63 protein-coding genes (1 of these 63 only partly in view) are annotated in these 55,125 nt (G+C 60.4%); 39 read left to right on the top strand and 24 right to left on the bottom strand.

The features are described 5' to 3' along the window. From traD to AWB70_RS20210, 6 genes are all read left to right on the top strand, one after another. Positions 1–687: the 3' end of a conjugative transfer system coupling protein TraD gene (traD, locus tag AWB70_RS20235; RefSeq protein WP_053572913.1), read on the top strand. 1,185 nt of this gene lie to the left of the window's left edge; 687 of the gene's 1,872 nt are visible here — the last part of the coding sequence; its start codon lies beyond the left edge, outside the window; the stop codon is at positions 685–687. A gap of 10 nt (positions 688–697) precedes the next feature. Beyond that, a complete protein-coding gene (locus tag AWB70_RS20230; RefSeq protein WP_053572914.1) occupies positions 698–1,216 on the top strand; it encodes a hypothetical protein in 519 nt (172 codons plus the stop codon). Next, a complete protein-coding gene (locus AWB70_RS20225) occupies positions 1,173–1,427 on the top strand; it encodes a hypothetical protein (protein WP_235023229.1) in 255 nt (84 codons plus the stop codon). The genes AWB70_RS20230 and AWB70_RS20225 overlap by 44 nt, the downstream gene beginning before the upstream one ends. Then, positions 1,420–2,034, top strand: coding sequence for an IncC plasmid conjugative DNA transfer DtrJ family protein (locus AWB70_RS20220; RefSeq protein WP_025495935.1), 615 nt, complete (start codon positions 1,420–1,422; stop codon positions 2,032–2,034). The genes AWB70_RS20225 and AWB70_RS20220 overlap by 8 nt, the downstream gene beginning before the upstream one ends. A 288-nt stretch (positions 2,035–2,322) precedes the next feature. Beyond that, the gene (locus tag AWB70_RS20215) at positions 2,323–3,159 is read left to right on the top strand and encodes a hypothetical protein (RefSeq protein ID WP_053572915.1); all 837 of its coding nucleotides are present in this window, start codon (positions 2,323–2,325) and stop codon (positions 3,157–3,159) included. Between the two features lie 10 nt (positions 3,160–3,169). Beyond that, positions 3,170–4,894, top strand: a complete 1,725-nt coding sequence (locus tag AWB70_RS20210) for an ATP-dependent helicase (protein WP_053572916.1) — start codon at positions 3,170–3,172, stop codon at positions 4,892–4,894. Positions 4,895–5,422: 528 nt separating this feature from the next. Here AWB70_RS20210 and ltrA read toward each other — a convergent pair. Further along, positions 5,423–6,790: a group II intron reverse transcriptase/maturase gene (ltrA, locus tag AWB70_RS20205; protein ID WP_053572917.1), complete on the bottom strand. Its 1,368-nt coding sequence runs from the start codon at positions 6,788–6,790 to the stop codon at positions 5,423–5,425. A gap of 240 nt (positions 6,791–7,030) precedes the next feature. Here ltrA and istA point away from each other — a divergent pair, with 240 nt between their 5' ends. Both istA and istB read left to right on the top strand, forming a co-directional pair. Next, the gene (istA, locus tag AWB70_RS20200) at positions 7,031–8,254 is read left to right on the top strand and encodes an IS21 family transposase (protein ID WP_053572945.1); all 1,224 of its coding nucleotides are present in this window, start codon (positions 7,031–7,033) and stop codon (positions 8,252–8,254) included. Further along, positions 8,251–9,117 carry an IS21-like element helper ATPase IstB gene (gene istB / locus AWB70_RS20195; RefSeq protein WP_053572918.1) on the top strand — a complete coding sequence of 289 codons (867 nt, stop codon included), beginning with the start codon at positions 8,251–8,253 and terminating at the stop codon, positions 9,115–9,117. Before istA ends, istB begins: the two co-directional genes overlap by 4 nt. A gap of 478 nt (positions 9,118–9,595) precedes the next feature. Here the strand turns inward: istB and AWB70_RS20190 are convergent, their stop codons facing one another. The 4 genes from AWB70_RS20190 to AWB70_RS20175 form a co-directional block, all read right to left on the bottom strand. After that, positions 9,596–9,805: a hypothetical protein gene (locus AWB70_RS20190; RefSeq protein WP_053572919.1), complete on the bottom strand. Its 210-nt coding sequence runs from the start codon at positions 9,803–9,805 to the stop codon at positions 9,596–9,598. Positions 9,806–9,863: 58 nt separating this feature from the next. Continuing rightward, entirely contained in the window at positions 9,864–10,316 is a 453-nt protein-coding gene (locus AWB70_RS20185) for a bactofilin family protein (RefSeq protein ID WP_053572920.1), read from the bottom strand. Between the two features lie 12 nt (positions 10,317–10,328). Then, the gene (locus AWB70_RS20180; protein WP_143281667.1) at positions 10,329–11,135 is read right to left on the bottom strand and encodes a hypothetical protein; all 807 of its coding nucleotides are present in this window, start codon (positions 11,133–11,135) and stop codon (positions 10,329–10,331) included. Positions 11,136–11,221: 86 nt separating this feature from the next. Further along, the gene (locus AWB70_RS20175; RefSeq protein WP_053572922.1) at positions 11,222–11,821 is read right to left on the bottom strand and encodes a hypothetical protein; all 600 of its coding nucleotides are present in this window, start codon (positions 11,819–11,821) and stop codon (positions 11,222–11,224) included. A gap of 677 nt (positions 11,822–12,498) precedes the next feature. On the opposite strand from AWB70_RS20175, the gene AWB70_RS20170 reads away from it, so the two are divergent. The 10 genes from AWB70_RS20170 to AWB70_RS20120 all read left to right on the top strand — a co-directional run bounded on the left by AWB70_RS20170 (position 12,499) and on the right by AWB70_RS20120 (position 22,978). Further along, a complete protein-coding gene (locus AWB70_RS20170) occupies positions 12,499–12,765 on the top strand; it encodes a DUF7696 family protein (protein ID WP_053572946.1) in 267 nt (88 codons plus the stop codon). Continuing rightward, positions 12,762–14,090 (top strand): recombination directionality factor, encoded by a 1,329-nt coding sequence (locus tag AWB70_RS20165; protein WP_053572923.1) that lies wholly within the window; start codon positions 12,762–12,764, stop codon positions 14,088–14,090. Before AWB70_RS20170 ends, AWB70_RS20165 begins: the two co-directional genes overlap by 4 nt. A gap of 185 nt (positions 14,091–14,275) precedes the next feature. Next, positions 14,276–14,770, top strand: a complete 495-nt coding sequence (ybiA, locus tag AWB70_RS20160; RefSeq protein ID WP_053572924.1) for a riboflavin biosynthesis intermediates N-glycosidase — start codon at positions 14,276–14,278, stop codon at positions 14,768–14,770. Between the two features lie 69 nt (positions 14,771–14,839). Then, positions 14,840–16,234, top strand: a complete 1,395-nt coding sequence (locus AWB70_RS20155) for a metallophosphoesterase family protein (RefSeq protein WP_060854146.1) — start codon at positions 14,840–14,842, stop codon at positions 16,232–16,234. Between the two features lie 239 nt (positions 16,235–16,473). Continuing rightward, on the top strand, positions 16,474–17,022 hold the full coding sequence (locus AWB70_RS20150) for a hypothetical protein (RefSeq protein WP_060854145.1): 549 nt from the start codon (positions 16,474–16,476) through the stop codon (positions 17,020–17,022). Next, on the top strand, positions 17,010–19,331 hold the full coding sequence (locus tag AWB70_RS20145; protein ID WP_060854144.1) for a hypothetical protein: 2,322 nt from the start codon (positions 17,010–17,012) through the stop codon (positions 19,329–19,331). Before AWB70_RS20150 ends, AWB70_RS20145 begins: the two co-directional genes overlap by 13 nt. Positions 19,332–19,639: 308 nt before the next feature. Further along, the gene (locus AWB70_RS20135; protein WP_060854142.1) at positions 19,640–20,026 is read left to right on the top strand and encodes a hypothetical protein; all 387 of its coding nucleotides are present in this window, start codon (positions 19,640–19,642) and stop codon (positions 20,024–20,026) included. A 91-nt stretch (positions 20,027–20,117) separates the two neighbouring features. Further along, a complete protein-coding gene (locus AWB70_RS20130) occupies positions 20,118–20,303 on the top strand; it encodes a hypothetical protein (protein ID WP_053572926.1) in 186 nt (61 codons plus the stop codon). Next, positions 20,300–21,115 (top strand): hypothetical protein, encoded by an 816-nt coding sequence (locus tag AWB70_RS20125; protein WP_060854141.1) that lies wholly within the window; start codon positions 20,300–20,302, stop codon positions 21,113–21,115. Before AWB70_RS20130 ends, AWB70_RS20125 begins: the two co-directional genes overlap by 4 nt. 183 nt (positions 21,116–21,298) lie before the next feature. Further along, complete coding sequence (locus AWB70_RS20120; protein WP_327349833.1) at positions 21,299–22,978, top strand: phosphoadenosine phosphosulfate reductase domain-containing protein; 1,680 nt, start codon at positions 21,299–21,301, stop codon at positions 22,976–22,978. Positions 22,979–23,006: 28 nt separating this feature from the next. Here AWB70_RS20120 and AWB70_RS20115 read toward each other — a convergent pair whose 3' ends face one another. Further along, positions 23,007–23,258, bottom strand: coding sequence for a hypothetical protein (locus AWB70_RS20115; RefSeq protein ID WP_053572929.1), 252 nt, complete (start codon positions 23,256–23,258; stop codon positions 23,007–23,009). Positions 23,259–23,583: 325 nt separating this feature from the next. Here AWB70_RS20115 and AWB70_RS20110 point away from each other — a divergent pair, with 325 nt between their 5' ends. Then, positions 23,584–23,925 (top strand): H-NS histone family protein, encoded by a 342-nt coding sequence (locus tag AWB70_RS20110; protein WP_053572931.1) that lies wholly within the window; start codon positions 23,584–23,586, stop codon positions 23,923–23,925. Between the two features lie 136 nt (positions 23,926–24,061). On the opposite strand, the gene AWB70_RS20105 is transcribed toward AWB70_RS20110, so the two are convergent. Together AWB70_RS20105 and AWB70_RS20100 are read right to left on the bottom strand one after the other, a co-directional pair. After that, positions 24,062–24,820, bottom strand: a complete 759-nt coding sequence (locus tag AWB70_RS20105; RefSeq protein ID WP_143281666.1) for a hypothetical protein — start codon at positions 24,818–24,820, stop codon at positions 24,062–24,064. A gap of 492 nt (positions 24,821–25,312) precedes the next feature. Further along, a complete protein-coding gene (locus tag AWB70_RS20100; protein ID WP_235516672.1) occupies positions 25,313–26,806 on the bottom strand; it encodes a sensor domain-containing diguanylate cyclase in 1,494 nt (497 codons plus the stop codon). Between the two features lie 437 nt (positions 26,807–27,243). Here AWB70_RS20100 and AWB70_RS20095 point away from each other — a divergent pair, with 437 nt between their 5' ends. Both AWB70_RS20095 and ligD read left to right on the top strand, forming a co-directional pair. Then, entirely contained in the window at positions 27,244–27,480 is a 237-nt protein-coding gene (locus tag AWB70_RS20095; protein ID WP_053572947.1) for a hypothetical protein, read from the top strand. A gap of 266 nt (positions 27,481–27,746) precedes the next feature. Next, positions 27,747–29,696, top strand: a complete 1,950-nt coding sequence (ligD, locus tag AWB70_RS20085) for a DNA ligase D (RefSeq protein WP_075644394.1) — start codon at positions 27,747–27,749, stop codon at positions 29,694–29,696. A 16-nt stretch (positions 29,697–29,712) separates the two neighbouring features. Here the strand turns inward: ligD and AWB70_RS38340 are convergent, their stop codons facing one another. Beyond that, positions 29,713–29,949: a hypothetical protein gene (locus AWB70_RS38340; RefSeq protein ID WP_063786813.1), complete on the bottom strand. Its 237-nt coding sequence runs from the start codon at positions 29,947–29,949 to the stop codon at positions 29,713–29,715. Positions 29,950–30,215: 266 nt separating this feature from the next. On the opposite strand from AWB70_RS38340, the gene AWB70_RS20080 reads away from it, so the two are divergent. Beyond that, on the top strand, positions 30,216–30,485 hold the full coding sequence (locus AWB70_RS20080) for a hypothetical protein (protein ID WP_143281664.1): 270 nt from the start codon (positions 30,216–30,218) through the stop codon (positions 30,483–30,485). A 562-nt stretch (positions 30,486–31,047) separates the two neighbouring features. Beyond that, the gene (locus tag AWB70_RS20075) at positions 31,048–31,557 is read left to right on the top strand and encodes a hypothetical protein (RefSeq protein WP_053572938.1); all 510 of its coding nucleotides are present in this window, start codon (positions 31,048–31,050) and stop codon (positions 31,555–31,557) included. Positions 31,558–31,770: 213 nt separating this feature from the next. On the opposite strand, the gene AWB70_RS20070 is transcribed toward AWB70_RS20075, so the two are convergent. Genes AWB70_RS20070 through ku form a run of 4 tightly spaced genes read right to left on the bottom strand, consistent with a single transcriptional unit; the run spans position 31,771 to position 34,142 of the window. Next, entirely contained in the window at positions 31,771–32,100 is a 330-nt protein-coding gene (locus tag AWB70_RS20070; protein ID WP_053572939.1) for a DUF4148 domain-containing protein, read from the bottom strand. Then, positions 32,100–32,309, bottom strand: coding sequence for a hypothetical protein (locus AWB70_RS20065; protein ID WP_053572940.1), 210 nt, complete (start codon positions 32,307–32,309; stop codon positions 32,100–32,102). Before AWB70_RS20065 ends, AWB70_RS20070 begins: the two co-directional genes overlap by 1 nt. Positions 32,310–32,365: 56 nt before the next feature. Continuing rightward, positions 32,366–33,190 carry a tetratricopeptide repeat protein gene (locus AWB70_RS20060; protein WP_060854138.1) on the bottom strand — a complete coding sequence of 275 codons (825 nt, stop codon included), beginning with the start codon at positions 33,188–33,190 and terminating at the stop codon, positions 32,366–32,368. Position 33,191: 1 nt separating this feature from the next. Next, on the bottom strand, positions 33,192–34,142 hold the full coding sequence (gene ku, locus AWB70_RS20055) for a non-homologous end joining protein Ku (protein WP_060854137.1): 951 nt from the start codon (positions 34,140–34,142) through the stop codon (positions 33,192–33,194). A gap of 197 nt (positions 34,143–34,339) precedes the next feature. Between ku and AWB70_RS20050 the strand changes: the two genes are divergently transcribed. Then, complete coding sequence (locus AWB70_RS20050; RefSeq protein WP_060854136.1) at positions 34,340–35,050, top strand: SOS response-associated peptidase; 711 nt, start codon at positions 34,340–34,342, stop codon at positions 35,048–35,050. Between the two features lie 266 nt (positions 35,051–35,316). Here AWB70_RS20050 and AWB70_RS20045 read toward each other — a convergent pair whose 3' ends face one another. The 6 genes from AWB70_RS20045 to AWB70_RS20025 form a co-directional block, all read right to left on the bottom strand. Next, positions 35,317–35,802 (bottom strand): hypothetical protein, encoded by a 486-nt coding sequence (locus AWB70_RS20045; protein ID WP_060854135.1) that lies wholly within the window; start codon positions 35,800–35,802, stop codon positions 35,317–35,319. A gap of 303 nt (positions 35,803–36,105) precedes the next feature. Then, positions 36,106–36,300 carry a hypothetical protein gene (locus AWB70_RS20040; RefSeq protein ID WP_035510755.1) on the bottom strand — a complete coding sequence of 65 codons (195 nt, stop codon included), beginning with the start codon at positions 36,298–36,300 and terminating at the stop codon, positions 36,106–36,108. Positions 36,301–36,401: 101 nt separating this feature from the next. Next, positions 36,402–37,223, bottom strand: coding sequence for a CsgG/HfaB family protein (locus tag AWB70_RS20035; protein WP_060854134.1), 822 nt, complete (start codon positions 37,221–37,223; stop codon positions 36,402–36,404). Positions 37,224–37,400: 177 nt separating this feature from the next. Continuing rightward, positions 37,401–37,583, bottom strand: a complete 183-nt coding sequence (locus AWB70_RS38335; protein ID WP_053573063.1) for a hypothetical protein — start codon at positions 37,581–37,583, stop codon at positions 37,401–37,403. After that, positions 37,580–38,512, bottom strand: a complete 933-nt coding sequence (locus tag AWB70_RS20030; protein WP_053573064.1) for a hypothetical protein — start codon at positions 38,510–38,512, stop codon at positions 37,580–37,582. The genes AWB70_RS38335 and AWB70_RS20030 overlap by 4 nt, the downstream gene beginning before the upstream one ends. Positions 38,513–38,735: 223 nt before the next feature. Beyond that, the gene (locus tag AWB70_RS20025) at positions 38,736–39,761 is read right to left on the bottom strand and encodes a CAP domain-containing protein (RefSeq protein WP_235024295.1); all 1,026 of its coding nucleotides are present in this window, start codon (positions 39,759–39,761) and stop codon (positions 38,736–38,738) included. Positions 39,762–40,242: 481 nt separating this feature from the next. Between AWB70_RS20025 and AWB70_RS20020 the strand changes: the two genes are divergently transcribed. The 11 genes from AWB70_RS20020 to AWB70_RS19975 all read left to right on the top strand — a co-directional run bounded on the left by AWB70_RS20020 (position 40,243) and on the right by AWB70_RS19975 (position 45,990). Beyond that, positions 40,243–40,614: a hypothetical protein gene (locus tag AWB70_RS20020; protein WP_060854133.1), complete on the top strand. Its 372-nt coding sequence runs from the start codon at positions 40,243–40,245 to the stop codon at positions 40,612–40,614. Between the two features lie 265 nt (positions 40,615–40,879). Beyond that, complete coding sequence (locus AWB70_RS20015; protein ID WP_235024294.1) at positions 40,880–41,248, top strand: hypothetical protein; 369 nt, start codon at positions 40,880–40,882, stop codon at positions 41,246–41,248. A 174-nt stretch (positions 41,249–41,422) separates the two neighbouring features. Next, complete coding sequence (locus tag AWB70_RS20010) at positions 41,423–41,797, top strand: hypothetical protein (RefSeq protein WP_053573067.1); 375 nt, start codon at positions 41,423–41,425, stop codon at positions 41,795–41,797. A 215-nt stretch (positions 41,798–42,012) separates the two neighbouring features. Then, complete coding sequence (gene vapB, locus AWB70_RS20005; protein ID WP_053573068.1) at positions 42,013–42,249, top strand: type II toxin-antitoxin system VapB family antitoxin; 237 nt, start codon at positions 42,013–42,015, stop codon at positions 42,247–42,249. After that, on the top strand, positions 42,249–42,650 hold the full coding sequence (locus AWB70_RS20000) for a type II toxin-antitoxin system VapC family toxin (RefSeq protein WP_053573069.1): 402 nt from the start codon (positions 42,249–42,251) through the stop codon (positions 42,648–42,650). The genes vapB and AWB70_RS20000 overlap by 1 nt, the downstream gene beginning before the upstream one ends. Positions 42,651–42,666: 16 nt before the next feature. Next, a complete protein-coding gene (locus tag AWB70_RS39055) occupies positions 42,667–42,843 on the top strand; it encodes a hypothetical protein (protein WP_167351039.1) in 177 nt (58 codons plus the stop codon). Between the two features lie 32 nt (positions 42,844–42,875). Continuing rightward, complete coding sequence (locus AWB70_RS19995) at positions 42,876–43,094, top strand: hypothetical protein (RefSeq protein WP_053573070.1); 219 nt, start codon at positions 42,876–42,878, stop codon at positions 43,092–43,094. Between the two features lie 14 nt (positions 43,095–43,108). Then, positions 43,109–43,402, top strand: a complete 294-nt coding sequence (locus AWB70_RS19990) for a DUF2471 family protein (RefSeq protein ID WP_053573071.1) — start codon at positions 43,109–43,111, stop codon at positions 43,400–43,402. 138 nt (positions 43,403–43,540) lie between these two features. Next, positions 43,541–44,626 (top strand): hypothetical protein, encoded by a 1,086-nt coding sequence (locus AWB70_RS19985; RefSeq protein WP_060854131.1) that lies wholly within the window; start codon positions 43,541–43,543, stop codon positions 44,624–44,626. Between the two features lie 217 nt (positions 44,627–44,843). Continuing rightward, positions 44,844–45,542 carry a hypothetical protein gene (locus AWB70_RS19980; RefSeq protein WP_053572579.1) on the top strand — a complete coding sequence of 233 codons (699 nt, stop codon included), beginning with the start codon at positions 44,844–44,846 and terminating at the stop codon, positions 45,540–45,542. Between the two features lie 67 nt (positions 45,543–45,609). After that, positions 45,610–45,990: a hypothetical protein gene (locus AWB70_RS19975; RefSeq protein ID WP_053572578.1), complete on the top strand. Its 381-nt coding sequence runs from the start codon at positions 45,610–45,612 to the stop codon at positions 45,988–45,990. Between the two features lie 223 nt (positions 45,991–46,213). Here the strand turns inward: AWB70_RS19975 and AWB70_RS19970 are convergent, their stop codons facing one another. Together AWB70_RS19970 and AWB70_RS19960 are read right to left on the bottom strand one after the other, a co-directional pair. Beyond that, entirely contained in the window at positions 46,214–47,155 is a 942-nt protein-coding gene (locus AWB70_RS19970) for an AraC family transcriptional regulator (RefSeq protein ID WP_063786798.1), read from the bottom strand. 278 nt (positions 47,156–47,433) lie between these two features. Next, positions 47,434–47,817 carry a nuclear transport factor 2 family protein gene (locus tag AWB70_RS19960; RefSeq protein WP_053572576.1) on the bottom strand — a complete coding sequence of 128 codons (384 nt, stop codon included), beginning with the start codon at positions 47,815–47,817 and terminating at the stop codon, positions 47,434–47,436. Positions 47,818–47,961: 144 nt separating this feature from the next. Between AWB70_RS19960 and AWB70_RS19955 the strand changes: the two genes are divergently transcribed. Continuing rightward, a complete protein-coding gene (locus tag AWB70_RS19955) occupies positions 47,962–48,471 on the top strand; it encodes a MarR family winged helix-turn-helix transcriptional regulator (RefSeq protein ID WP_063786792.1) in 510 nt (169 codons plus the stop codon). 166 nt (positions 48,472–48,637) lie between these two features. After that, positions 48,638–48,928 carry a DUF2471 family protein gene (locus AWB70_RS19950; protein WP_053572575.1) on the top strand — a complete coding sequence of 97 codons (291 nt, stop codon included), beginning with the start codon at positions 48,638–48,640 and terminating at the stop codon, positions 48,926–48,928. Between the two features lie 75 nt (positions 48,929–49,003). Here the strand turns inward: AWB70_RS19950 and AWB70_RS19945 are convergent, their stop codons facing one another. The 3 genes from AWB70_RS19945 to imuA are packed head-to-tail and all read right to left on the bottom strand — an operon-like array spanning position 49,004 to position 54,255. Next, the gene (locus AWB70_RS19945; protein ID WP_060854128.1) at positions 49,004–52,147 is read right to left on the bottom strand and encodes an error-prone DNA polymerase; all 3,144 of its coding nucleotides are present in this window, start codon (positions 52,145–52,147) and stop codon (positions 49,004–49,006) included. 4 nt (positions 52,148–52,151) lie between these two features. Then, positions 52,152–53,624 carry a Y-family DNA polymerase gene (locus AWB70_RS19940; RefSeq protein ID WP_060854127.1) on the bottom strand — a complete coding sequence of 491 codons (1,473 nt, stop codon included), beginning with the start codon at positions 53,622–53,624 and terminating at the stop codon, positions 52,152–52,154. Further along, entirely contained in the window at positions 53,548–54,255 is a 708-nt protein-coding gene (imuA, locus tag AWB70_RS19935) for a translesion DNA synthesis-associated protein ImuA (protein ID WP_087086302.1), read from the bottom strand. Before imuA ends, AWB70_RS19940 begins: the two co-directional genes overlap by 77 nt. A 440-nt stretch (positions 54,256–54,695) precedes the next feature. Between imuA and AWB70_RS19930 the strand changes: the two genes are divergently transcribed. Together AWB70_RS19930 and AWB70_RS38330 are read left to right on the top strand one after the other, a co-directional pair. Continuing rightward, positions 54,696–54,992: a flagellar transcriptional regulator FlhD gene (locus AWB70_RS19930; protein ID WP_060854126.1), complete on the top strand. Its 297-nt coding sequence runs from the start codon at positions 54,696–54,698 to the stop codon at positions 54,990–54,992. Positions 54,993–54,994: 2 nt separating this feature from the next. Continuing rightward, on the top strand, positions 54,995–55,125 hold a 131-nt coding region (locus AWB70_RS38330), incomplete at its 3' end, for a FlhC family transcriptional regulator (RefSeq protein WP_235024315.1).

Below are 55,125 nucleotides of genomic sequence, written 5' to 3'. Positions count from 1 at the left end.
ATGCTCGCGACCGGGGAAACGGGCCTCATGCTCGCGCCGAAAGCGGACGACTTCGAGGACGAGCGCGAGATATGGGATATCGACAAGATCATTAAGCAGAAGGCGGTTTTGTACATGGGACTCGACTCACTTTCGAACAACATCGTGCAAAAAGCGATTGCTTCGATGGCGCTGTCGGACGTGGCGGCCGTCTGCGGTGCGATCTACAACTTCTATGCCGAGAAGCCCGATGTAGTGCTCATCATCGATGAGATCGCAGAGGCGATCAACGAGCAGGTGATTCAAATCCTGAACAAGGGCCGCGGAGCAGGGTTCAAGGCGTTCGTTGCGTTCCAGGCGCGTGCCGACCTCGAAGCGAAACTGGGAAACGCAGCGAAAATGCTGCAGGTTTTGGGTAACCTCAACAATCAAGTGGTGCTTAGACTAGAGGACTCGGATACAGCAAAGTGGTTCTCGGACAAGGTCGGAGAGACTGCGATCCGCGTGGTGAACGTGTCTAACAGCACTAATACCACGACCGAGGCGCATGCGCTCGAATTTAGTGGCTCGCAGTCCAGGTCCATTCAGCTGGAGAAGGTGCCGCTCATTCCCGTGAAGCTGCTTCACAGTTTGCCGAATCTGCAGTACTTCATGCGCATCTCTGGCGGTGCAGTGTATCAAGGTCGAATTCCTATCATCGAAGGCTAAAACACAAGTTATGTCCGCTGCATATAAAAACATCATTCGCGATCACAAGCTCTCGCACAGGCTGGTTGCGGTCTTCAATGTCGCACCGGAGCTGGAGCTTGCGTGCTCGCGTGTGGCCGACTTCATCGGGGAGCGGTTTATGGGAGACAAAGGGCCGCTGGCCGCGGAGATGATCGAATCGGCGCTCGATGGCTTCCGGCGCGCGAAGCGCACGGGCGACCAGCATATCGCGTTCATGCAAGGTCTATTCGAGCCATCGAAGGCTTTATACGCTCGCCGGCTTGTCGCGCGGTTTGGCGACAAGGTGTCGGTGTGGTGCCCGATGGTCGAGGCAATTCCCGCGTTCGAAGCACGCCACTTCGAGTACCAGTTCGAGATGGTCGATGAGCGTTGCCCGGACGAGATCACTGAGCGCACCGCCGCGTTCCAGCTCGCCGCACGCGTGCTTCAAGGAGAAGCCTTCCGCCGTTACTTCGAGGAATACGATGTCGCTCACCGTTACGATCATAGCGAAGCTGTCGGGAGTTGAGCCGCGCACGGCTCAGCGGGCGCGCGATACGGCTGCGGCATTCGATGGCGACGTTAACGCGGCCGTGCCCGAGGAATTCACTTACGGCGCGGGGGCGCGATGCTACGCGTTGGCAACAATCGCCGAATTCCGGCCGGCGCTGTTTTGGGGCGGACTGATGGCACTCGTCGCGGTGCCCGCCCTCATGCTAGTCAAGGTGCTACATGGCTAGCCGGTTCGGTTCGCACATCAAGGTGTGGTTTCTGCTCGTGCCGGTGCTAGCCATCGCGGTCATGCCGGCGATCCCGGAGCGTAAGCTATTCGAGGTGCCGGAAGCGGAAACGCATTCTCTCGTTGAGTCAGTCGGGCAGGACCGGGTCGACCGCGCGATGCGCAGTGCCAACGAAGAGTTCCGCCGCGCATTCGTCGATAGCGGGCTGCTGCACCGCACGCTGAATGCCTCCGGAAAGGTAGGCGGCTTGGACGATGGAGGCTTCTCGTCTTTCGCCCATACCTGGACCGAGAACTTCTGGCTGCTGGTGTACCGGATGTTGTTCCGCGCGATGGTGATGAAGATGTGGATCATCGGGACGCTGCTTTTTGCGATCGGCATGTTCATCGACGGCGCGGCGCGCCGCAAGATTAAAGCGTCGGCTGCGGGCTTCGTGAGTCCCCTGTCTTTCCATCTGGCGGGGCACGGGCTGCTGCTCGTGACCGGCACGCTGTTCGCGGTGCTGGTGGTTCCGTTGCCTGTCTTGGTCGGCTATTGGGTAGCCGTTGCCGCCCTCCTTGGAGGCCTGCTGTGGAAAGCTGCAGAGTCCTTCCAGTCGTCCAGATAAGAGGAAACATCGCGACTTGCATTAGCAGCACATCAGAATTTGCTTCGGTCCCTCGGGCAACGCTAATCGGATAGATAGCGTTGCCTTTATTTTTTCCGCCACGGTTCTCAAGACCTCTTGCCCAGATGCGCACCGATAATTCGGTGAAAGGCGCTTTAAATAGCCACCGTTTCGAGCTTCTTAACGTTGCCACCGCCGCAACAATGTTGAAGATGGGCAACGCGCTTCGCTTGCCTGATCCTCAACGATGAAACGGGACCGACGCGGTCCAGACAGGAGAAATGGCGAATGAGCACGGTTGTCGAACCTGGCAGTGAACAGAAAGTCGCGCTGAGCGCCCTTGAACAAGGTACGGTCGAGGCGCCGCTGACGACCGACGGCGCGGACGACGGTGAGCTCGAGCGTGAGTTGACGCAGATGGAGGCCGACGCAGACCGCCTCCAGAAAGAAGGCGTGATCTCCACCGACGACGCCGACATGAAACGGGCGGAAGTTGCCAAGACGCGAAAGCTGTTCCGCGATCTGCCTGCCGCCGAGCGTATCGCCATCATCAAGCGCCGCCGCGAGATCGGCCGTCAATTGCTTGACCGCCAGCTTTCGGGCGCGGCAGTCGTGACCGCACGCGTGCGTCTGAACCATACCCGCCTGAAGCCGCTGTTCGAACAATGGTGGCCGTACATCAATCGCATGAGCATCAACATGCAGCGTTTCGGCCGCTCGACGTTCGGCGAGAACGACAAGGAAGTCGTCAACAGCGCGCTCGAAAAGCTGCTCGGGGGTATTGAGAGCTACGTTGACGAGCAACTGCGCGTGGCCGAAGGCTTCCGCCAGCAAAAGGAAGCGGAGCTTCGGGCCAACAAGGAATTCGTGTTCGAGCCGACGATCCCGATGCCCGCGATGGACATCGAAGTCGAAGCGTATTCGCGCTTTTCGATGCGCGTGCTGGGCGTCATCATGAAATTCGACCGAGCGATGGATCACTTCGACTTCATGGTGTGGAACGGCATTCGCGACCAGTCGGACGTGGACGACGAGGCCGTCAACTTTCTGAAACGCTTCAACCCGCTTGGCATTCGCGGGTACATGACGCACCTGAAGCTGATGACGACGGTCCGCGGCAACTAAGGAGGGCGCGATGCTGGACGAACTCAATCCCCAGCAACGGGAAGTCGCCCAGTTGCGCCAGCATTGCGTGGCGATCGCCTGTCCGGGTGCTGGCAAGACGAAAACGATCGCCACGAAAGCAGCCCTGCTGCTACAAGACAGCGCCGCGACGGTCGGCGCCGTCACCTTCTCGAAGGATGCCGCGCTTGAATTGCGAGAGCGGATCTTGGCCGCCGCCGGCGAGTCAGTGAAAAAGCGTCTTATCGCGGGCACCTTCCATTCCCTTGCCTTCAAACAACTGAAACGCCCCGGTGCGCGCGCACTCGATATCGCCTCCGATGGCGACCGACTTGGCCTGCTAATCCGCGTGATGCAGGAACTCGGCCGCGACGGAAAGGCAGAAGACGTCATTCCAACGATCGAGAAGATCAAAACCAATTTTGGGCGGTGCGACCGGAGCACTGCCGACGGCGAGCTGTATCACGCCTATCAGGACGCACTTGCGCGTAACGGCAAGATTGATTTTCAGGACATGCTGCGTTTGGCCGTTGAGGGGATGGAGCAAGGCTCCATCGCCCCATACGCGTTCACCTATCTGCTCGTTGACGAGTTTCAGGATACGGACCCGCTGCAGTACCGCTGGATTGAATTGCACGCGCAGGCTGGCTCGACAGTGACAGTCGTGGGCGACGACGACCAGAGCATCTACGCGTTCCGCGAGGCGCTTGGCTATCGGGGCATGGAGTCGTTCATCCAGTCGTTCGCGGCAAAGCCCGTCGTCTTGGGCAGCAACTACCGGTGCCGCGCAGAGATTCTGGGCGCAGCGGACCGGGTGATTAGGAACAACTCTGACCGAATCGCAAAAGTGCTGCGTGCGGAAAAGGGCCCGGGCGGCACTGTGCAAACGTCCCGCCATCCAGACGAGTATGAGGAGGCAACCGCGGCGGTCGACGTGCTCCGGCCGTTGCTCGCGGAAGGGCAGTCGTGCGCGATCCTGGCGCGTACCAACCGCATACTGGACCCCCTTGAGTCCGTTTGCCGCTCGCATGGCATCAAGTACTACCGGGCATCGGGCGCGTCCGTGCTGAGCCGCCCGGAGGGCGCGCTCATGTGCAATCTGCTCGAAATCGTGGAGCGAATCAAACACACAGGCCTAGATGCGGTCTTGGCGCACCTAGGGCTTACCGCCCAGCAGCTACGCACACTCCACGCGGATATGGGTGCGGAACTGACGCAGAAGGGGCGGGCGGAACTGGTTGATCTTGGGCTGCCCGAGGACGTGGCGACGAACTATCGCGAGTTTATGAAGCGGCTCGCTGAGTGGCAAAGCCTCTGCGATCGCAAGTTCTATTCGCTGACGCTCTCGGGAGTCGCGGAGTGGATGCTGAAGTACGCGAAAAAGGATTCGGCAATCCGCGCAATCCAGGCGACCAACGACGTCCTGTCACGCTTGTCCGGCAGTTTCGCTGAACGGCTGCTCTTCCTGCGCCAAGACAACAACGAGCCGACGCCGGGCGCTCTCATTCTCACGACATTGCACAGCTCTAAAGGGCTGGAATGGGATCACGTCTGGATTGTCCGCAGCGAGGAGACGATCGTCCCAGACCCGAAATCGACCGAGCCGGAAGAACGGCGGCTGTTCTATGTCGCGATGACGCGTGCTCGCGAATCGTTGATGATCTCGGGGACATCGAAAAACTTTGAGTCGCGATTTGTTGTTGAGGCGCAGCTCGATCAGCGTGCTACCGCGGCTTAGCTCCACATCTGCCCGGCAACGCTAGCTGTAGAATCTCTGGCGATGAAGCGGGGCGGTTTAGAGCCTGACGCGCGCAAAGCTAGCCTCGACACGCTTTCACAATACAAAAAAGTTAGCCGGCTAAGGGGGGTGTGCATATCCGGCGAAGTTTGTAACACGCCTTTTTCTTTTTTTATTCAAGCCACTAACCAAATGCCCGACCGCCGTGGGACGCTATCCGGATAGCGTCCCTCCACCATTGTTGCGGTGAGGTCGTCCACGCCGTCGACGGAACTTTGGCAGATTGTGTTGCAGCGCGCCCGGAGCCGGCATGGAAGGTCAGATCCGTCTGGTTTGCCAGCGTCCGGACGGAAGGTCTGCATTGGCGGGGTCTCTCTCGTGCCTGTTCACGGCGACCGTCGGTCAGTCACATGGACCAGTGACGTCCGCATTCACTTAGATCGGGATAGGGGCAAGCCTCGCGGCCCGACCCCTCCCACACCACCGTGCGTACGGGTCCGTACACGGCGGTTCGGATCGGTTGATCGGCTAGGGACGCAGTGATGGAAGACCGAGGGATCGCAGAAAGCGATTGGTCAACGCCCGTTGCAGTGCAGGGCTATTACTCAGCCGCCATGCATTGTGGGGTGACCCGGCTGTCTGGGCAGCAAGGGACCGGTCCACCCCTCGCGCCGTCAGTTCCCGGAAGCGGGTGCTCCCGCGTCGCCACTGCTTCCAGAAGAAGCAGCGAACCCGGCGGCGCACCCATTCGTCCAGACGCTGAAGGACGCTCGGCGTTTCGCAGAATCCAAAGTAGCCGCGCCATCCAGTCAGGTAACGGTTCAGCATGCCGATCAGTTGGTCAACGCTGACCCCGTGCGAGCGCTGGGTCATTTCCCGGATTCGCTCCTTGAACCGGCTCAGTGCCTTGGGCGCGATGCGCCGTTTGACGTGATCCCGGGTCCCGAAGGTGAATCCCAGAAACTTCCGCGTGTGAGGCTCGGCCACTGCGCTCTTCGTCTCGTTGAGCGTCAACTTGAGCTTGCTGGTGAGGAAGGCTTTCAGCCCCGCCATCACCCGTTGGCCCGCGCGTTCGCTGCGTACATAGACGTTACAGTCGTCGGCGTACCTCGCAAATCGCAGTCCGCGTCGCTCAAGTTCCCGGTCGAGGTCGTCGAGCATCAGATTGGATAACAACGGTGACAGCGGACCGCCCTGGGGCGTCCCTTCGTCCGTTGCGCCAACCAGCCCGTCTTCCAGCACGCCCGCCGTCAGAAAGGAGCGGATCAGCTTCAGCACTCGCCTGTCGCTGACACGCTTTGCCACCCTGTTCATCAGAATATCGTGGCTTACGCGATCGAAGAATTTCTCGAGGTCCAAATCTACAACCCATCGATACCCCGACTGGATGTAGCTTTGCGCCTTTGCCACGGCCTGATGCGCCGAGCGTCCCGGACGGAAACCATAACTGGAATCCGAGAACGTCGGGTCCCACCGCTGTTGCAGCACCTGCAATACCGCCTGCTGAACGAATCGATCAAGCGCGCACGGGATGCCGAGCTTGCGCACGCCACCTCCATCCGGCTTGGGTATCTCGACCCGTCTGACAGGTTGTGGCTTGTACGTGCCTTTTAGCAGCATGGACCGTATCGTCGGCCAATGCTCACGCAGGTACGCCGGTAGTGCCTGAACCGTCATGCCGTCCACGCCCGGTGCGCCTTTGTTTGCTCTCACACGTTTCAACGCCTGCTTCAGGTTCTCCCGTTCGCAGACTTCCTCCATCAGTCGGTCACACACCGACGGGCTTTCAGACTCGGGGTTCGCCGCCATAGGTTCAGCCCCTCGATCAGCAGCCCTCGGGGCTTCACCCCTGCCTCCGCTATCGAGGACGCGATGCGTTTTCTGCTGCGCTCCCATGTCGAGTTCTCCGGCTTACTCGGCCGCTCCTCTCCGTTTGGGCCTTCAGGCATCGCTGCCCTACTATGCCCGCTGCTGACTCCTGTCAGCGTCGGATAGATACTCCTCATTTTCGTCGAAGTAAATTTCCCCAGTTTTTTGTTTGGCGCCGCCGCGTAAGCGGTGGCGCCCCGTCGATCACCGACCATATAGGCCTTCGCATCCGTCGGGGAGATATCGGTGGTCGAGCTGGGAGAGGTTATGACGATTCTGGAATTGCATCGGCAGGGGCTGAGCATCTCGGCTATCGCCGCTCGACTACACATGGATCGCAAGACCGTTCGCAAATACATTAAGAATGGTGTGCAGGCGCCTCGTTATGGTCCGCGTGCGCCGCGTCCTTGTGTCGTCGATTCGTTTGTCCATTACGTGACCGAGCGTATGCGTGAGTACCCCGAGCTGAGCATCGAACGAGTTTTTCGCGAGGTTCAGGCGATGGGCTACGTCGGCGGTCGCACAGCATTGGGTGATTTGATCCGGGAAGTTCGTCCACCCAAGCAGCGTGGCTTCGAGGTGCGCTTCGAGACGCCGGCTGGAGCTCAAGCTCAGGTGGACTTTGCTCACTTCAATGTCGAATTTGATGACGTCCCTGGACAGCGGCGCTCGATCTGGTTGTTCTCGCTCGTGCTTGGACACAGCCGTTATTTGTGGGGCCGCTTCGTCGAGCACCAAGACCTTCAAACGGTTTTGCGCTGTCACATGGAAGCGTTTGAGCACATCGGTGGTGTTCCTCGAGAGGTGCTTTACGACCGCATGAAGGCGGCCGTGCTGGGCGAAGTCGAGAAGCACATCGTCTACAACGCAAAGCTAGTCGCATTCGCGCAGCACTATGGCTTTGCTCCACGCGCATGCAAGGCATATCGCGCAAAGACTAAGGGGAAGGTCGAACGCCCATTTCGATACATCCGTCAGGACTTCTTCCTCGCTCGACGATTTCAGAATCTTGCCGATATGAATCGCCAGTTACGTGAGTGGCTTGACTCAGTAGCCAATGTTCGTGTGCATGGCACGACGCACCGAGTTGTCGCGGAGCATTTCCTTGAGGAGCGTCCGACGTTGCTAGCGCTTCCCGCCGGTTTGTTCAATGGCGTGATCCGACTCGAGCGGCGTGTGAGTCACGAAGGACTCGTCTCAGTCGGCGGAAACTACTATAGCGTGCCCGACCGAACTCGCAAACGCACTCTCGAAGTTCACAGTCTGGCTCACGAGATCCGGATCTACGAGCAGGGCGAACTGCTGGCAGTGCATCCCGTGCTGGAAGGCCGACGACGAACGTCACTGCTGCCTGGCCATAGACGCTCCGGTAAGCGCAAGCCGCAAACCAGCCCCGCGCTGCCGTCTTCGAATGCAGGCGTCGCGCGGCGGCCCCTATCGTTCTATGATCAGGTCGCAAGGCGCCTAGCTGACGTTGGGAGGCACGCATGAACAGCGTTCCAAGCTCGACTGTCGAGCGGATACAGCGTTACCTCGTTGGCTTGCGCATGCCACGCGCTCTCGAAGCTCTAGATGCCACTCTGAAGCGCTTTGAGCAGGGCGACAGTTCAATGCTCGAAGTGCTCGAGACGCTGCTGGGCGAGGAATTCACTACGCGCGAGACACGGCGTATTCGGATGGCACTACAGACAGCAAGACTGGGCACAATCAAGACGCTCGCCGGATATGACTTCAGTTTCCAGCCGAGCCTCGATCGTGACCGGATCATGACGCTGGCGCAACTGGATTTCATCGAGCGGCGACAGGCGGTTCATTTCCTCGGCCCGCCTGGAACCGGTAAATCACACCTTTCCATCGCGTTGGGTGTCGAAGCGGTTCGCGCCGGCAAGAGCGTGTACTTCGGCTCGCTCGCTGAAATCGTCAACTCGATGGCGAAGGCCGAGCGCGAAGGCAATCTGCCGCAACGCGTGCGCTTCCTCGCGCGCAACAGCCTGCTTATTGTCGACGAGATCGGATATCTTCCCATCGGCTCAAACGGCGGCAACCTGTTCTTCCAACTGATCAACGCCTGCTACGAGCGGTGCGCGATCATCTTGACTTCCAATCGCAGCTTCGGTGAATGGGGCGAGGTATTCGGCGACAGTGTCGTTGCAGCAGCACTGCTCGACAGGTTGCTGCATCACGCGATCGTGGTGCAGATTGAAGGATCTTCCTACCGTCTGCGCGAGCACGCCGATTTACTCCCTGACCATCTACGCAACCGCCCATCATCTCTACACTCGGCGTCCGCCGAAACGCCGCGCCGGCGCCCAGGCCGCCCCCGGAGGAGCTCACACGATCCTGAGAACGGCTGATCACCACGCAAATACAGGGTGGGGAATTTTACTCCGACAGTTTTGGGGAAACTAAGTCCGACGTTGACAGACTCCTGCGCGGTGGTCAACAACCCTTGCGAGCCGTTCAGTCCTGAGTCCAGGACACCGCGCAGGCCTCCCGAGGTAAGCCCAACCGCCTTCGCCACACACCCGCCAGATCTACCACCCCGGACCTTGATGGCTATGGACTTCGCGATCATTGGCTCGCTCGTCCGTCCGGGTAGGCCTCCCATCTGGTTTCTGTTCGTCAGGTCGTGGCTTTGCTACACGCTTCCTTCAGACCCCGCCTCACGACGACGCCCTTGCGTTTCGCTAGTCCTTCACCACCATCAGGTTGGACAGGGGACTCGCACCCCCAAGCTGTTGTGCATGCTCGGCGCACCAAAAAAAGCCCGCTCAAAAGCGGGCAGCAATCCATATCGGTCGAGCGTGCGGGAGACGAGGATTCAGTCAAACCCTAAGTTTTCTGACGCATAGCCAGTTTGTACGTCACGACCGACTTGTACGCCGGGCGGTTCCAGTGCGGAGTGCCCAGCGTCATTGCCTGACCGTTCACAAGCCGCCCGGTGTCGAGCATGCAGAAGCAATGGCCTTCGAACGCGGCTTCTTGCGCTGCCGCGTCCCACGTCACGGTGAGGAAATCGAAGATCGGGTCAATCGGTTTCATGGTCGGAGTTCTTAGAGACTTTGACCCGTTATCGGCAAATCATGGGGCTGGTAGAGGCTCAGGCCATTGCGCGGGAGAGCTCTGTCACATTTGATTCCGCGCGTTCGTGGCCTTTCACGTCGTCCAGACGCGGACCGGCGATAGGCCCTTCGTCCGACGTGGAATCGGCCTCGATCGTCAGCATTCTGGCAACGCGCTTGAGCGTGCCGTTCAACGACGCACGCGGCCCAAGGCGGATTGTGCCGGAGTAGAAGATGTCGCCCGAGACTTGGCCATTGATTTCCAGCGAGCCCCGAGCATGCACATCGCCGTCGACGCGCCCGTCAATGCGAACGTGCTCGCCCTGCGCGGAGCCCTTTACGAGTCCGCCTTCGCCGATGTGCAGCAGACCATGCGTCGAGATGATGCCGCCGTCCAGCAAGCCGAAGAACGAAATGCCGTGATCCACGACCATGTCGCCGGTGATCGCGCAGCCGCGCGCAATAAGCGTGATATTGAGTTCGGTTTTCATGGTGTCGATTCCTTAAAACATTTGCACTTCGTTCGCCCCGCCGCGGTTCGCAGGCGCTGACTTCTTGCTTGCAGCCGAACCCGTGTCGCCATCGCTTACCTGCTCGTCCCGCGAATGCGAGCGATGACGATAGCTGTGCGTACGGGCCGGTGCCGCGTGTTGTTGCGACGCTTGTTCGTCGGCGGCAGGCTGCGCCGCAGCTTGCGCGGCCGGCACTGACGCGGGTTGAGTGGGAGCCTGACCAGCCAGCTCTGCCTCGCGACGCGTTTGATGAATAGGCGAGGCAGCCGCGCGTTGCACATCGTTCGAGAGAGGAGGAACGGATTTGTTGGCGGCCGCGCTCGCTGGTGGGCCGCTCGTTGTACCCAACGAATTCTTGAACTGGTCAGCCGTGAGACCGATTGGAGAAGCCGCAGCAACGTCTCTTCCTGTCAGCATTGGAGCGAGCGCTACCGGATGAGGCGGCTCGGCGTCGATTGGGCGCGTCGCGGGCTCTTCCGTTGCCGGCCTTTCGCTTCCGTTGGATTGCGGCTGCGCATCGGTCTTCTTTACTTCGTGAGCGGAGGGCGCGCCCACCGACTTGTACAACGACGCGGCTCCCATCCCCGCCATAGCCACGACAGCGGCGATAGCAACTGCGACAACGCCTCGTCGAGCGACAGGCGCCGCCTTCGGAAGCCGCAGCCTGAGCGTGGGTGTCTTGGCGTCTGCGGTCAGGTCGGCCGGCGCCGGGAGCGCAGCGATTTGCCGCGGCAGATCGATGGTCATCGAGTCAGGTGCGAACTGCGCATGCAGTCGTTGAATTTCGCGTAAGTCCATGCGGGGTCCTCCCGTCGTTGTTAGGTCGAGCATGTCCAGCCCCACGGCGCGGCAAACGCAAAACGCAGGGCAGTTCATACACGATGTCAGTGAGTACGATCCGAGTCCGGAAGCAGCACCCCTTCTGGCGCAAAGCGGTCGTTGTCGGGCATGCACAAGAAAGGGATTTGATTGATGCGTGCCTCGGCAGCCTCCAGTGCGGATTGGCGCACTTGAGCCGTCATGCTTCTCGCCATCAGCGCTTCCATCGTCTTGAGGAAAAGCTGGTCATACATCGAGAGGAGTCGCACAAGACGACCGGACATGGCGTGCTTAATTTCAAGCGTGACCATCTCGGGCGGAGTCGGTGCACGTCGACCTGGAAACTTACCTGCCCATGCGAGCGCCTTCTTCATGAACGCCTCAGCAGTTCGAAACTCCGACTCGATCGCGATGAGCTTCCCTCCGCGCGCAACGGTCATCTTTGCGGCGGCGAAGTTGAAGTCGGCGCGCAGGAATTCACGCGCGAACAACGAGTAGTACGGCAGTTCCGTTTTCGCCAGCGTGTCGCCGTTGATGCGAGCGAGACGACTGTCGTTCGTCAGTCGGTTCAGCGGACGAAGACCGGTCTGCGCACCGCTCTCGTTGCCGAGCGCAGGGGTTTGCTTAGGGTCTTCGTCAGGCGCTTCTAGGTCAGTAACGGCCATGGGATTTTCGGGATGTCTGTGTTCTCTCTCACATATAATTTTCATTGATTAGGCAAGAGTCGAACGGGCGAAAGCTATATGAATTTCGTTAGCTTTCGAGCGCACGCGTACGTCATTAACCCGGATACTCAACTCCATTCCCCGCGTCACCGACGCATCGACCACGACTCCACACCCGGAGTCCATCTTTTCTCTGCAAGTCGTGCCCGCCTCGTGCGTTGGCATGCGCCGACCGGATAGCTACCGGTGTGGAAATCTTCCTTGTGCTGAGTGTGTTCGCTACACACTCCCCAATATCAGCCGTGATACTCGTACCTTGTGCTGCATTCATTTGCGCCGGTACATCGTTCGAACCCGGTTTTTCGGGTGTTCTCTCTCCAGAGCCTGATCTGGGTAGAACGATCGAAGTTGGCTGATCCGTGATTCCTGCGGCGGAAGTAATTCCGAAAAGGGCTGTTGCGCGGCGTGACCATGCTGCGCGAGAACGACTTTACGTTCTCTGACCGAGCGACACCGGCGTATGCCGGCCGCTCCCTGCACGCCACGTCCCCGGAAGGGACGTGGCGCGTAGGTCTCTATATCGATTTCACGAAGCTCGCTCCCTCACCGGAGCGGGCTTTTTTTTCGTCTGTCGCTTCTTGCGGCCGGACATTTCTCAACGGAGGTGCTGTTCCATGCTGTTACCCGACCGCCTCAATCAGCGTATCGCCGAGGCCATCACGCATCAAATCAATACCGAGCGCGAGCAGGCGGACACCTCGTCACCGGTTTGGCGTGAGCGGTGCGAAGTAGCTCGGGTCGCGATGTTCAGCGACGCAGAGCGCTCTGTCTTCATTTCCCATGTCAGCGAACGTCGCGGCAGTGCGGCAGCCCGAGAGATGCAATCTCAGGCCGAATCACTGCGGACGAACGCCATCTTCTTTCTCGCAAGGAAACCGTCATGAATGCAGTCGTTCAGATGTTCGATCACGCGCCGCGCAGCCTCGTTGAAGAACGAGCTATTCGCCCGCCCACGATCGGCAAGATTCGACCCGGTATCAAAGTGCTCACGCGGGCGCACCAAGCCAACGAAAAAGCGGTCAAGCTCTATAACGACATGGTGGCCGCGGGCGAGTCGTTCGAAGCCATCGGCAAGGTGCTCGAAACGTCGCTGAAGCTGCGCAACGCGCTCATTCCACGCAACGTCGACTACTTCGTCTGCAGACGCTCGGATTTCTCGAATCCGGACACGGCCGATGAGATCCTGCGGCTCTATGGCGAAGATCGCGGTCACGGGTTGCGGCTATACCGCTTCCCGATCATGTTCGCGTTCGACGACTGGCTGCGCAATGTGCCGAATCAGATGGCCGCGTACACCACAACCGGGCGTCAGTACTTCTCGGAGTACGACCGCGACGGCAAGCGCTATTGCAAGACATACGCGCCGGTCGAGCGTAACGCACGCGCACAGCGGGCGCGGCGATCCTTCGGTGGGCGACTGGTCGTTCACCGGCAAGACGACGACATTCCCGATGGCGTCTGTGATCCTCACGTCTGTCCGCAGTATCAGGACCGCAAGTGCAACTTGACCGCGAACTTCTTGTTTGCAGTTCCGGACGTGAAGGGACTTGGGCTGATCGAGTTGCCGACCAACTCCATCTACGTGCTGCAGAAAGCTTATTCGGCGATGCAGACCGTGGCATTGGCGCGTGGCAGGCTCACCGGCACGCGCTTTTGGCTCTCGAAGAAAGAGTTTGACATCACGCGGATTGACGACAACGGCCAGGCCGTACGTCAGAAGCAGATGCTGACGGTGCTCGATGCCGATATCGACCTGGGCGCGCTGTTGGACGGCGCGGACGAGGCTCAACCGGCGCTCGATGCTGCCAGTCGTGCGGTGGCCCTGTTGGAGTCAGACGGGACGGTACAGTCAACTGGCGATCCGTTCCTTCAGGCTGAGCAGGAGCAATCTGGGGCTAAACGGGCAGACGATAGAGAGCCATCGGGCATCGACGGCGTAGCTGGTCATGACGACGACTCACCCGACCCCGAGGAGACGCTGGAAGACAAACGTCACCGTATGTCCGACCTGCTGCATCGTCTGGGCCTAAGTCAGCCGGAGCGACAGAACGGCTTTCGCAAATACGCGCACCAGACGTACGGTCGTGGCTGGATCGAACGCATCGCTGATGTCGACGCGATGAATGCACGTCTGAAAAACGCGCTCGATGATCCCGCCTCGCTTGACGTGGAAATTCAGGACGCGATTGCACAAGCTGCTTACGTCTAACCTTGGCCAGTCCCCCTTTGGGGGCTGGCATCCTTTCTTCGTGTCACACAGCCTTTTTTTCGCTCGCGCATGAGAGCATTTCAGCAAGAACCGCTTGCTCAAATGTTTTCGACCGCGCTCAAACCTGCGCATCGAATTCGTCCGCTTCGGCGGCCCATCTACTTGTTCACGCGAAGGAGTCTCCGATGCGTAGAGTCGGTAACTTCACGCTGTTTTTCGGCGCGGAGGACGCTTTTAGCAACTGGCATCCGTGCCGCTTTACCTACCATGACGTCGATTTCCGGTCGGTGGAGCAGTTCATGATGTTTTCGAAAGCCAAGCTGTTCGGCGACGAGGACATCGCCCAGGCTGTGCTCGCCACACATCTCCCGAAGGAACAAAAAGCCCTCGGACGTAAGGTCAAAGGCTTTGATCTGGAAATGTGGAAGGCGAAACGCGAGTCGATCGTCTATGTCGGATGCCGCGAGAAGTTCGCGCAGCATCCCGGCTTGCGGACGCTGTTGCTCGCGACGGCGCCGACCGAGCTTGTCGAGGCGAGTCCCTACGACACGATATGGGGCGTGGGGCTCGGTGAGCATCATCCAGACATCACGGACAAATCGAAGTGGCGTGGCCAGAACCTCCTGGGCAAGGCACTGATGAAAGTCCGCGACACGCTGTCAACGTCATCCCTTTCTTAGCGCGCCAGAACGGCGCATCGGCAATTACTGGCTGCCTTCGGGTGGTCTTTTTCATTTATAGGAGGCGATTTGAAGATCGCACATTTTTCTGACCTGCACTACGCGCCGGGCAACATCGAGGAGTCGGATCGATGCTTCGGTTTCGGCATCGACCATGCGGTGCTCGCCCATGCCGACGTCGCAGTCATCTCGGGTGATGCGACGGACCATCGTCTCGACGCACACGCGCCGTCGCTGAACCGCCTTGCAAAGCGCATCAACGGGCTGAGCGGCAGCATGCCGGTCCTGATGCTGCAGGGCACATTCTCACATGAGCCTCCGGGGACGCTGCGCAACTTTGAGCTGATGGCGACCACGCATCAGATCTACGTTGCGGAACGCGTGCAGCAGGTGAGCCTTCACGAGGGGCGGTTCTACCCCTCGGTCGGTCCGGTGTTCTCGGACGAGGAGCTGCGCGAGGTTCTGGCAATCGGCGCTGATGTCGTGTTCACGTGTCTGCCCACGGTCAATAAGGGGGCGCTGGCGGTCGCTGTTGGTGCCAAGGAAGCCGGGACGGGTCTCGAAGACGTGCTGGGCGACTATCTCGCCGCAGCAGGACGCGTCAACCAGCAGCTTCGTGCCGCAGGCATCCGCACTGTTGGGGTTTCACACGGCACGGTCAACGGTTGTACGACTGAGCACGGCGTGACGATGGCGGGGTTCGATCATGAGTTTTCGCTTGGTAGTCTGTTCGAGGCCGAATGCGATGCATTCATGCTTGGGCACATCCATAAAGCGCAGCAATGGGAGCGAGCGGGGCGAGTCGTGGCCTATCCGGGCTCCATCGGGCGTTTCCACTACGGTGAGGAAGGCGACAAGGGCTTTCTCATGTGGAATGTCGAGGCGGGAAGCGCGCAAGCTGATCTTGTCGTGACGCCGTCTCGGCAGACGATCTGCATCGACTTCGACGGACCGCCCGACATGCAACGCCTCACGGCAATCGCGCTCAATGCGACCGACAAGTTCGTGCGAATTCGTTGGCAGGTCGACGAAGAGCACAAGCAGTCAGTGGACCGAGACGCGATCGCGGCGCTGTTCGGCAACGCGGCCGAGCTGAAGGTCGAAGCTCGCATTCTTCCCGTCATCCGGTCACGCGCCCAAGGCATCAGCCTCGAAACGTCGATTGACCGAAAGCTCGAGCGTTGGTGCGAGCACGCTGATGTTGATCCGGCGCCCTTGCTTGACCGGCTGCAGTTGTTGGAAACCGGGGATGCGGAGGCAATCGCCGCTGGCGTGCTGGCGCGACTGAGCGACGCTGACGCATTGTCGAGCATATCCGAGCCTGCGCCGGTGACGGCCCACGTAGCTCCGGATCGCGATGTTGGCGACGACGCACTGCCCATGCCAGACGCGACGGTGGAAATCGTCGAGTCGGCTTCGGCAGATCAGCTTTCGTGGCTCAACGATGATTTGTTTGCGGCTTAATTAGCGAATGAAGTAGCCGCTCATGCAGAGGAGGCCAGTATGGCTCCTTCGCTTGGACACGCGAGCCGTGTTCCGATAGCCGATTTTGGTCGTCGCTATCGAAACAGAGGTTTCACCGCGTCTTTGACGCATCGATTCGTAGTGGCAGGACCTTTCTCTAGCAGTTCATCTTTTTTCTTACCCTGGCGGGGAGCGATCCCTTCCGGGGCCGCATTCCGCCCACCATAACGGAGTGCATCATGTTTGGTCTTTATCCCGCTGGCCCGAACTGGGTTCGCACCTTTGCTTTGGGCGACTGCTCATCGCGTGATCTTCAAAAGTCGTTGGTCGATCTGGCCGGCTTTACCGCTGCGATCCAGCATCAGCCGTTCGGCCAGTACCGCGGCGCAGTGCTGGCGCAGTTCGGTCATACGCTGTTGCTGGTCGCTACGACCCCCGGCGCTTGCGAGATCGCCGTTACGCCGACCGTTGAAATGCAGCACCTTCTGTGGTCGTATCAGGAAGGGTATGCAAGCCAGTGGTCTGCTGCTGAGATCCGTAGCCTCACCGGGCATAGCGGTTGGTCCGAGCTTCTGACAAACGCGCGTCGCGAGTTCGGCAGAGTCTGCGACAACGTGGCGGCCGCACTAGACGGAACGCTTGTAGCGCCCAAAGCAGCGGTGCAGTCCGTGCAGTCGGTCGTGATGAACGAGCCGTTTCCCAACGAGGACGACGACGCTTTCTATGCGCAGATGGCTGCTATGTCGGCGTCGATGAGCGCGCCGGAGGATCTGTCATGCGGCCTCTGAAACTGACACTGGAAGGCTTCGTTGGCGTGCGCGATGGCATGAAACGCGACAACGTGACGCTCGATCTGGAGGCGTTGCCGGATGGCCTGATCGCCTTGACCGGCCATAACGGGGCGGGCAAGACCACGCTTATGGACAACCTGCACCCGTATCCGATCATGCCGTCGCGTGCGTCGAAGCTGTCGGTCGACGCCTTCTCGTACTGGGATCACATCTGTGGCACCAGTGCATTGAAGGAACTCGAATGGGAGCACGACGGCATCCGCTATCGCTCGTCCTTCACGTTCCGCAAGCCCGGCAAGACAGGCAAGGCGGAGTACTACCTTGCCTATCGTGGCGTCGACGGTACGTGGCGTCCGGTGTCGCTGCCTGACGGAACGGTGTCGGACGGCAAGGCGGAGTCGTATAACCGCTGCGTCGAGGCGATCAACGGTTCGTTGGAAACGTTCTTCACGAGCGTGTTCTCGGCTCAGAACCGGCGGCCGCTCGCGTCCTATGGTGCGGGCGAGATCAAGACGCTGTTGGCCGAACTCCTTGGCATCGATCACCTGAAAGCCTTGTCGGCGAAAGCCGCTGATGTCGCGAAGGTGCTCGGCAAGTCGCTCGAAGGCATCCAGTCTGAGCTTGGCGCGCTAGCCGGAAAGCGGCAACGTAAAGCCGACGCTGAGCAGTCGATCGTCGCGCAGGGCAACACCCTGCGTGCCGCTCGCGAGCAACGCGATGCCGCGCTTGAGCACGCGAGCAAGTTGACTCAAGAGCGGGCGACGCTTGCGGCCAAGCAGAGCGAATCGGCAACGACCGAGGCGCGCCTGCGAGAGCTGGGCGTGCGCCGCGACGAGTTGGGGCGTGCCCTGAAAAGCGCGGCCGACGACGAGCAGGCAGCGGCGGTTCGGTGTCAGCAGCGCGTTTCCGTGCTGAGTCGAACCGTGGCCACGCACCAAGCAACGCTGGCTCGCCGCGAGGCGATCCTCGGTGCGGCGGCGAAGCGCGAGGAGGCCGAGTTGGCGATTGCGCGCGAGGAAGCGAGGTTCGCTCCCCTGCAGCGCGACATTGCCGATTTGGAGGTCAAACGCGCGACGTTGACGACGCTTGATGCAACGCTTACCAGCTTGATGAACCAGGGCACGACGAAAGCCGCGCACTTCGACACGTTGAGCAAGCAGGCAGCGGTGGCGGAGCAGGTGCCGTGCGTCGGTCATTCGATGCATGCCCAATGTCCGCTGCTCGCGCAAGCCTTTCAAGCGAAAGAACAAGCGGAGGTGCAGCGTGTTTCGGTGGCGAATCTTCGCGCGGAGTATCGCGAGAAGAAAGCGCAGGCCGAACGCTTGGCACTGGTGCCGGCTGAATTGGCGGCGAAGCGTGTTGAGATGCTCGCCATCACCGATGCGACCGCGCAGTTGCGCCGCGCCTTGCAGGCGGCGGCAGAGCTTGCCGCCACTAAGCCATTGCTCGATGCAGCCGTGTCGGGACTTGAAGCGGCGCAGGCTGAGTTGCGTTCGATCGCCGAGGAAAGTGCCGCACGTACCGCCAAGTACCAGTCTGAGAAGACGCGTATGGAAGCGGAGCTTGCGCGCATTACCGAGGAGGTGGGGCGACTTGCTTCGGTCGACGCTACGGCAGCGATTGCGAAGCTTGACCGCGACATCGCAGCGAACCGGGAGACCGTCGCGGCACTGGATGGACGAATCGAGCAATCGATCCGCGCGCAGAGTGTGTTGCAGGCCGAAGCGGAAGCCCTGGCGCTGGAGTTGGAGAAGTTCTCGGCCACGCAGTCTCGTGCCGACCGCCTCTCCGACGAAATTGCTCATTGGAAGCTGTTGGCTAAGGGCTTGGGCAACGACGGCGTGATCGCGTTGACCATCGATGACGCGGGTCCAGCGCTGACGCACACTGTCAACGAGCTATTGCTCGCGTGCTACGGCATGCGCTTCACGGTGGAGATCCGCACGCAGCGTACGCTCGCAAGCGGCGAACTGCGCGAGGGCTTCGAGATCCTCGTTCACGACGCCGAGTCCAACAGCAGCAAGTCGGTCTCCGTCATGTCCGGCGGTCAGAAGGTCTGGATCAACGAGTGCCTCACGCGGGGCATCGCGCTCTATCTCGCGCAGAACACCGGTCAGCCGTATCAGACTTTGTTCAGCGACGAGTCAGACGGCCCGCTCGATCCCGAGCGCAAAGTGCAGTTCATGCGCATGAAGCGCGAAGTGCTGCGCCAAGGCGGATATCAACGCGAGTTCTTCATCTCGCAGACGCCCGACCTTGTGGCAGAGGCCGACGCAGTCATCGACGTACAGGCGCTTGCCGCCTGATCTTCTATTAACCCTTGTGGGGAGTCGCCCCCACAAGGGGCGCTTCTCGTTCCTCTTTCATTTTCTTGCGCCCCTTCGGCGCTTCCACTATGGCAAACCTTTTGATGCTGCTGCTCGCGGCAGCCGGCAGTCCGTCTCATTCGAACGCGGTGCGTCACCAGCCGCCAACGCAGCACGCCGCACCGGCCACCGCGCAATCTCAACCGCCGCGGCCACCGGACCTGCGTCGCGCGTCCGCGTTCGATAACGGCCGTCGGCGTCGCATCTGACACCGGCTCATTCTCTTTCACTTTTGACTGGAGCCTTTCATGGCCTATTCCTGCACCGACTTCGTCGACGATGTACTCAATGACATGGTGATTCGAAGCTGGATCAAGCCCGAGCAGTACGGGCCCGATGACCCGCAAGCTCAGTGCGATGCGGTGTTGGGCGCGATCAGCGACGCGGACGTCTCGCTGCGCCTCGCCGCTGCCGCGAAGCAGTTCCACGCGGAACTGCTGGATGCCGTCGAAACACTGTCCGCCATCGCCGAACAGTACGGCGCGCTCGCCCTCGCGAATGTCGTCTGTCTCCAGACGGCGATATTGAAGGGCGGGGTGATCGAGCTCACGCGCGATGAAGCGGAGAACTTCGCTTTCGTCAGAGACCTGCCTTCGGGCGGTCGCTGGTGGCGACGCGTCAATTTGATCGAGTAAGCGGCAAATAAAGCCGTTCAATTTCTTTTCTCAACCCTTGCGGGCAAGCGACCCGCTGGGGTCGCTCCGCATTCTTTGTGTGGAGTGTTCTATGTTTGAAGCGGCCAAGCTGGGGGCATACCCTCAGCAGTTTCCCAACCTCGAAGCGGCGATTGGCTACATCGCCGGCACCGCGACGCACGCGGGTGAAGTTCGCCCGTGGGTTCGGAACGTCGATACGAAAGTCTTCCTGATCATCGGCGGCAGAGTGCAACCCCAAAACGGGGTGCGCCAATGACGCCGCCGTGGCTGGAGCAATACGCCAGTGGCAAGAAGACCGGCTATGCGCAAGCGTTCATGTCGTATGCCGAGTACTACGGAGTCGACGGATCTGCTGACGATGACCCCGAAATCGAAGAGCGGATCGTCATGCATCGGCAGCCGCTCGTGGGTTACGCCAGTCGCACGGGCACCCGCCGCAACCTGGCCGCGCTCAAGGGCGCCGACTGGCGCTTGTTGGTCTCGGCCAAGGGCGAGTTGCGTACCGAGGGCTTCGATCGCTACGCGTTGGATAACGGCGCTTGGACCGCGTATCAGCAGGGCCTGCCCTTCGATGAGCACGCGTTTTCTGTTGCTGTCGAACGGCTTGGCGAGCGGGCCGACTGGCTTGTCCTTCCGGACATTGTCATGGGCGGGATGGCCTCGCTCGACTACTCGCTGAAGTGGCTGGAACGACTTCGCGGTATGCCGTGCCGGATGCTGATCGCCGTTCAGAACGGTATGCAGGTCGAAGACCTCGCCTCGCTTCTGTCGCCTGCTGTCGGCATCTTCATCGGCGGTTCAACGGAGTGGAAAGAGCAGACTGCGCACGTGTGGGGGTTCCTCGCGCGACGGCGTCACTGCTACTTGCACGTCGGTCGCGTGAACTCGGCGCGGCGCATTCGCATCTGCGCGGCCGCCGGTGCGGACAGTTTCGACGGTACCAGTGTGAGCCGGTATGCGAAGACGCTGCCGGGCCTGGACCGCGCGACGCGGCAGGGCGACATGTTTGCGGCTGCGCACGATGGCCTCGAAGAGGCGCAAAGAGCGACGGCTGACCTTTTGATTTAGACCATAAACCCTTTCGGGAGCGCATCCCGAAAGGGTCGCTCCTATCTTTGGAGCGAAAACAATGGAACAGGAAATTCTCTCGAAGATGGAAGCTGCGATCGGCGTCATGCAGCGCTACGTTGAACTTGGGCATAGCGCTGCGCCTACTCGGGCGGCAAGGACAGCACGTGCGCTTTGGTGTTGATGGTGGAGGCGATTCGCCGTGTGGGCTGCACGACGATCACGCACCACGTTCAGTCGGCCGACACCACGATCGAGAACCCCACAATCGCAAACTTCCTGCACTCGGTGTTGGACGAACTGCAGTTGTATATCGAAGCGTCGGCGTTGCCGGTGCAAGTCCACGTGACGACGCCTTCGTTGGCAAGCCAGTTCGTGGTCTCGACGATAGGGCGTGGCACTTTGGTACGCACACCTGAGAATGGCGTGCGTGACGGTAGACGGACAAGGGCGTGCGCGGACGAGTGGAAGGTACGGCCGGGAGGTAGGCTTCGAACACTGCTTGAACGCCGGGCGACAGGTGACGGTGCACGCGAAGTTATAACGGTGTTGGGGCTGCGCAGGGACGAAAGCACCTCGCGGGCGGTAGCAATGACCGAGCGACGCGACAGCGCCGAAGTTGCGGTCCGAAGCAGAACCGGGGCGCTGACCCTCAGCCCGTTGAGCGAATGGACGTCCGATGATGTGTGGACGATGCTCGCGCTGCTGGCGGATGCTGAAAGTTTGCGCTTTCCATCGCCGTTGATGCCACGCACGATACACCGCCTGTCCGAGATTTATCGCGCAGGGAACGGTGGAACGTGTGGTGTCGTGGTGGGCGACTCGGGTGCTCGGGCCGCGTGCGGTTCGCGTTTTGGGTGCAGTTTCTGTCTCGTCGCTGGTGAACGTGACAAGTCGCTCGAGGCTATGATCGAGGATGAGCAATACGGTCATCTTCGGCCGCTGAACGACTTCCGCAACTATCTGCTCGCGATCCAGTGGGACATGGCGCGGCGCGAGTTGGTCGGGCGTTCGCTGAGCGATGCGGGCTACACGCGTATCCAGGCGGACACGTACAGTTATCTAACGCGTGTTGGCCTACTGAAAATGCTCTGCAGTATCGACGCGGCTGAGCGCGACCGCGCAGAAGCGCACTCTGGGGCACAGGCGATTGGCTTAATTCCCGATACGGAAGAAAACCGGCTGCTGTGTGAGCCGCAGTTTGAATTCGTCACGCCACAGCAGTTGGTGGCGATCGACTTCTTTCTCTCGATGCATCATTACGCGCCGCATGCGTTTCCTGCACTGGCGGTTTGGCACGACGTGAATGTGCTTGGGCGTCGGTATCCGGTTCCGAAGCTCGACGGCTTGCCGAAGACCGACATCGTGCTGCACGGCTGGTATCCAGTTGGGCAGTACGACCGAGACGCGCCGTCAGTCGGGTTGCGTTCGTTCGATGCCGAGCAGTGGAATCCATACCGGCATCCCGGTCGGCCCGGCCGATACGCGAGGACCACAGGCGGTGAGCAGACGGTCTATTTCGAGGAAGCCTCGCAGTTCGAGGTGGACGCGGAAGCGGCGTGCTTGTTCGTCACCTGCACGTACGACACCGTCTTCATGCTGGACACTCAGCATCGCGACGCGATCGACTCAGCGCATTTTTGGCTGAACGAGGGCATCGTGAAGCTGCCGACCGGCATGGCCCAGCGATATCAGGAGATGGCGAAACGCGGGCAGTACTTCACGCGGCTCGCGCAGCGCTTGAATCTCACCCCTTCTGAGTTGGACTCTCACCTTGTCTCCAACGCCATAAGTGACGTGGCACATGACAGGCTGTTAGGCCATGACCGCATACAATTGAGTCTCTTTGCTGAGGCGGCCTAGCCGCACGACACCTTTCTAAAATCCCGGGCTAAACCCCCGGGATTTTTTTTCGCAAATCGAACGCATCAAGGTCGGGTGCGGGAAGCGTTTCAGTGGGTTGAACTCCCAACAACTTTAGAGCGTGCATAATGGCGGCTGACTCTCGGGTAAAATTGAGTCTGAAGGTTTCGCCTTCCATAGTGACCTGCGCGCCAGAGTGAACGCTTAAAGCGTGCAGCGCTAGGTTGAGTGCGCGGGCGATTTCTCCATCGCGCGTCTTTTCATCGAAAATCGGATTCATAGCTGCCCCTGGCTCGGCTCTCCTCGTAAGAAGCAGGCACCGTGCCGGGCGGGAAGGAACGCCTCACGTGCTTCGTGCTCGAACAATCCTCTTAGGGCTTTTCCCCGTCGCGTCGGTGTTTGGGTTCGTCGTGCTCCTGTCTGGTATGAGCGTAGCGACGATCCTCCTCGTGGGTATAGTGTGTGCGATCGCCGGGTTTGGAGCGGGTTTTCTTTCGCACCGGCCGAAAAGCGAAGCGAACTGCGGCGACTGGCGGACAATGGTCTATAACCCGAAAGAGTTTAGACGCATCAAATAGCGAATAGGCGAAACGAACGAATTAGCAATGGCATATACGAACTCAGAAATATCGCAGCTCCTTCAAAAACAAGCCGCACTGGATACCGCGATCGCCGAGGCGCGCGAAAAAGAAACGAGGCTCGCTTTGATCGAGATGGTGCAAAAGATGCGCGAATACGACATCAGTCTGCATGAACTGATGGGTCGAAAGCTGGGCGAACCGGCGGCGGCTCTGCCGAAGTATCGCGATCCAGTGACCGGCGCGACGTGGAGCGGCCGTGGGCGGGAGCCGCAGTGGATCGCGGGGCTCGATCGCAATCAATTCCTGACAAGCCGTGGCAACACTGACGGGGCAATTCAACCGGCCCTGTTTCAGCAAGCGCGCTGACGGCAGTCGGGCCCCGAGGCTTGGTGCTATAGCTAGGTGACCCAATGGGCCGTGCCGCGCGCCCAACGAAATGTTGATCAGTGGCCGGTGCCCCAATGTACCGAGTCGCTACGACGTTGGAGCTTGGGGCAGGCCTTCATTGAAACAATCGCGTTTCACCCGCGTTGATTGCGGCTTCTGCCAGCCCGTGCATCATCCTTGAGCCGATTATCTCTGGGAGTTCGGGCAATAGCTCCTTTTTGAGCTCAAGTACGGCCCTGGCGGTGTCGCGCCCATCGCCTTCGAGAAAAGATTTTTCGAGGTCAAACCACATTAGGGTGACGTCGGTCCACTCGTCGCTTTCATAGCTTTTGCTCGATGTAACTGCGATCACTCGTCCGAGACAGAAGAGGGCCAGCGCTATCCACCCGGGTTGCCGCAGATCGCCTGTCAGCTTGCGATGCGCACGTGTAATTGCAAGAACGATGGGATCGTCAGGATGCGCGGGCCGATTCTTGTTGAACTGAAGCGCCAGATACGGATCGCTTGACCAAAACTTCGTATGGGCAATACGGATCATCTGATCGATGAAGTCCACGAATTTCTGGTTTCGGAATGCTTGCTGCATGCCCTCTGCCCAGGCTTGCGGCGCCACGGCTTTCAATTGTTTGGCCATTCGTGCGGCGCCGAGCGGGGCCTCTCTTAGGGCTTGGGCGAGCTCATCCTCCCCTATGGCGTCCGCAACCTGACCGAACATCGATAATTCGCCCGCTTTCTTCGACATATCCGAAAATCGGGCGATCGATGCGAACGTAGGCAGCACCTGAGGGTGTCGCACCATCTCTCCGGCCAGAGCAAGGCCTTCGCGCGTGCGGTCGTCAAGAGCCGAAGATTTACTGCGGCTAGCTTTTCCCATTTTCGACTCGGAGTTCGCAGTGCACAGACGACTAGCATGCCACATGTAGCTGGGCGACCCGGATGGCGTGTGCATCGCGTTCATCGTCTTCCATGCGCCGTAATCGGGGCTGAAGGCGAACAACGCAAGGTTAAAGCCCAGAAGTTCCTAGCGGCGATGGGAGCACGCGCCTTTCGCTCGCTAACGCGAGGCGAGGCGCGAGACTGTACAAATTGCTTAATACCTGTCAGCCAGTATAAATTACCTTTGAGTCCGGTTAATATTTGGGAAACAAGGTGGGTACCGGGGAGGTGGTATGGAAGCGGAACACGAGGTCCTCTACAAGGGTTTTACGCTTTCGCCGGTCGCCGTCGATGATGGCGATTTCTATACTGCGATGCTGATTGTGCGAGCGCCTGGTGGAGAAAGGCGAGCGAGCGGTATGCTGGGTCAATTTCCCTGCGCGTTATCGGCGACCCAATACGCGCTTGCTTATGGGATGGCGGACGTTGATCATCGGGAGCCGCCGATTTTGGATTGGCCGGTCAGGATCCGCGTACCGCTTGCAGGGCACCGCTTAAGAGCTGATTGACCGAAACGATGGTGGGTCGCTTCCCGCCTGCGACGCTCCCGTCCGTGGCTCACACACTTCTCCCGCCTCGACCACCCGGTTGCGGCCGCGCTCCTTCGCCCGGTATAGCGCGGCGTCTGCGAGGTTGAGCAGCGCCGGCGCCGACTCCGGCGAGGTGGGGAGCGAGCAGGCAAGACCGATCGAGATACTGTCACCGGGGCACCGTTTGAGGATGCTGAGGGGATGCCGAGCGTTTCGATCGCGGACCTGAGCGACTGCGCGACACGTAGTCCTGCCGGTGCCTCGCAGGCCGGGAGCACCACGACGAACTCTTCACCGCCGTAGCGCGCCACGTAGTCGCTTTGCCGCCGCAATGTGGTCGAGAGTGTGCTCGCGACCCGGCGCAAGCAGTCGTCGCCGGCAAGATGCCCGAACGTGTCGTTGTATCGCTTGAAATGATCAACGTCGATGAGTAAGACGCAAAGCGGCTGGTTGCTGTCGGATGCGAACGAAAAATCGCGCGGGAAACGATCGTCAAAGTAGGCGCGGTTGAAAACCCCCGTCAGGCCGTCGCGCGCCGACGTCTCCACCAGTCTTTTATGCGTCTCGGACAGTCGCCGGTATAGGCCGGTGGTCTCGTAGATCAACATTCCGAGGACCGCACTCGACGAAATCATCGACGCTGCGCGCGCCGCGTACCAGCCCACGCTGTAACGCGCCCCGGCAGACAACGTGAGCGCCACATCGATAAGCGTGCCGAGGAGCGCGACGGCGAGCCACAAGTCCATCAACGAGCGCAGTCGAGTCGTCGATACATGCAATCCGAGCGCTGCGAGGCAAATCGCCTCCACTACGATCCCGGCCGGACTGCTGGACAACTGCGCGTACGAACCGGAGGTTGCGACAAAGGGCGGGAGGTGCGCCTGCCCGGCGGTGGCGAGCGCGCAGAGGCTCAGCGCTAGCGCGACACAGGCAAATGCGACGGCTCTGCCCCGGGCGAGACGGCTCGCAGTGGAGGGAACGGCTCGCGTAAAAAGGGAAGCGGTTATCAGCGCCGGAAAGCCGCCATGCCAGAACACCCAAATCCACACCGCCGTTTGAGGCCCCGCGCGAAGCAGGCCGGTAGGCGAAAACACGCCGGGAAAGACGAGCAACTGGATGGCGGCAATCACGCTCGTGAACGCATATGCACCGCTAAGTGCAGCGAAAAGCAGCCTGCCCGAGACGGCGAACTGAGTCCACAACAGCAATGCCGTCAGGCCTTCGGTCAGCGTCACCCATGTCGCGAACACTGGCAGGAACGGGGCAATAACCGGCCCTGGACTTTTCGCGTATGGCCAGACCGAGACGGCGCCACTCATTGCGAGCAAGGCCACGACCGCCGCCATAACTCGATGCCGGAGGGTGGATGGCAGGTGAATCAGCGTTGTTTGCATTTGGTGAGCGTGCAATGCGGCCGGTTGCCGCCGTCGCCCTTAACAATTCTTCGGAAGGTTTCGCTTTTACGGCGCAAGCGCGGGCTTCTTGAGAGCGCCGCCAGCACAATGCGCGCCGGGGTTGGCTTAGCCGTTGCTATTGGCTAGATGGCAGGCAATATTAGAAAAGTTCGACGCCATGAAAGTCACGATTGTTTCCGTTCACGCTCCACCGCCCGGACACGAGGAGGACGTGTGCAGGTTCTGGTTCCAGACGGAGGACGGCTCGAGCCCGCAGAGACGTCACTCAATCTCCCTGCGCACCGCCCGAGTCATTCTGGAAAGCAACCCTCCCGACGACGCGCTTACCAAAATACTGCGCGCAATCGTGAGCACTGCCAGCGGGGACTACGACGGCCTTATTGGAAAATCCTACACAGACAACGGTGATGCCCCTTATGCGCGAAGACGTAGAAACGATGAAGGTCGAGCACGGTGATTGGACCATCGACTCGCGGCCACAACAAATCGGCCACCATTGGCATTCGTGGTGCGAGGTTGAACGCCGGCCAACGGACGACGAGGTCGATGGGCAAATTTTCCATTTCTTCGATATCGGCTACTTCGACACGGAGCGGGCGGCTTACGAACGTGCCGTCTCATGGGCGAAGGCGTGGATAGAGGACAACTTCTGATGCAGGCGGGCTGCGGCGGGCAAGGCGTTTGCGGTCCGCTCGCCACTAAACCTTCGGGGTGCCGATATGACGGTCAGTGATAAACGGGTGGATAAGGTCGTCGTGCGGCCTGACGAGCACGCGGGGTGGCGCGTTGAGGTCCCAGACAAGGACCGACCGCAAGGAGTCTTTGTGACGATAGTTGCCGACAGGGAGGGCGCGCTCAAGATCGCCGCGGATATGTATCCGGCAGCGAAGATCCAAGTCGTGGACAGTCCGCAAGAAGCGTGAAAACGCGCTCTAGGGGCGCCACGGGCCGCGCCCCCGATGAGCCGCTTCCGGAATCCATCTCTCCGCAACTCGCCACCCTCGCCAGCCGACCGCCTGCGAGCGGCGACTGGCTATGGGAAATCAAGTTCGACGGCTACCGGTTGATGTGTCGGATACAGAGCCGGCGAGCGAAATTGATCACGCGCGGCGGACACGACTGGACCGAGAAGATGCGCACGCTAGCAACCGCTATCGAGGAGATGCCGGTCGACAACGCGTGGCTCGATGGGGAGGTGGTCGTGCTCACCGATAGCGGCGTTCCTGACTTCAACGCGCTGCAAAACGCGTTCGACCGTCGCAGCACGACGCAACTGACATTCTTTGCGTTCGACATCCCGTTTCTTAACGGACGCGATTTGCGGGAAGTACCGCTGGCTCAACGCCGGGAGCTGCTCGGCGAACTGATCGCCAAGACATCGAGCGAGCGCGTTCGCTACAGCGAGTCCTTCACCGAAGACCCGCAATCGCTGCTCGCGTCCGCGTGCCGTATGCGGCTTGAGGGAATCATTGGCAAACGCGCGGATGCGCCATACCGTTCAGGCCGCTCGACCGATTGGATCAAACTCAAATGCCTCCAGCGCCAGGAGTTTGTCGTCGGCGGCTACACCAGACTCGCTGGCGCGAAAAGCGGGATGCGATCGCTGATGCTCGGCGTGCACGAACGAGACGGCAGCCTGCGGTTCGCTGGAACCGTAAAAGCGGAACTGAAGCCGCGCCCGCTTGCAGAGCTGGAAAGGAAGGCGGTCAAGTTGGTTCGCAACGATCCGCCTTTCTACAACCCGCCCCCGCGCGAGAAAGATCGCGACTTCGTTTGGCTAGCGCCCGAACTGGTCGTTGAAGCGTCTTTCCTCGAATGGACGCCGGCGGGCGAGGTTCGGCACCCGGTCTTTCAGGGCATGCGTGAGGACAAGCCCGCAACGGCCGTGACAGAAGAAACAGTCATCGACGTTAACGAGCCTGGGAGCCTGCCCCAAGCGAAGGGAACCGCGCGGGTGTCACCGGGCCGCGCGGGAACGCTGGTCGTCGCAGGCGTGAAGGTGTCCAACGCCGAGCGCATCATTGATGACGTGACGAACCTGAAGAAAATCGATCTCGTGCGCTACTACGATGAGATCGCGGAGTACGCCTTGCCGTACTTGAAGGATCGGCCCGTGTCACTGGTACGCGCCCCGGAGGGCATTCACGGCGAACTGTTTTTCCAGAAGCACGAGGAGCGGTCCAAGATCCCTGGCATCACGCGGCTGCCGGTTGAAATGCACCCGGGCCACCCGCCGCTGCTGGTCGTCGACCATCACGAAGCGCTGATCGGCCTTGCGCAAATGAACGTGGTCGAACTGCATAGCTGGAACGCCGTGCAACCCGACCTTGATCATCCGGATCGCTTCATCCTTGACCTTGACCCTGATCCCGAGTTGTCCTGGCAGATGATGGTCGACGCCGCGACTCTCTCTAAGGTCTTGCTCGACGAAATTGGCCTCAAGAGCTTCATCAAGACGAGCGGCGGCAAGGGCTTTCACATTGTTGTGCCGCTCACGCGGCGGCAGCAATGGGACGAGGTGAAAGACTTCTCGCACGCGGTCGCTCGCTACATGGCGCGACTGATGCCCGAACGATTCTCCGCTGTGCTCGGCCCGAAGAACCGCGTCAAGAAAATCTTCATCGACTACCTGCGCAACAGCAAAGGGGCAAGCACGGTAGCAGTGTTCTCCGCACGTGCGCGCTCAGGCATGGGCGTGTCGATGCCCATCGCGTGGGACGAACTGGCCGACATCGGTCGCGCCGATCAGTGGACGATCAAAACGGGCGCGCAGCGCATGCATTCGCTCCGGGCCGATCCATGGGACGGCTACCACCGGACGCGGCAAGGCATCACTGTGGCGATGCGAAGGGCGGTCGGCATGCGCTGACCGCTCAAGCCGACCGTTAGCTGTGGTTCTTGGCCTTGTGGTGCCGTTTTAGGTGCGCTTTAGAATGTTTGCCCGTCGGCCCGGCCGGCGTGCCCGTTTCGCCATTTCCGTTGGGCGTCGTTGCGATGCCCACTCCGCCACGGCCCGCGCCGTTGCCGCCCGGCACTCCGCCCGCGTTGCCCTGCGCGACGGCTGCCGTACACACACCCCACGCGAGCGCGGTCGTCACTACGCATTTCGTTGCAATATTCATCGTGTCCCCTTTATTTTCCTCAGTTACTCTTCGACTGCCGACGGCGGCCGAAAAGGCGCGCGATTGGCACCTACGCAAGCGCTAGGCCCGGCGGAGCACAACGGTGCCGGTATTAGAGACGACGGGAATGACACGCGAATGGCGGCGCCGACGGACGAATAAGTCAGCCGCGAATCGCCGTTGGCGACACTGCAGCGGGTGTATCATCCCGGCACTAATCGCCGAGGCCTCAGCTACAACCAACGCGCCTTCGCGCCGGGAGCCCAGTGACGACGGACGGTCATAATCGCGACCAATATTCGCAGATCGACGATCGGATCGCAGATTGCCATCGCATGATCGAAGCGCAGTCAGACCGGCTGGCTGCCCAGGTCCGCGCCGGCGTAGACCCGGCTGCGACGCGCGCCGTCCTGTATTGTCTTAAAGAAAGCCTGTTGGCCCTTGAGGCGTCAAAAGCGGCGAGTTCCATTAACTTGCGCGCGTCAGCTATCAAAAGCCTCGCGAAGCTCGGCACGATGTCGAGAGCCGACAACTAGAACAGCGGCGGATCGCATCAGGCGCTGGCGCGGTTGTCGTTTAATCGGCGAGCAACATGTTTTCTATCGCCCGGGAAGAGCGCGTTTTCAGCTTTTTTTCGGCGCTTAATACGGCCCGCTGGACCCGTACACTTCTTTCCGTGGCGATGAAACGCAACACAAGTCGCACAACGGCAGTCACCGAGCATCCGGCCCAACCTCATGCCTATCCGGACAAGCGGTTGCCACGCGTGCGTCTTAGGTTTCATCGCTCCGCTTTAAGAGATTTGTCGTTACGGGGAAGTCGTTGCTGTCCAGCGGTAGAGAGACGTTGTAGGAAGTTGACGCAGTCGTATTAAGCGAAGCCCCGGCCCGGATCATCGGTCGGGGCTTCGTCTTTTTTGCATGCGCGTCCTTCCGCTCGTGCGGGTTGAGCGGCGGGCTTGACCTCGCTGTGCTGGAACTCCGGCGCGTCCTTCTTCCTTGGTGGCGCCCGCCCACGGCGCGTGATTTGCTCTTGGTCTTGGCCAGTTCAATGCAACCGAGGCCGTCGGCCACGTTCTCATGAGCGAAAGGAGGGGAGATGAGCGAAGTACAACGAGATGACATTGAAGCACAGCCTGCCAGCCCGCGAGACGCCAACGAGCGGCGAGCGCTGCTGCTGCACTTCGGTGACGTGGTGGAATCAATCGGCTGCGTATTGAAGTGCGCCGAGCGTCATGGGACTATCGGCGAGGCTGCCGCCGATGAGGAATCACTCGCCGGCTTTCCGATACTGGGCCTCGTCACGCCCCAACTGACGCCGCACGACTTCGCTGCGCGAGCAGCGACCGCTTTCTTCCTCTGGACCAAGGAGTTGCTTGAGCCGACGCTCAATCGCAAACTCTTGGCATACACGGTTCAGCATGATCTGTTCGCAGGCAACCAATCAGGATGGAACTCGTACGTAGCGTTGCTGCGCGCGCAGGTGCCATGGTTCGGAGAGGGGCTTGGACCGGTCGCTGATGTTGAGGCTGAGTCCCCAAGCACCGCAATCTGGCCAGCCCGGGAGAGCGGGCAACGCAGCTCTGATCTACGCGATGCTTCAGACTGAGGCGAAGACGACGCTGCCTTCCTTGTTGAGGCTGGCGTCATTCGGCTCGATGATCGAGCAATCAAGTTCGGGGTAGGCCAGCCGACGATACACGCTGGTCTCGAGCAACTCGCCGCGAAAGCGGCGGTACCAGGAATGACGCGGGCCCTGCTGATAGCGATAGACAGTTCCTGCGCGGTCGTCGTTGGGATTGAGTGGACTGCGGTCACCGGTTCACTGCGTTCGTAATGGTGCGCATTCGTTCCTGTACCAATAATCAACGAGGCGCTGCGCGGCTTGCAGGTCTTCGGGATAGTACGGGTCGTACCCGAACGGCGATGGATCGTATCCTGCCTTTCGCAACGCGGCTAACTCCGACTGGTGCTCAGCCATTGTGGGGTTCGCATTTGTCCTCAGCGCCGTCAGGTCGTGGCACTCGCGGTCGGTGAGGTACCTGCCGGGCGGTGGCATCTCGCCGACGGCTACGCAACCGGCGAGCAAAAATGCCGACGCAATTGCCGTCACCAAGTGTCTCCGTGTCGGGCCCACGATTGCCGCCTGCATTAGTCGCCGCTGCCAAGCTCGCTGTGCTTGTGCGAATGCGTGGCCGCGTGAACGAGCTCGTAGTGAGCGCCTTTGCCACTTCGGGTCGGCGGAAAGCGTTCGCCTTCGACGCAGGTCACCTCGAACCCGGATCCACCGTCGCCTTCCTTCACGACCTTGTAGATACCCGAGGTCTGCACCTTCTCGCCGGGCCTGTGTTGGTCTGCCATTTCTGCCTCCTCGTTGTTGTTCCAATCGGCGGATAGCAAAAGCCATTCCTCAACGGTCAAGTGCCCTTCTGCAAATTGCGGTACGCATTGAAGTGGCGAATCGCCTTTGTCGCGTCGCCGAGTTCTTCATGGATGCGCGCTGCGTTGAAGTGGGCATCCGCAAAGTCCGGCGCGTGTGCGATGCAGAGCTCATACGATCTCAAAGCTTCGCCAAACCGCCCAGAGTCCTCCAATGCCACGCCAAGGTTGAACAGCAACACGGGTTCGCTCGGTTTGTAGTGCAGCGCGTCGCGGTAGACGGCGATTGCGTCGTCGAACCGCTCGGTGTCCATTAGGATGCCCCCAAGGTTCAGCGATGCGTCGGTGTAGTCGGGCGCCCGGGCAAGGGCCTCTCGATAAGCCGATTCGGCAGCGTCGATGTCCTCGTCCTCCAACGACCGGGCGCGGTAGAAGAGATCCACGGCCTTCTCGCGGGCCTTGTGCTCAAGCGGTGCCTGAAGCGATGCAACGTTGGACGCGGCGGGTTTGTTCTCAAAGTCCAGCAACAATTGACCGGTTTCTGCATCCCACTGGCGGCTCGCTTCATCGCGCACCGCAACGCGATCGCCGACGGCCGCGATGCGCACACCGGTGAGCGACCCCTCGTGGCCCCAACTCTTGCGCAGATGGTCGAGCGCGCGGACGATTTTCACGGGCGAGACGCCCGCCACGCGCAATGCCTGTGCGGTCCTGAGCATGACGATGTCCTGAAACGTGAAGCGCCAGTCGCGCCGCTCGCCGCTCGGCGAGACAAAACCGGCCGCAACGAGCTTTTCTACGACGGTTCGGGAGACGCCCAGCATGCGCTGGACTTCCCGCAGGCTGTAGCCGCGCTCGGGCATGTCACCTCTTTGTGCCGGTCTTGCGCGCCGGCGCAGGCTGATCTTCGGTGGCCGCGCGGCGAACCGAGCGGCGTTTTGGAGCCGGTGCTTCCTCCACGGGTTCCGGAGTCGGTGCGGCGGCTCGGGCTGTCTTCCGTGCGGCGCGTGGTGCCGCCGACGTTTGTTCGGCTGCAGCGGGCTTTTTCTTCAGACTGGCCCGCAACGCTTCGACGAGGTCGATGACTTGCGCGCCGGGCTGTTCGATGGCGGGTGCGGCGGTGATCTTGTTGCCAGCGATTTTCTTGTCGATTTCGGCGAGGATGCGCTCTTTCTCCTCGTCCTTGTACGCGGCGGCATCATAACTGTCGACGCGGTACTGCTCGATCAGTTGCTCGGCAAGCTGCAGCTCCGTCGGCTGCACGGCCGTCTCCTCGATTCCGATATCGGCCTGTGAGCGGACTTCGTCTGCGTAGAGCAACGTTTGTAGAATCAGGCCGTCGTTGCCGGCGCGCACCTGCACCATGTGCTGCTTGCCCTTCCACGTCCAACGGGCGACCGCGCACGTGCCGCTGTCCTTCATCGCTTCCTGCAGCAGGCGATACGGTTTCCCGCCGCGCTTATCGGGCGCGAGGTAGTAGGGCTTGTCGAGGTAAATCGGGTCGATCGCCTCGGTTGGCACAAACGAGACAATGTCGATCGTGTGGCTCGCGCTTGCTTCCAGCGCTTCCAGTTCCGACTTCTCAAAGATCACGTACTTCTCTTTCTCGAACTCGTAGCCTTTGACCATATCGGCGCGCTCGACGACTTTTCCGTCGTGCGGGCAGACGTACTGCTGTCTCAACCGGGTGCCGCACTCTTTGTGCATGAGGTTGAAACCCACGCCCGATTTGCTCTCGGTGGCCGTGTAGACCTTCACCGGAACAGAAACGAGTCCAAAACTGAGCGTCATCGATGCGATCGAACGGGCAGCCATACGAACCTCTCGTAGGTTATCTGGCCGGCCACATCTCGCCGCGTGTGGGCGGCGCAACGGCTAGGCGGCAAGGCCAACGGCACGATTCGTGCAAAATAGGTGCCACGGCCCGAGGCAAGCCCAGAACACGATAGATCGTTGGGCGGCGTCAGATAGCGCTCCGGCAACTCGCCCGTTTCGGCAAAAGAGAGGGAAAAGTGTGCACCAGCTATGAGTCTAATCCGAAAGACCGCTTCGACGTCTTCAGCCTGTTCCCGGTGCCAAACTTCGACTACAAGCCCGAGATTTACAAGGACTATGCCGCGCCAATCTTCCGCCGCCTCGACGGTGAGTATCTGACTGACGCAGCGACGTTCGGAATGGTCCCGCGCAAATTCATCCCGCAAGGGGTGAAAGCATTCGACACGATGAACGCGCGGTCGGAGTCGGTCGGGCAGAAGACGAGTTTTCGCTCTGCGTGGAACAAGCTGCAGCTTGCTCTGATCCCGTGTCGCCGGTTCTACGAGCCGGACTACGAGACGGGCAAGGCAGTGCGCTGGCGCATCGGCATGGCCGATGGCGCTCCCCTCGCGATCGCTGGGTTGTGGCGGGCGTGGAAGGATCCCGCCGACGGCTCAACGAGCCTGTCCATGACCATGTTGACGGTCAACGCCGACGACCACCCGCTAATGAAACGGTTTCATAGGCCCGGCGCGGAAAAGCGGTCTGTGGTGATTATCCCGCCGACCGAATATGAGGACTGGCTTTCTTGCAAAAGCACGGATGAGGCGCGGTCGTTCCTGCAGCTTTATCCGGTGGAGGCGATGCACGCTGAGCCGTTTCCGCTGCCGCCGCGGACCGCCAAACCAAAGGCAACGCCCAACCTCGATCTGGCGCAAGCGTCCCTGCTTGCGGACGATGGCGGCTGATCCAAGGGCCAGGGACACTAAATTTGAACGAAGGACGGGGAGGCGCCATGACTACGTATCGAGCGGCATATATTCCGCCGGAACCCGGTTCCAACGGCGTCGGCGTGTTGCTGACGACGCACGAGCATTGCACTTGACCGACGATCAACTGTTGGTGGTCGCCCGTCAGGTGGCCGCCGCCAATGACGCGGAAGGGGAAATTGTCATCGGCGACTGGAGTGAGTGATGCGACTGGGGCGTCGCATCTTCGATTGCATGTGAAGCAGTTAGGCGGGCGTGCGTTTGACGGTGATCCGGTACTCTGCTCCGCGGCTGTCGGTCGCAATGGCCGTCGCAGCGTTGAGCGGGACCGTCGTGTCAACGTGCTGCTGCCAGCCCGAATCATCTAAATCAACGACGACATGCGCCGTATTGTCGGAATTGAGCGCAACGACATTAGCCACTAGCGTGAATTGGCGGTGTCCGTCGCTGCTCTGCTGGATTCTCCAGCGACCGATCAAATTCTTGGTGGCATAAGACGCTTCGAGGGCTTTGGCCTCGCTGTATTTTTCGACATTGACAGTCGCCAGAGGCGCGGTCATCGCATCCTGCCACGTGGCGTTGGCACAAGTGACTGATCGATGCGATGCAGTATCGCCGAACGCGCCATTGTTCTCGGCGGTGCATTTCTCGCCCATGACCTGCTGGGCATGCGCGGTTCCGAGCGTTGCAACAATCGCCCATGTGGATGCAAGCAGTTTCGCTTTGTCCATTTCGATTTATTTCCCGTGAATGTGGTCTCGGCTCTGTTCCCCGCACTTGCGCATGTAGAGGTCACACAAGCCGACGCTGGCCATTCGCAGCTTGCTAGTCGAATTCCGGGTCAACGATGTAGCCGCCGCCGCGGCCAGCAACTGCGATCGGGCGCGCGCGAAGCGAATACTTGAATGTCTGCCACGTAATCCTTCGACGTAACAGAAGTCGCCCGACGTTGAATGCATATCGGATGATCACGCTCGTCTCAGAATGGGGACCGACGTGAAGCTCCTGCCGCGGTATCGGCCCCATGTCGGTTCTCAGGCCCGGCTGCCGAGCGCGCGCTCGATCTTACGATCGGTCTTGTACTGGCCGAGTGCGAAAACGGACCAAATAGCGGCGGGGATCCAGCCAATCAGCGTGATCTGCAGCAGAAAACAGATGATCCCGGCGATCGGACGGCCGATCGTGAAAAACTGGAGCCACGGGATGATGATTGCGAGAAAGAGGCGCATGTTGAATTCCTTGATGGTTCGATGAGACCGCCGGTATAACGGCTCAACTAAGCAAATCCTTAACGGGGCGGGAGTGCGTCTTGCCTTCCGCCCCAACTTGATCAGTTGACGACAAGAGCGCCGCCGTTCCCCAGGCCGCCCTTGACGTTCTGCGCGCGGTACTGTCGAACTGCGCCAACGAGGTTATTGAGCGAGTCGGTGAATGCGGCTACGACGACCTTGCCCTGCGCGGTCCGTGCGTAGGCACCGCCGCCCGCAGCGCCTGCGCCGCCCAAGCCGCCGGCGAACACGCCGGAGAGCATGCCGAAGTCGACGTTGCGCGCCGAACCTTCAGCGGCCGCCAGTTGCACGCTGGAGCGGTTGTCGACGAGCGTCAGCATGGTCGACGCTTCCTGCGCCTTCATCGTGCCAGCGGCACCGGCGAGCACACCGCCTACCACGGGCACGAATGCGAGGAGCCCCGCTGCGCCGCCGCCCGCGTCGCGGTTGCTGAACGTCACGCTCGGGCTGATCGTGTAGTCGGCCGCGACCATCTGGCCTTTGTGCATCTTGGAGGTCTTGCGCAGTTCGCCCGATGCGTTCAGGGCGCGCTCGCCCATAGCCGTGCCGAGCGCGCGGCCGCGATCGACGATCACGAAGCAGTTGCTTTGCTGGACGAGCAGTTTCAGGACAGGCACCGTCGATCCGAGCTGGTATTGACCAGTTAGAAGGCCGTACCACGGGGCTTCCGTATCCTCGACGATGGCCACGGTGCCGAGCGGCGCCGGGCAGTGCTGCAGTCCTGCATTGGCGTTCTGCGACGCTTCGCCGGCAGCGGAACCGGTCGCCGCCGTCTTGGCGGATTGCGCGCCCGGCTGCATCTGAGAGCAAGCGGACAGCGCGAAAACGGACAGGGCGGCGATGCCGATGATTGTGAGCTTCATGGTTCCTCGTTGTAGTCGTGAATTTTTGATTTTTGGCGCAACGGCCGATTGAGCCAGCAGCGGTTGCGCGGTCACCGCGCAGACGCTTTCATGAGCGAAGACAAGGCTACCGGCCGTGGGCGCGTCTTGGATTCGGAAAGACGCATGTTTTTGCGCGTCTTTCCGTTTCTGCGGTGTCTAACGCCAGCGGCGCTCGAGCGGGGTCACTCGCCACCACACGCCGTCAAGGCTCGACGCTTGAGCACGAACGCGACGCATCGCTCCGCGCTTCACCATCAGTCCGCCGTCCTTGACGAACCCCATGCCTTTCAATGCCTCAGTGGTGTATCGCTTTCTCAGGGTCGCGTAGATGCGAGTCATGACGACTTGCCGGCCGGAGACGCCGCGACCTTCGGAGGGCAGTCGAAGCCCGTCCGCTCCCCGCGGATCACTTCCACATCCGCGCGGTTAGCCCGCACGAGAACGTCGCGCGACCCGTTTGTTTCGTCGAAGAGCCGTATGTACGAGCTTCCGCCGACCCCATGCCATACGGCGCGGGCGTCGCGCGTACCCCACTTATCGGTGGTCGGAAGCTTGCAGAACTGCACCTTCACACCGCTCGCCGTTGCGATCGCAGCCAACTGCGTATGCTCAGCATCGGAAAAGATCACAACTTGGCCGGGCGCTGAGCGCACGCCGAGGTTCACCATCGACAAATTCAGGAGAGCGGGGCGGGTGGCGACGAGCGCGCCAAAAATGGCCACCGCCAAGAAGACCACCGTTAGACGAATATCGCGCTGCTGCACTTTTGACGGAACGATCAGCACGATGATCGCGGTGATTGCGCCTACAGCAGCAAAGAACATAAGGGTCGCGTGCATGCGGGCGTCGGGGGACTGGTCTCTTACAAAAACAAGCAGATAGGCTAGGGGGAGTGCCACGAGAAACGACATAAAAACCATCGATCCGCTATCGACTGCGCGATGCAGCGAAGCCGCCGGCGACTCCCCGCGCCGCTTGAGGCGGAAGTTGTTGGCGACAACGAGAAGCTTGAGCGCCCACAACGTCGAAAAGGCACCGAAGCCGACGCCGACCAGCGCGATGCAGGTGAATGAGAACGCGGCGGACGCGAGGAAGAATGCATCGCCGAGCGACAGGCCCTCGGGCACGATGCTCTCGAAGTAGCAGTAGGCGACCAGTATCAGACCGCCGAGGAGGAGGACCGCTTTCCATGCGGCGGTGAATGCAGCTTGAATGACGTCGATGAGCGACTTGATCGCGTCGACGGGCTCTTTCTTCTTTGGTTCCATGCAAGACCTCGTTAAGGTAACGATAGCGACGCGAAACAGTCGCGTCATGAGCAAGGCTAGAGAGCCACGCTCAAAGTCAAGGAAGTGACTTCCCAATCCTCAGGGAAGCCGCGGGAGAGCACTCCTCCTGGCCCAGACGAAAAGACGAAAAAGCGGAGGTGGTGCCTCCGCTCTTTTTTGGGATCAACTCAGTTTGGTTGCTGTTGCGGCCTGCTTTTTCGCGTCATTCAGGCACAACGTGGAACTGCTTCTCGTTGCCCATGAATTTGGCCGACGCATCGGCTTCCGTTGTGAATGACCACGTGACGTCGATAGGATGCGTGTCGCCATGCAGCGCTTTAAGCACGCCGGTCACATGAACCGAGTACGCTGTGCTGCCCTTGAGTGCGGTGTACGGGATGCACATGGCACCGTTCGTTATCTCTGTGTTGCCGTCCGGCGTAGGTTGGAAACAAGGGACGTCATTGCCGCCGCTATCAGTGATTTTGATGCTTACCGAGCTCAGGCGCCCCGTTAGCTTCGCCTGAATCGTCACGGGGTAGCCTACGTAGGTGTTCTGGTACTGCGGCTGACTGGCGAACGGATTCGGGTTTTCGGCCGCGAACCACCTAGCCGGCACACCCGTTTGACCGGAGTACGGATATGCGACGAGCTGTGTATCGCCAACGGCCGAGGCGAATCCGCCGAAGTCAATGTTGACCGCTTCCCACGTTGCACTCGTCGATGCGCCAACACCTAGCGATGCGTAGCCCTCAAGCATCAAAAAGCGGTGGAATGGTGCATCGAATAGCGATGTGACGCCGGTCAACGATGTCGAAAAAGCCCGAATGTCTCCGGCTATCGTAACTTCACCGAACACGGCATCTGAGCGAGTAAACGGCGACTGCCCCGTGTAGCCTGGAAGCCCTTGCGTTTCGTTATGCCCGGTTGCCTGGTTCAGTACCAGGTAATTGGCGTGGTTCAGGGCCGACGTAACCAGCGTCTGGTCAACGGTGAGTTGATTAATACCGACGTTGTGTCGTACCGCGCTCATAAAAGCGATGCTATCCGCGGTGGGATCCCCCGTGGGGGAGACACTCTGCGGCGTTGATGCGGGCGGGAGCAGCGTCACCTTCTGCGACGCGGCCGGAGAGCCAGTCTGATCGCCCGCGTTTGTGGAACCGCTGCCGGCATGGTTGCTCGTGCTGTTCGAGTCGGAGGAACCGCCGCCGCCGCACGCAGCGAGCACGGCGATGGTCAGCGCGGTCAACGCAGTGACGCGGACGGACGGCAATACAAAACACAATCTTTTCAAAATCAAGCCTCGTTAGTTCGTGGACGCCTCCACGGCGCTCTGATCATTTCTTCTCGTCACCGATCCGATCGAAAGCGCGCGGATCGTTGACAAACCAGTGTTGTCCGAAAAGCCGCTTGTCAAGGCGGTGGAGTCCCGCCCACCGCAGGGTCGCGCTGCGGACTATTGCGAATTCGGCATACCAGCCCGGACCAGCATGAGCATGGTGAACAGAACGCCGGTTCCTGAGCGGGCGAAAGCTACGATTTTTCGAGCGCCTTTCGCCCGTAACTGACGATGGCCGGCGATGTATCGTTCGCAGGGGTGAGCGCGGGCGCTGAACGTAGCAGAACCGCTAAAGGCCGGCGTCAAGCGACCGATAGAAGGGTTGGCGGGGGGTTGGCACGTCGAGGGTCGCGATTCAGGCCGCGAGTGAAAGCAAAAACTGGTGAGGTAGATGAAAATGGTTGGAAACAAAGTTGTCGCAATCGCGTTGACGGTGGCTGTCGGCGCGACCGGTATTAGCGCAGCGACGGCCTTAACGTCGTTCTCTGCGAATTCGAATGCGACGCTGGCGGCGACGCTCATTGCAGTAACGACTAATCAGGTAACGCATGGTGATAGCGCTGAGGCGAAGGCGTCTGTAGAAAATGTCCGGGAACGGAAGCTGGAGGCGCAAGGCATGCTTGACTCGGCGGCAACCTCGCGGTCCGTCTTTTCATGGTCGATGCTGGCGTTTGGTTTGTCCTTGTTGCTGCTGTCGGCCTCATCGTTAAGAGCGGTTCGCGTACTGATGAGAGCGCCGGGACAAGGCTCGGCCTTGAACTGACCGAAAAAGATCGAACAACGGGAAACCGGAGGAAAAATGCAGACGGAGGTTTTTACGACGGCATTCGTCGCGCTGCTTATTTGCGGGGCTGTCATAGCTCGGATGATGTGGCCCGGCTCTCTGATCGGGCAAATCCTTCTCTTCTCCGCACCCGCCGCGTTTCTGGCATGGCAAGTGACGCATCGGATACGTGAGCGCCGCAGCAATTAGAGCCGGAAAGCCTGAACGAATAACAACTTGATCCGCTGCCAGATAGACGCCGCTGATGCCCACAAACAACACGAAATTGAGCGCCCTAGCCGAATCCGCGTCAATCAAAGCGATGGCCGAGAAGATCGAACGTCTTGAGAAAGAGCTTGCGACCTGGCAGTCAGCGTCGCACCTCCCTTCACAGTTGGGAGACTTTGCGCGCATTCTGCGCAGTCATGGCATCGCCACCGTTTTTCACGCCGGAAAGATCGATCCCATAGACGGTGGGACCGCGGCCGAAAGCCTGCGGGCGGCAGTGGAACAGTTTGGCCGCCGCGAGCGCCTTACGCCGCAGTGCCAGGCGAGACTGATTGCGGAGCTTTCCGGATCCCTGTTCGACGCTACCGACGGCCTCGACGCAGTTAAGAAAACCAAGTTGGCTTAAAAGTTCTGCGACGAGTTCCGAAACCATCGACATAGCTTCGCGTGGGTAAAATTGGACGCCTCTACCTTTCGCGCCGAGGTCCGCGCATCCGACTCTATGGTTTTCTCGCATCGACGGTCGACGTATCTCCGACTTGGCGCATTGGAAGCCTACGCGCGCCACAAGCGTCGCGTCATGAAAATCGTGGACAGTCCGGTCCTGTTCACCGTGCAGGCGGCTGACCCGATGATCCTCCCCGAGTCGCTGTTCGCGCTGAAAGAGGGCGACTGCCTTTCTCCGAGCGACCTCGAGCCCGTTGTCCCCGGTCTCGCCGACACGCCAAGTTCCTTCGGACCGGCGACGGCGGCGAACCCCCTGCACACGCTAACGACCTTGACCGATGGGATCCTCGTCGTTCTCGAGCTCGCACAGGAGGCGGAAAGTGATTGCGCGCGAGCGGAGGCGAAGCTACGCGGAACCCTAGCGCGGTTCATCGTGACGATGCTCTGGCCGCCGGGATCCGAGGTCGACGAAGCGCAGCATGCCTCGGCAAGCCGACCCTTCGGATAGGTGGCGAGCTTCAACGCCGCGAAGATCTTCTTCTCGTTGAGCCGTTCACGCAGCAAGAGGATGCCGGTCGAACGTGAGGCTCGTCGACCGATAGTCGCTAAGCGCCTGCTTGCGGCTCACTGCGTCGGCCCGGCCAGCCGCGTACACACGCGTATTTACATTTGCTCGTTGATCGCTTATAGTACATCCATTGTACACACGTCACGAGGAACGAGATGCAAACGACGCGAGTTTTCAGGAACGGCAATTCCCAGGCCGTCCGCATTCCTGCTGACCTCGCCTATGAGCGCAGCGACCTTGAGCTTGAGATCGAACGCGTGGGCGATGAAATCCGCATCCGACCGGCGCGTCGACCGCTTGCCGGTGTGTTGAAGAAATTCGCCAGATTCAGCCCCGATTTTATGGCCGAGGGACGAGGCGAGCAGGAGCAAGCAGAACGTGAGGGCCTGTAATGCCGCGCTTCATGCTCGATACCAATATGTGCATCTACCTGATGAAGAATCAGCCCGAGCAGGTGGCAAAACGCTTCGCGGAATGCGTTGTTGGTGACGTGGTCATGTCAGCTATCACGTATGCAGAGTTGGAATACGGGGTCGCCGTTTGTGCAAATCCGGCCAAAGAACGGCGCACCCTCGCCGCGTTGATTGAGGACATTCCGGTGGCTCCGTTCGATGCTGCGGCGGCGGTGGCATATGGCCCGATTCGTGAGGCTACGCGCGAGCGTAAGAAGGACCAGCTGGATAAGCTGATCGCTGCACATGCGGTTGCGCTCGATGTTGCTCTCGTCACGAACAACACAAAAGACTTTGTCAATTATCCGGGCGTCAGGCTCGAGAACTGGCTTAGCGATTGAACACGGAAAACGAACCATGTCCAATTTGACTCCAGCGCTTGCTCTGCGGGCAGCGATTAACGTTTTGCGCGATTCTGCTGAGTCACGCAAGATGCCCAACGGCGAGCCGCTAACCGATACCGTGGTGCGGCTCCATTCGGACGCGGCGGACATGCTCGAAGAATCCTTGTCGGACCTTCGCGACCACGAGTGAGGGAAACGACGCATCGCATAGGAGATGAGACGATGGCTACTATCGAACTCCGGATCAACGATCGTGAACTTGAAGCCGAGCTTACCGCTGGATTGAGGATAATCGTTCGTGAGCGCGATGTGGCTGAGGTCGCTTACTCGCTGAGTGAAGCGTTCGCCGCGCTGCTACCGCGAGGTCCTGACTTTGTGCTCCGGTCGACCGTCGACGATGCGATCAGGGCACTGCTACGAAAGCACGCACTGCCCAATTAGGAAACGGAGAAAAAATGGACGCACTGTATGCCGCCGATGCGGCCTTGAAAGACGCCGTGCCTGCAGCCGTGCAACGCCATCGGCAGGCCGGGACGCTGACTTGGGCGCTAATTCATAAAATCGAGTCGGAGGTTCTCAGCGAGGTTGCATCCACCGGTGAACGCAGCGCGCGGATGCTCGGCATGTTGCGGGCCTCTCCCGCGATGGGCTATCCAAATGACGAACGGCCGGTTTCGTTCGAAGGCCACGATGTGGTCTTCCCTACGGTCTTCGGCGCTATCTACGCCGAATGGAATCGCATCAACTGACAAGGGCGTCTCGAAAATCCACCTGGATGTACCTGACCAGTGTGGTCGGCGCACTCGGCGTCGGCGACTCGACCGGGGCTCCGGCGGGATGAATGCGAGCCTGTGACGATAGGCGTCCCTCGGCTATAGGACCCCAGCATGAGCAAAGAGTACGAACTACCAACGGACGTATTGGGCACTATCGTCGCCGCAACGCCGGTCACCAAAAAGCACGCCGATTTGTTGACGACGTTCGCGACACGCACCGACTACCGGTCTCTGCGTTACGTCATGACGCGCGATACATACGGCCCATCACCGGCTCGAATCATTGATGCCGAGGGCCGTGAAATTTCGCCTGACTATCGAGCGTGGATCGAGGCGGAACTGGAGGTACATGGCGGTTCAGCACGCGCGGTATGGCTGGCGCACAAGGATGCGGGATACCTGGTCACCGAGAACGCGCTATTGCTTCATTACTTCGTTCACGACCGTGGGGGCAAACAGGACAACTTCGTCCAGATCGCAGTGTGGGAAGAGCAAGAATTCGTGGAGCGCGAGCTCCTCCCTCGCACCGACAGTTGGGGGTTGCCAGACCTCACCGACCTGCGACATGGGTCGAGCAGCATGGGGGCCGAGCAATTCGAACGACGCTCGCTCGGTGAGCCACGTTACCGACTGCATGAGGTAATCGACATGCAGCGGTTTGCCGAGCTTGCTGAGAAGCTCTACCTCGATCGCCATCGCGTACGCGGCGATCGACGTGTGATCGAGACGGACTGCAGTACCGGTGAGCAGCGCAGTCTGACCATACGAGAACTCACGCCCGGTTACGAACAGATGCAATGGTCCGGTCGGCGTTTCTTCGATGACTGGACGGACTCAAGCGCCGGCCGCCGCGGGGAGCGCGTCTGCCAACGCTGGACGTTTAACACCCAAGACTATGTTGACCAGCAGGGCGACAGAGAGCTGAGCTTCGTCCCTCAGTGGGCGCATACCCGCAAGGTCGCCGAGTTGAAGAACACGCGGAACCTCGACGTGTACAGCCTTTACGGGAAGCTCACGCAGTTCGACGAACGGATCGGAATGCCCTTCGCGTGGTACTTCTACGGGCTGCATGGCGATCTCGTGAAAAGCGGGCAGATGGAGCGGGTGCTAGAAGCAGCGGAAGCAGGGTTAATCGTCTTGCCCGAACACGACTATCGTGTCCTACGACGTTGGGGCGATGCGTCCTACGGTTTCTGACGTACAGGGAATCCAAGGGTCTTCGCCTCGACCGAGTTCGGGCACATGAGCCATTCCCCCGTCGACATAGCCGCCATTCAAACGGCAAGCCGCCGAAGGGCATGCTTGGTGGTCACGGGAGCGACCACAGCCCGGTCATTCGTCTCGGCTCTGCGCAAATGAAGGACGCCTTGCGAATGAGTTTGTCCTTGAGGCGCACCCCCTTTCGCTGACTGCTATGATCGGCCCGCGCAACAACACGATAGCGAGGGCGGCGGTGGATGAGATTGATTGGTGGTCGTGGATCAAGCGTGGCTGCTACGTGCTGGTTGCGTCGTTGCTATTGGCGCTGATTGTCGGTGGCACGTTCGGTCAAACCGCCGCTGCGTGGGCACAAGCCATCGGCACAGTGGCCGCGATAGCGGGTGCTGCCTGGGCTGCACAGGGGGAAGCACGTCGCGCCAAGGTCGCCGATGCAGCTGAAACCCGCGCATTCGTCGATGCGGTATACGCGGAACTCGAAGTCATGTACCGGATATTCCGGGCGGACGCGTTGAACCCGCTGCTGACACTTCAGAAGCTGGACAAACCGACCCCATTAGCGCTGCCATACCCCATCCGGGAATCGGTGTTTGTGGTCTACCCGGCAAGTGCATCGCGCGTTGGCAAGATTGACGATCCAGAATTGCGCGTGTTGATCGTGAAGACCTATGATCGCGCCGCGCAGATCATGCACGCAATGTCGATTTTGCATAAGCTTACCGTGGACAGAGATGCGCCAATACTGGCCCATCCCAGAATGCAACACCGACGCGAGGAAATACACGTGGCGATGTTGGCCTTCACGGAGCGTTTGCGGATTGAAGGTGAGGCGTTAGCCGACAACATGTCGACGTTATCCACCAAGATCGACGCGTGGAAAGGCCTCCAGCGTTGATCTACCGCCGGGCAGCTCGGGACGAACCATGAATCCCGTCTGCGCGGTAACCGCAGCGAGGTAAGCGATGAACCTAGAGTTTGCAGCGCTCGTCTTTTATCGTGTGCTTATCGTCATCGGCGGCATCCTCAGCATTTACTTCGGCTATCGACTATTCCAGATCGACAAGCAAACGCAGGGCGATTTTGGAATAAAAAAGGGGGAAAGCTACGAATTGCGACTACGTGACGTTGCACTAGGCGTTTTTTTCGCCTTGTTCGGTGCTTTTGTATTGGCCATCTCGCTTTTCAATGGGCTCACTTTCAAAACCTACGAGGCGGTGGCCGCCCCGCCGATGGACGCGGCCACTGCGACAAGCGACAGGGCCGCCGCATCTGCTGCTAGCCAGCCACGCGCGTCCAGTTGTATGTCCAATCGCGGGGGGCTGTCGATGATGAATGGGTGCTGACAGACATTGGGCCACAACCGGACGTTTGATGCGCGGCGCGACTTCATGTCGACAAATGATCCAATGCCGTTGAAAGGCTGCTCGCGTCGGCCGCATCAACGCGCGCCGAGCATAGCGATCGACGTCATTTACGCGGCTGGCTCGTGGTATTTCAGCCACTAGCGCGCCAGACGGGCAGGCCGAGTCGGCGACTGCCCACGTTGGATTAAATCAGCCGGTCCGATCAGCCCGCGGCTGGGTTTCGAGCCTGCAGCCGCCATCGCGCGGGCGTTATTCCGCTGTGACTTTTGAAAGCACGCTGGAAGGCGGCGGTTGACTGATATCCAACAGCTTTGCCAACGTCTGATACCGGCAGCCGCGTGGATTCAAGCTTGACACCAGCAATCGTCATGCGAACTTCGGTCAGCAAGTCTATCGCGGAGCGACCACAGGCCCGATCGAAGTGCCTGACGAAGGTCGCACGTGACAAGCTGCAAAGCTTGGCCAGACCGAGCAACGTCCAATTTGCCTGTGGCTGATCGAAGAGCGCGGCTAGGGCAGGGCGCAATTGACGGCTTCCCAAAAGCGCCAGCAGTCCCTTCGGTGCGTCATCAACCATGGAGCCCAGGCGCAACGTCATCCCAAACAACGCAACCGCCATATGGCTTAACGTGGTGGCAGAGCGAGGATCCTGTGCGATTGCCTCATCGCGTAATAACTCAGCGAGTTGATACAGGTGAGAGCCAACCACGGATGCCTGCGGATCTTTGCTTTTTGCATCCTTACTGTTGATTACTAGCCGGCCGGGTAGATGCCGAAGCAGCAGTTGCGGACATGGTCCATGAAGGAAAATCCGCCCGCAAAGCACATCTGTCGGTGGCAAGTCGGCCGCAGCGAGGAGATGGCTGCTCCGGCGCGTCGCTGACGAGCCCAGAAGGTGACCGCTACCACCGTGCAAACGATGGGCATCTCCGCCTGGAAAGAAAACAATGTCCCCTGGCGATAACTCCAGAGCGTCGCCCGCCGGAATGTCCAGCCACGCCTTTCCGGTCAGCATCACGTAGTAGTGGATCACTCGGGGTTCGGCGGTGGGCCGTTCGATTTTCCATGCTCCCCCGAAATGGCAGCGCGAATCGAGGCTCCCTGTGATCGGGACGAGGGAAAGAACACCGGTCAATAAATCCATTTGATACAACCCTGACAAGAAGATGAGCCCTTAAGTCATGTCGTTGGCCCCTTGTCAGCTCGCGAGGCGTGACGACTGCTGGTCGGTGCTCACGAACGCCTCGGCATCCAATCCGAGGCGTTCCTTTATCGAGAGCGCGGACATGCTGGAACGGCAGGTCCGCGAGGGGCGGTCGTCTCCGGTTGACAATGTCTTGGAGACAACTAGCATGGGACTAGCGAGTTGCGTTTGCTCGCAATACATCAACGTGCAGTTCACAACTCCATTGAGCCGATCGTTTATGCGTATCGTTGAAACACCTTGGAGATAATCTTCCACTGACCATCAATCTTGAGCAGCGAAAGATAATCATGAAAGCTTGCGCGATTGACGTCGTTCTCCATGTCCACCCGGACCACTGCAGCGGTAGGCGCGATGGCCAAGACATCGACCCGAGCGACGGCGTCCGGTGAGGCGCCGAGGGAGTTGAAGAAGCTTTTGAATGCCGGGATTGCAGGACCTTGAACAAGTTGATCTCCGCTGAAGCCCCACATCACGGCGTCGCGATGGAAGGCACGCTCAATTCCTGCGATATCTCCCGCGCGGTATCCATCGACATAGGCCTGTGCCGCCTGGACCACAGGGTCGTACTCGCTAGTTGCGATCGGTTTGATGTGTGTCATAGCCATTTCCTCAGAGCGCTCGGTGAAGACGGGATTTGATGGACGTCGCCGAACCGAGTGGCGCGACCGTCTCAATCAATGTATGCGCCAAACATATATCAAATCGGACTTGATTTGTATGCGTGGAGCATATAAAATTTCGCTATGGACGATTGCAAAATTGAAAACGTCGTCGGCGCGTTGGCGCTGGCCTTGTCGGACTCGCTACACGATGGTACGCAGGCGCAGGCACCTGAACCCGGTCCAGCAGCTGCAGCTATCGCGTTGCTTGGTCACGAGCCGGGACTGGCTATTGAGCAATTGCGCCGTGCTCTGCGACTTTCACACCCGGGGACAGTTCGACTAGTAGACCGACTCACTGCAGACGGCTTAGTTGAGCGCCGAACGAGCGTCGCGGACCGGCGCGCGGTAGCTCTACACCTCACGCGCGATGGGAAGGTTAGCTTCGCCGCGATATTGACTGCGAGGCGGACCAGCATCGCGGATAAGCTCAAGCTGCTAAGTCGTAGTGAACGCGAGACGCTTGGTCGCTTGGCAGAGAAAGTGTTGAGTGGCTTGATACACGACACCGATGGGGCATACCAAGTTTGCCGTTTGTGCGACCGGCGGTCGTGCGACGCATGTCCGGTGGAGCATGCGCTAGAGCCTGAATGAGGTGCGCCAGCCTTGGCGCCGACAGGACGACGCGGACGTCTTGCCACGAGTTAGGGGAATCTTGAGCCGCAGGGTTTGGCTTCCTTCGTAGATCGTGACGGAATGTAGTCACCTTCCCTTATGGATTACTGGCAAAACGACTGACCGCGGAGAGCGAAAAGAGGCGATGGACCAATTATTTGCGGCTGACGCCGCCATGAACGAGGCGGTGCCCACAATCGTGAGGCGATATCGCGCGGGTGGTGTACTGACGTGGGCGATACTTCACCAGATTGAAGCGGATGTTCTAGCCGAGGTAGCCGCAACAGGTAAGTACAGCTATCGCCTACTGAACATGCTGCGTGCGTCGCCGGCGTTGGGTTACCCGAAAGACGACCGGCCGGTGTCGTTTGAGGGGCACGACTTCGTACCTCCCGTGTTCGGTGCTATCGACGACGCATGGCGTCGCGTCGACTGAGCTGGTTCTTGAGCGCAAACCATGCTGTAGGGGCGAACTTTGACAGGATGCCGCGACATATGCGGAGTCTCGCCTTCAGTGAAAGTTTCTGCTGGAGGTAGATAACTTACCCAGAAGACCCGTCATGTCGACGAGTCGATTCGCGACAAGGTGTTTCACCTCGCCTTCCGTTTGCCATACGCCATACACGCCAAGCAAAGATGCGCCGAGCGCTTCCTTCCTGAACTTCTCGACGAGCGACGGCCAGACGATCACGTTGATCTGGCCGGTCTCGTCCTCCAACGTGATGAAAAGAACACCGTTCGCTGTGCCGGGCCGTTGGCGCACGGTGACGATGCCGCACGCCTTAGCAAGCCGTCCGTTCGGATAGGTGGCGAGCTTCGACGCAGCGAAGATCTTCTTCTCGTTAAGCCATTCACGCAGCAACGCAAGCGGGTGCCGGTCCAAGGTCAGGCCCGTTGCACGATAGTCGCTGACGATCTCCTGCGCCTCGTTCGGCGCTGCGAGCATCGGCAGCTCTTCCTCGCGCGTCGTAGCGCGCAACAAGTCCTTGTCGGGCACCGCTGCCACAGCCTGCCAAAGCGCTTCGCGCCGATTGCCGGAAAGAGCTGATAGGGCGTTCGCGTCGGCGAGCAGTTGAAGGTCGCGGCGATCGAGGCGCGCTCGGTTGGCAAGATCGTTGACCGACTCGAAACGACGCACGGCTCGCGCGGCCTCGATGCGGGCGGCGGACTCGTCCCGCATGCCCCGAATCAGCGACATGCCAAGGCGCACCGGCGCCATTGAACCGTCGCCTTCAAGAAACGAATCCCAGTTGCTGATGGTGACGTCGATCGGTAGCACGCGCACCTTATGGCGCTTCGCGTCCTGCACGAGCTGCGAGGGCGAATAAAAGCCCATCGGCTGGCTGTTGAGCATCGCGCACAGGAATGCGGCCGGTTCGTGGCACTTCAGCCAGCAGCTTGCATAGACGAGGAGGGCGAAGCTCGCCGCGTGGCTCTCCGGGAAGCCGTACTCGCCGAAGCCCTGAATCTGCGCGAAGATCGATTCGGCGAACTCGCGGTCGTAGCCGCGCTCGAGCATGCCGGTCACGATGCGGTCGTAGTAGTGCTGCAGTCCGCCTTTTCGCTTCCACGCGGCCATTGCGCGGCGAAGCTGGTCGGCCTCGCCGGCACTGAAGCCTGCTGCGAGCATGGCGACCTGCATCACCTGCTCCTGAAAGATCGGCACGCCGAGCGTGCGAGCGAGCGCCGTTTCCATCTCGGGTGAGGGGAATGACACAGCTTCCAGTCCTTGCCGCCGGCGCAGGTACGGATGCACCATGCCGCCCTGGACCGGGCCAGGCCGCACGATCGCGACTTCGATGACTAGGTCATAGAACTGACGCGGCTGCAGGCGCGGCAACATGCTCATCTGCGCACGCGATTCGATCTGGAACACGCCGACGGTATCGGCGCGGCAGATCATCTCGTACGTCTTCGCGTCTTCTGCCGGAATGTCCTGCAATTCAAATGGCTCTCCACGCTGCTTGGAAATCAGATCCAGCGTGCGCCGGATCGCTGACAACATGCCGAGCGCGAGCACATCGATCTTCGCAAGCCCAAGCGCCTCAAGGTCATCTTTATCCCACTGAATCACGCTGCGATCGACCATCGCGGCGTTTTCGATCGGCACGAGCCGTGAAAGCTTGCCGCGCGCAATGACGAAGCCGCCGGTGTGCTGCGACAGGTGGCGCGGGAAATTCAGCAATTGCGACGCGAGGCTCGCCCACTGCCGAATGATCGGCGTCGAGGTGTCGAGTCCGGACTCGACGAAGCGATTGAGCAGGTCCGCGCTGGAATCGAACCAGTGATGCGACTTGGCCACCTTGTCGACGATGATCGGATCAACGCCCAAAGCCTTGCCCGAATCCCGCAATGCAGACTTGGGACGGTAGGTCGTGACGGCGGCCGCGAGCGCCGCGCGAGTACGCGTGTACTTACAATAGATGTACTGGATGACTTCTTCGCGTCGCTGGTGCTCGAAGTCCACGTCGATATCCGGCGGCTCGCCGCGCTCCTTCGAGATGAAGCGTTCGAACAGCATGGAGCTGCGCGCGGGGTCCACCTCCGTCACGCCCAGGCAGTAGCAGACCGCGGAGTTCGCCGCCGATCCGCGCCCCTGACACAGGATGCCTTCGTTGCGCGCGAAGCGCACAAGGTCGTACACCGTCAGAAAATACGGCTCGTACCGAAGCTCGGCGATGAGCGCGAGTTCGTGCTCGATCTGCGTCTGCACCTTGTGCGGGATACCCTGTGGAAAGCGTCGATGCGCGCCGATGTACGTTTCCTGTCGCAGATAGGCGGTTGGGGTCGTACCTTCTGGGATCAGTTCGTCCGGATACTCGTATCGCAGTTCATCCAACGAAAAGGTGCAGCGATTGGCGATCGTCAAGGTCTCGGCCAGCGCCCGCTCGGGATAGAGATTCGCGAGCCGTAGCCGTGCGCGCAAGTGCTGCTCGGCGTTCTGCGCGAGCTGGAACCCGCACTCGGCAATCGAACGGTTCAGGCGCACAGCGCTTAGCGTATCCTGCAGCGGCTTGCGAGAACGCACGTGCATGGTGACGCCGCCAGTAGCGACCACCGGGACGCCGTGTTGGTCCGCGACATACTCGACGATACCGCGGTGGATGTCGTCCATCGCGCGGGCGTGGAGCGTCAGCGCAGCCCAGCAGCGGCCCTCAAACGTGCGCGCTAGCCATTCCATTTGCGCATCCAGTCGTTCCTCCTTCGCCGGATACTCGGGCGAGAGGATCACGAGGCAGTCCGGCAGACCCTTGAGGTGGTCATACGGCGCTTCCGGCCGCGCGAGATCGTTCGGCGTCAGCAGGTAGGTGCCCTTCGACGTGCGCGTGCGTGCAAGCGTGATCAGTTCCGACAGATTCCCGTAGCCATTGCGGTTCATGGCCAGCGCCGTGAAGGCGAGGGCAGGTGTGCCGTCGGCATTGGCCAATTGGAAATGCGCGCCGACAATCAGACGGATATTCGCTTCCTTCGCGGCGACATGCGCGCGCACGATGCCTGCGAGCGAGCATTCGTCGGTGATCGCGATCGCAAGATAACCGAGCTGCTCCGCACGCAGAATCAGTTCTTCCGAATGCGAGGCGCCGCGGAGGAACGTGAAGTTGGAGAAGCACTGCAACTCGGCATAGCCGGGCAGCATGGAGGTGTAGACGTCCATCGCTTCACCCGAACAGGCCGTGCAGGAACCACCGAGGATCTTCTTCGGCGCGACTGCCAACGCGCTCGCGGTAGATCCAGTAGCAGGTGTGGTCGTCGGCTTCGGCGACGAAGTAGTCGCGGGTGACGAGCTCGCCGCCCCACCATCCCGCTTCAACGCGCTCGCCGGGCGACACCGTGCGCAAGGGACTGCCGTAGAAAGGCCGGTGCTGGCGCGTCATCAGTTGGATCGGCGTCTCAAGCAGCCACGAAGGACGCGGCTGATCGCCGGGGAGCGGACAGTCTTTGACGTCGCTTGTCACCGGCACCCAGTTCGAGACGATCTCGGGCCGATGGTCGGCCACGGGTGCGGCGCGCAAGACGTTCTCATGTCCAAGACGCGCGACGAGCAGCTCCATCAACCGGTTATGGTCAGCGGCGCTGCCGCCTGGCTCGGGGAACAGCGTGTCGGACGGCGGCTCGGCGGCTTCGACGTCATTCACTTCAAGTCGCACGGCGATGACTGCGGCCGCCAGCTCAACGCGTCCAAGCCGCTCTTTCAGCAAGCGCGTGAGGTGTTCCTCGTGCCACGTGGGTTCCGCGAGCGCGACCTCAATCGTCGTTGGCGGCAACGCTGCGCGTCCGCGCTCATGTTCGAGTTCGATCGAAAAGCGCGTGAGTGCCAGTTGTTTGCTCGCGAGCCAGCCGGTCAGTTGCACGATGAGCCGTCGCGCTACGAAGAGCACGGCTTCCGCATGCTCGACGCGATCCGGCAGCTCGATCCGTGCGTTGAATGACGGCGGCGTCTGTACCCATTCATAGAGTTCGGGCGCTTCGCCGACGGCGCGATCGAGCGTATCCAGTAGTGCCGTGCCGCAGCGCTTTTTCAGACCGGCGCGCGGCAAGCGCCGCAGGTCCGCGACGCTCGTACATCCTAGACCATCGAACCAGTCGGCATAGCGTCGAGCTTCCAACACCAGCAAGGCGGGCAAGCGCGGCAATTGACGCATCAGCGAACGGATGGAGAGACGGCGGCCGCCGCGATAACGGGCCATGAGCCATGCACTTTGGCCGGTGGGCGCGACGCTCATCCGGACCGTGAAGCCGAAAGCGGCGAGCGAGGCGCGGATTGCGCTTCTGAGCGCGCGAACGCCACCGAATAAGCGCAGGCTCGCCGACACATCGACCAACACCGTCTGCTCCTCGGCGATCGCGACCTGCGGGCTGAACTGCATGAGGGCGGTCGCCACGTCCGCGACGGCCTGCTGTTCCTTCAATTCGTCTTTGTCGTGAATGCGCGCATCCGGCGCGAGCGTAAGAACGCCGCCTTTGCGCATGCCGATGCGAACGCCCGCCTCATGCGCCGCCTGATCGAGTGCAGTGACACGTTCGTGGTCGAGCACGACCAACCCGGAGCCGGTCTCACTCGTGGAGGACCAGTTCGGCTGGAAGACTTCTCGGCTGAGGTGCGGCAGATACACGCCGATCCACACTTGCATGGCGATTCAACAGGATAGGCGAATGGGTCAGTCCAACGACAAGCGGCTCGTCACGCGCCGGGCCGCGGCGCTTGACGAACTCCAATGAAACGCTGTCGCGCGCAGGGCGAACAGCAATGCGAAGCGGGGCAGGCGAGGTATCGCTCGCGGCAGCGAGCGGCCGGACCATGAAGAACAGCGATTCACTCGTTTGGGCGGCAAGGTGCAGGCGGCGTAGCGCTTCCGGTCGCACATGCGTTTGCCAGAAAATCAGCGCGCCGAATGTGCCCGCACGAAGGATCTGTTCGCCCGCCCAAAGTGCATCGGCGGTCTTCTGGGCGCGCACGACGTTGATCGACGTCTCTGGCAGGCCCCAGTACGCCGCTGCTTCCGGTTGAAAGCGATGAGGCGGCTGCAGGAAAGCAATGCGCCGTTGGGCGACAGCCTTCAGCGCCGGCAGCAGCAATCGCATCTCACCTACACCCGGCTGCTGCACCAGCAGGTCGGTCAGTGCGCCCTTGGGCCAACCGCCGCCTGGGAGTTCTGCCGCGAGCGTCTCAGATCCACACGGCACGACGTTCACGCGAGCAGAGGCGAGCTGTGAGCCTCGCCACAAACTTGGATGAATATCTACGAGGGCTAGCGCTCCCATGACGAACCCCGCACTGTATGTTTATACAGTAGTCTACAGCAAGGAGATGCGTTTGGTAGCCGGAGGCGCCGAGTAGAGTTTTCATCGCTAGTAGACTTGTCGCAGGAAAACGTCAGTCTAAATTGCCGAATCGGTAGGCATTACTCGTTCCGACGATCGGTTTTCCCGCCGCGACGAAGGTGATGGCAGCCCGTCCAATTGCCAATGTTGGAACGAAATTCGGGATGGCGGCCGTAGCCCAGAATTTATCGTGGCAAAGCGCCCATTCGGCAAAACGAATTTCACCCCCGCTAACGATTGCGAAAAGGCGGCCTGCCTCTCGCAAACGTTTACCCTGTGTAACTAATTGTTGCAAAGTGCCATTTGTAATCAGACAATTCGTTCGCGCCTTCGTTGTTAGCGCGACGAGCAAGGTCGAAATTACTCACTGGTCCGCGACTATGAACACCACCTCCGATCTCAACGCTATCCGCGAACTGAACATGTCTTACCTCATGCTCGCCCGACGCGTTCTGGCATCCGATCGGGCAGCGGCACAGTCGCATCTGGGTCTCTCGATGGACATGGCGGACTTGCTGCTGAAGCTCTCGCCGGAACAGACGCAGAAGCTTGCATCGTCGTCGCAAGTGCTGTGCTTCTTCCGCATGAGCACGGATGCGATGCTCGCGGGCCTCGTGGCTCGCAGCAACGAAGCTACGGCGTCGACCGTCGCTAACGACGTCCTTCTGGCGGCCTGAAGATGACCACGACCACCCCTTCGAAGAGCCTCGCTGAGGGCGCTGCTCAGGTCATGCGTGCCATCGCGCTGATCAAGCTCGGCGCGCGCATGCAAGTGCTGGAATCGGAAATCCCGACGATTTCGCGTGAACG

Source organism: Caballeronia cordobensis, from assembly GCF_001544575.2.
In the GTDB taxonomy this organism is placed as follows: domain Bacteria; phylum Pseudomonadota; class Gammaproteobacteria; order Burkholderiales; family Burkholderiaceae; genus Caballeronia; species Caballeronia cordobensis.
This window is presented reverse-complemented; position numbering and strand designations above follow the sequence as displayed.

Coding starts and splice junctions, on each gene's coding strand:
- AWB70_RS20230 (WP_053572914.1), top strand. CDS start 698: ATGTCCGCTGCATATAAAAACATCATTCGCGATCACAAGCTCTCGCAC.
- AWB70_RS20225 (WP_235023229.1), top strand. CDS start 1,173: ATGTCGCTCACCGTTACGATCATAGCGAAGCTGTCGGGAGTTGAGCCG.
- AWB70_RS20220 (WP_025495935.1), top strand. CDS start 1,420: ATGGCTAGCCGGTTCGGTTCGCACATCAAGGTGTGGTTTCTGCTCGTG.
- AWB70_RS20215 (WP_053572915.1), top strand. CDS start 2,323: ATGAGCACGGTTGTCGAACCTGGCAGTGAACAGAAAGTCGCGCTGAGC.
- AWB70_RS20210 (WP_053572916.1), top strand. CDS start 3,170: ATGCTGGACGAACTCAATCCCCAGCAACGGGAAGTCGCCCAGTTGCGC.
- ltrA (WP_053572917.1), bottom strand. CDS start 6,790: ATGGGAGCGCAGCAGAAAACGCATCGCGTCCTCGATAGCGGAGGCAGG.
- istA (WP_053572945.1), top strand. CDS start 7,031: ATGACGATTCTGGAATTGCATCGGCAGGGGCTGAGCATCTCGGCTATC.
- istB (WP_053572918.1), top strand. CDS start 8,251: ATGAACAGCGTTCCAAGCTCGACTGTCGAGCGGATACAGCGTTACCTC.
- AWB70_RS20190 (WP_053572919.1), bottom strand. CDS start 9,805: ATGAAACCGATTGACCCGATCTTCGATTTCCTCACCGTGACGTGGGAC.
- AWB70_RS20185 (WP_053572920.1), bottom strand. CDS start 10,316: ATGAAAACCGAACTCAATATCACGCTTATTGCGCGCGGCTGCGCGATC.
- AWB70_RS20180 (WP_143281667.1), bottom strand. CDS start 11,135: ATGGACTTACGCGAAATTCAACGACTGCATGCGCAGTTCGCACCTGAC.
- AWB70_RS20175 (WP_053572922.1), bottom strand. CDS start 11,821: ATGGCCGTTACTGACCTAGAAGCGCCTGACGAAGACCCTAAGCAAACC.
- AWB70_RS20165 (WP_053572923.1), top strand. CDS start 12,762: ATGAATGCAGTCGTTCAGATGTTCGATCACGCGCCGCGCAGCCTCGTT.
- ybiA (WP_053572924.1), top strand. CDS start 14,276: ATGCGTAGAGTCGGTAACTTCACGCTGTTTTTCGGCGCGGAGGACGCT.
- AWB70_RS20150 (WP_060854145.1), top strand. CDS start 16,474: ATGTTTGGTCTTTATCCCGCTGGCCCGAACTGGGTTCGCACCTTTGCT.
- AWB70_RS20145 (WP_060854144.1), top strand. CDS start 17,010: ATGCGGCCTCTGAAACTGACACTGGAAGGCTTCGTTGGCGTGCGCGAT.
- AWB70_RS20135 (WP_060854142.1), top strand. CDS start 19,640: ATGGCCTATTCCTGCACCGACTTCGTCGACGATGTACTCAATGACATG.
- AWB70_RS20130 (WP_053572926.1), top strand. CDS start 20,118: ATGTTTGAAGCGGCCAAGCTGGGGGCATACCCTCAGCAGTTTCCCAAC.
- AWB70_RS20125 (WP_060854141.1), top strand. CDS start 20,300: ATGACGCCGCCGTGGCTGGAGCAATACGCCAGTGGCAAGAAGACCGGC.
- AWB70_RS20120 (WP_327349833.1), top strand. CDS start 21,299: ATGGTGGAGGCGATTCGCCGTGTGGGCTGCACGACGATCACGCACCAC.
- AWB70_RS20115 (WP_053572929.1), bottom strand. CDS start 23,258: ATGAATCCGATTTTCGATGAAAAGACGCGCGATGGAGAAATCGCCCGC.
- AWB70_RS20110 (WP_053572931.1), top strand. CDS start 23,584: ATGGCATATACGAACTCAGAAATATCGCAGCTCCTTCAAAAACAAGCC.
- AWB70_RS20105 (WP_143281666.1), bottom strand. CDS start 24,820: ATGGGAAAAGCTAGCCGCAGTAAATCTTCGGCTCTTGACGACCGCACG.
- AWB70_RS20100 (WP_235516672.1), bottom strand. CDS start 26,806: ATGCAAACAACGCTGATTCACCTGCCATCCACCCTCCGGCATCGAGTT.
- AWB70_RS20095 (WP_053572947.1), top strand. CDS start 27,244: ATGCGCGAAGACGTAGAAACGATGAAGGTCGAGCACGGTGATTGGACC.
- AWB70_RS38340 (WP_063786813.1), bottom strand. CDS start 29,949: ATGAATATTGCAACGAAATGCGTAGTGACGACCGCGCTCGCGTGGGGT.
- AWB70_RS20075 (WP_053572938.1), top strand. CDS start 31,048: ATGAGCGAAGTACAACGAGATGACATTGAAGCACAGCCTGCCAGCCCG.
- AWB70_RS20070 (WP_053572939.1), bottom strand. CDS start 32,100: ATGCAGGCGGCAATCGTGGGCCCGACACGGAGACACTTGGTGACGGCA.
- AWB70_RS20065 (WP_053572940.1), bottom strand. CDS start 32,309: ATGGCAGACCAACACAGGCCCGGCGAGAAGGTGCAGACCTCGGGTATC.
- AWB70_RS20060 (WP_060854138.1), bottom strand. CDS start 33,190: ATGCCCGAGCGCGGCTACAGCCTGCGGGAAGTCCAGCGCATGCTGGGC.
- ku (WP_060854137.1), bottom strand. CDS start 34,142: ATGGCTGCCCGTTCGATCGCATCGATGACGCTCAGTTTTGGACTCGTT.
- AWB70_RS20045 (WP_060854135.1), bottom strand. CDS start 35,802: ATGGACAAAGCGAAACTGCTTGCATCCACATGGGCGATTGTTGCAACG.
- AWB70_RS20040 (WP_035510755.1), bottom strand. CDS start 36,300: ATGCGCCTCTTTCTCGCAATCATCATCCCGTGGCTCCAGTTTTTCACG.
- AWB70_RS20035 (WP_060854134.1), bottom strand. CDS start 37,223: ATGAAGCTCACAATCATCGGCATCGCCGCCCTGTCCGTTTTCGCGCTG.
- AWB70_RS38335 (WP_053573063.1), bottom strand. CDS start 37,583: ATGACTCGCATCTACGCGACCCTGAGAAAGCGATACACCACTGAGGCA.
- AWB70_RS20030 (WP_053573064.1), bottom strand. CDS start 38,512: ATGGAACCAAAGAAGAAAGAGCCCGTCGACGCGATCAAGTCGCTCATC.
- AWB70_RS20020 (WP_060854133.1), top strand. CDS start 40,243: ATGAAAATGGTTGGAAACAAAGTTGTCGCAATCGCGTTGACGGTGGCT.
- AWB70_RS20015 (WP_235024294.1), top strand. CDS start 40,880: ATGCCCACAAACAACACGAAATTGAGCGCCCTAGCCGAATCCGCGTCA.
- AWB70_RS20010 (WP_053573067.1), top strand. CDS start 41,423: ATGAAAATCGTGGACAGTCCGGTCCTGTTCACCGTGCAGGCGGCTGAC.
- vapB (WP_053573068.1), top strand. CDS start 42,013: ATGCAAACGACGCGAGTTTTCAGGAACGGCAATTCCCAGGCCGTCCGC.
- AWB70_RS20000 (WP_053573069.1), top strand. CDS start 42,249: ATGCCGCGCTTCATGCTCGATACCAATATGTGCATCTACCTGATGAAG.
- AWB70_RS39055 (WP_167351039.1), top strand. CDS start 42,667: ATGTCCAATTTGACTCCAGCGCTTGCTCTGCGGGCAGCGATTAACGTT.
- AWB70_RS19995 (WP_053573070.1), top strand. CDS start 42,876: ATGGCTACTATCGAACTCCGGATCAACGATCGTGAACTTGAAGCCGAG.
- AWB70_RS19990 (WP_053573071.1), top strand. CDS start 43,109: ATGGACGCACTGTATGCCGCCGATGCGGCCTTGAAAGACGCCGTGCCT.
- AWB70_RS19985 (WP_060854131.1), top strand. CDS start 43,541: ATGAGCAAAGAGTACGAACTACCAACGGACGTATTGGGCACTATCGTC.
- AWB70_RS19980 (WP_053572579.1), top strand. CDS start 44,844: ATGATCGGCCCGCGCAACAACACGATAGCGAGGGCGGCGGTGGATGAG.
- AWB70_RS19975 (WP_053572578.1), top strand. CDS start 45,610: ATGAACCTAGAGTTTGCAGCGCTCGTCTTTTATCGTGTGCTTATCGTC.
- AWB70_RS19970 (WP_063786798.1), bottom strand. CDS start 47,155: ATGGATTTATTGACCGGTGTTCTTTCCCTCGTCCCGATCACAGGGAGC.
- AWB70_RS19960 (WP_053572576.1), bottom strand. CDS start 47,817: ATGACACACATCAAACCGATCGCAACTAGCGAGTACGACCCTGTGGTC.
- AWB70_RS19955 (WP_063786792.1), top strand. CDS start 47,962: ATGGACGATTGCAAAATTGAAAACGTCGTCGGCGCGTTGGCGCTGGCC.
- AWB70_RS19950 (WP_053572575.1), top strand. CDS start 48,638: ATGGACCAATTATTTGCGGCTGACGCCGCCATGAACGAGGCGGTGCCC.
- AWB70_RS19945 (WP_060854128.1), bottom strand. CDS start 52,147: ATGGACGTCTACACCTCCATGCTGCCCGGCTATGCCGAGTTGCAGTGC.
- AWB70_RS19940 (WP_060854127.1), bottom strand. CDS start 53,624: ATGCAAGTGTGGATCGGCGTGTATCTGCCGCACCTCAGCCGAGAAGTC.
- imuA (WP_087086302.1), bottom strand. CDS start 54,255: ATGGGAGCGCTAGCCCTCGTAGATATTCATCCAAGTTTGTGGCGAGGC.
- AWB70_RS19930 (WP_060854126.1), top strand. CDS start 54,696: ATGAACACCACCTCCGATCTCAACGCTATCCGCGAACTGAACATGTCT.